Origin of the sequence: Streptomyces sp. C (assembly GCF_000158895.1) — a bacterium.
Classification (GTDB): Bacteria; Actinomycetota; Actinomycetes; order Streptomycetales; family Streptomycetaceae; genus Streptomyces; species Streptomyces racemochromogenes.
The window spans coordinates 2,526,036-2,583,016 of record NZ_GG657750.1; the positions used below are offsets into that span (position 1 = coordinate 2,526,036).

Below are 56,981 nucleotides of genomic sequence, written 5' to 3' on the forward strand. Positions count from 1 at the left end.
GCCGGTCGGTCCCGGCTGCCGCGGCCGCGGGTGCCCGCCCGGGGCGTCCGCGGCCGCGGCGTGCCCCGGACTCAGAGCCAGCCCCGCTGGGCGGCGCGCAGCCCGGCCTCGAAGCGGCTGGTGGCGTTGAGGCGTTCCATCAGCGCGGACATCTGGCGGCGGACGGTGCGCAGGGAGACCCCGAGCCGCTTGCCGGCGGCTTCGTCGGTCAGGCCGGAGGCCAGCAGCTTGAGCAGTTCGCGTTCGCCGGCGGTGATGCCGTCCTCGGTGGCCTGTTCGCGGGCGGCGCCGAGGGGGACGGCCTGGTCCCAGGTCTGCTCGAAGAGGCTGACGAGGGAGGCGACGATGCCGGGGGCGGTGGTGCAGAGGGCGCCGAGCTTGGAGTTCGCGGGGTCGATGGGGACCACGGCGGTCTTCCGGTCGAAGATCACCAGGCGGGGCGGCAGCACCGGGCTGGTGCGGTTCTGGGCCCCGAGGTCGGTCGCCCACTGGACGTAGGCCAGGGTGGCCGGGTCGTTGCGCACGCTGTCCTGGTAGATCGTCCGGATCTGGATCCCGCGCCGCAGGGCGTCCTCGTCCAGCGGCCGCGAGGCGTCCAGGCTGGCCTGGGACTGGGCGCCGCCCGGCATGATCGAGAGGCATTCGACGGTGAGGTCCCGGGCGAGGACCTCCAGTCGGGACTGGATGGCGTCGAGGCCCACGAGCCGTTCGGCACCGTCGGATTCGGTGTTGGGCCGCAGGCCCGCGAACTCCGCGACGGCGCGGGCCGCCGCCGCCTTGCTGGCCGCCAGCTCCTGCTGGCGACGGATCAGTTCCTCTTCCTGGCGGCGCAGTATCTGCTCCAGCCCGGCCTCGGGGCTGACGGCCCGCAGGCCGCCCGCATGGTCGCGGGAGGGGGTGAGCAGATCGAGGTCGACGAGCCGGTCGAGACCGTCGCGCACCTCCGCCTCGGTCATCCCCAGCCGTGCGCCCAGTTCGGCCACTCCACCGGTCGGATCGGCGAGCATCTCCCGGTAGACGGCCTCTACGAGGCTGTCCAGTCCCAACGCTTCCAACATGCTTGTTGCCCCCCGGCCAGTCGGTCCGACGGATGATTTCCCGCCGTTGTCTTGATCTTAAAGGTGCGCAGGTCGGGCCATAGGCAGTCTCTTTCGATCTTCTCGCAGCGGCACCTTGGTGCCTGTCACCTTGGTGCCATCCGATACCTCTTCTGCGCCTGTACGCGGGCTTGCAGGATGGTGTTCACCGGGACGGCGGGGCACGGAGCCCCACCCCAGGCCAGGGCCGAAAGGCCGGACCGGTGCAGCGCGCCCCAGCCACACCACACCGAAGCCGTTCGTGTTCCAGGGGGATCCATGTCTCGCACCGCTCGCCTGATCGCCGCTGCCGGCCTCACCGCCCTGCTGTCCTGCACCGCCGCCGTCGCGGTCACCGCGGGCCCCGGCGGCATCGGCTGGGACTCGGTCCGGGCGGCGACCTCGCCGAGCGGCATCGGCTGGGACTCGGTGCGGGCGGCGGGCCCGCAGGGGATCGGCTGGGACTCCGCCGCCGCCGACAAGCGCGGAATCGGCTGGGACTGATCCTCCGTTCGGCGCCGAACGGAGGGCGGCGCCGAACGGGCGAAGAACGGCGGCCGGAGCCGACCGCTCCCGCCCTGCCGTGACGTACGACACACCCCCGCCCGCGCTCCCCTTTCCCCGGGAACGCCGAAGCCGCAGGTGCAATCGTTTCTGCACCTGCGGCTTGCGGTGGGGCGGGTGGGACTCGAACCCACGGCCGACGGATTATGAGTCCGCTGCTCTAACCGGCTGAGCTACCGCCCCTTTACGGCGTGGCGCGTACATGTGTGCGCGCCGTCTGCCGCAGCATAGCCGCTCATACGATCTCCTGCCTCGGATGCCCCGCATGATCGGCTGCGCTTGTTCAGAGAGACCGCGCCGAAGGCTGCCCGGTTCCCGGATCAGGGCAAAAAGAAAGAGGACCCTCCCGGGCCCTCTCCTCTTCACTGCTCCCCCGACTGGACTCGAACCAGTAACCTGCCGGTTAACAGCCGGCTGCTCTGCCAATTGAGCTACAGGGGACCGCGCTCCCCCGACTGGACTCGAACCAGTAACCTGCCGGTTAACAGCCGGCTGCTCTGCCAATTGAGCTACAGGGGATTGCTGCGGTGCACCGAACAGCCCACCTCCGGCCTTGCCGGGGGGCGAGCGCCCGTTGCGAGTCATAGATTAGCGCAAGCAGGGGGGTGCTCCGCCAATCGGTATCGCAGCAGGCCGGGCACCGAGACAACGAAGGGTGGCAGGCATGCGCTACAAGGTCACGTTCCTCGCCGGGGTAGCCCTCGGATACGTGGTGGGTACGGCCGCGGGACGCGAGCGGTACGAGGAGATGAAGAAGTCCGCCCGGCGCATCGCGCAGAACCCGGCGGTGCGCAACGCCGCCGAGACCGCCGGGCACACCGGACGGGAGTTCGCGGGCAAGGCGTTCGCGGCGGTCGGCGACAAGGTCGGCGACGCCGTTCCCGATTCCGTGGCGAAGCACGTGCGGTCGCTGCGCGAGCGGGGGCAGGGCGCCGAGGACGAGTGGGGCACGAGCAACACCTGAGGCGGCTGGTTCCGGCCCGGCGTGCGGCAGAATTCTCCGCATGGGGATAGTCGCCGGGCTGGACAGCTCTTCCGCCTTCACTCGCATCGTCGTCTGCGACACGGACACGGGGGCCGTGTTGCGGCAGGGCTACGCGCCCCATCCGCAGCCCGCCGGTGAGACCGTCCCCCACGAGACCGACCCGCAGGCCTGGCTGCTCTCCCTCGGCGAAGCCGCCGGGGGCGGGCTGCTGGAAGGCGTCCAGGCCATCGGCGTCTCCGCGCAGCAGCACGGGATGCTGCCGCTGGACGCGCAGGGCGCGCTGGTCCGCCCGGCCATGATCGGCAACGACAAGCGCGGGCAGGTCGCCGCCGCGGACCTGATCGGGGCGCTCGGCGGCAAGGCCGCCTGGGTGGCCGCCGTCGGCGCCGTCCCGCATGCCGCGCAGCCGATCACCAAGCTCGCCTGGCTGGCCCGCAACGAGCCGGAGTCTGCGCGCCGGGTGGCGGTGGTGCTGTCCCCGCACGACTGGCTGGTCTGGCAGCTGCTCGGCCGGCCCGCGCGCCGCACCACCGACCGGGCCGGCGCCTCGGGCACCGGGTACTGGTCGGCGGCCACCGGTTCCTACCGTCCCGACCTGGTCGAGCTGGCGCTCGGGCACCAGGCGCTGCTGCCCGAGGTGCTCGGCCCCGCCGACGCCGCCGGGATGACCCCCGAGGGGCTGCTGATCTCCGCCGGGACCGGGGAGACCACGGCCGCCGCGCTGGGGCTGGGCATCGGGCCGGGCGACGCGGTGGTCTCGCTGGGCGCCTCCGGGTCGGTGATGGCCGTGCACCACGAGGCCCTGTCCGACCCGGGCGGCCTGATCACCTCCCTCGCCGACGCGGGCGGCATGCACCTGCCGGTGGTGAACACCTCCAACGCCGTACGGGCCCTGCGCGGCACCGCCGACATGCTGGGCACCGACCTGGAGGGGCTGAGCGCGCTCGCGTTGAAGTCGACCCCTGGTGCACACGGGCTCGTGCTCCTGCCGTACCTGGAGGGAGAGCGGACCCCGAACCTGCCGCACACCGCCGGGACCCTGTCGGGGCTGCGCCGGGACTCGATGAAGCCGGAGCACCTCGCGCGGGCCGCCTTCGAGGGCATGCTGTGCGGGCTGGTCGACGCCCTCGACGTGCTGCGGCACCGGGGCGTGGGGATCCGCCGGGTGTTCCTGCTCGGGGCCGCCGCCGAGCTGCCCGCCGTACAGGCCGCCGCGCCGGGGCTGTTCGGGACGCAGGTCGTCGTGCCTGCTCCGGCGGACTACGCGGCGCTGGGCGCGGCCCGTCAGGCGGCCTGGGCGCTCGGGGTGCAGCAGGGCACGCTGGCCCCGCACGTCCCGCCGCTGTGGCCGGCCCCGCCGGCCCAGGTGTTCGAGCCGGGCGAGGACTACCCGGCCTGGCAGGCCGTCCGCCAGCAGTACGTCACCACGCGGGAGCAGATGCACCCGGGGGCGTTCGGGTTCTAGGGCGGTGGCCGCAGGCGCCTGGTCCTTTTGACCGGGCTTTGCGAAATCCGGTGGGGTTCGGGCCTTCCGTTGGCAGAAGATGGAGTGAACCCCCTCGATCTTGCCTACCGGAGCCTGCGCGTGCTCATACGACTGCTGCGGACCCACCTGGGTCCGTACAAGAAAGCCATCGCCGCACTGGTGCTGCTGCAACTCCTGCAGACCAGTGCGAGCCTCTACCTGCCCACCCTCAACGCGGACATCATCGACAAGGGTGTCGTCAACGGGGACACCGGTTACATCCTGCGCTTCGGCGCGCTGATGCTCGGCGTCTCCCTCGTCCAGCTCGTCTGCAACGCCGGGGCCGTCTACTACGGGGCCCGCACCGCGGCCGCCCTCGGCCGCGACGTCCGCGCCTCCGTCTTCGACCGGGTGCAGAGCTTCTCGGCGCGGGAGCTGGGCCAGTTCGGCGCCCCCTCGCTGATCACCCGTACGACGAACGACGTCCAGCAGGTCCAGATGCTGGTGCTGATGACGTTCACCCTGATGGTCTCGGCGCCGATCATGTGCGTCGGCGGCATCGCCATGGCGCTCTCGCTCGACGTGAAGCTGTCGGGCGTGCTGCTCGCGGTGGTGCCCGTGCTGGGCGTCTCGGTCGGCGCGATCGTCTGGAAGACGCGGCCGCTGTTCCGCCTGATGCAGGAACGCCTCGACGTCGTCAACCGGGTGCTGCGCGAGCAGATCACCGGCAACCGCGTGATCCGCGCCTTCGTCCGCGACGGCTACGAGGAGGAGCGCTTCCGCCGGGCGAACTCCGAGCTGACCGCGGTCTCGCTGGCCTCCGGCAAGCTGCTCGCGCTGATGTTCCCGGTCGTCATCCTGGTCGTGAACATCTCCAGCGTCGCCGTCATCTGGTTCGGTGCGATGCGGGTGGACGGGGGCGACATGGAGATCGGCCAGCTGACCGCCTTCCTCGCCTACCTGATGCAGATCGTCATGGCCGTGATGATGGCCACCTTCATGTTCATGATGGTGCCGCGCGCCGAGGTCTGCGCCGAGCGCATCCAGGAGGTCCTGGACACCGAGTCCAGCGTGGTCCCGCCCTCCGACCCGGTGCGTACGCTCGCCCGGCGCGGGCAGCTGGAGCTGCGCGGCGCCGACTTCCGCTACCCGGGCGCCGAGGCCCCGGTGCTGCGCGGGGTGGACCTGGTGGCCCGTCCCGGCGAGACCACCGCGGTGATCGGCTCCACCGGCAGCGGCAAGTCGACGCTGCTGGGCCTGGTGCCCCGGCTGTTCGACGCGACCGGCGGTGACGTGCTGGTCGACGGGGAGGACGTACGCCGGATCGACCCGGAGCTGCTGGCCCGCACGGTCGGCATGGTCCCGCAGAAGCCGTACCTGTTCTCCGGGACGGTCGCCTCCAACCTGCGCTACGGGCGCCCGGACGCGACCGACGAGGAGCTGTGGCGGGCCCTGGAGGTGGCCCAGGCCAAGGAGTTCGTGTCCGAGCTGGAGGGCGGCCTCGAAGCGCCGATCACCCAGGGCGGGACGAACGTCTCCGGCGGCCAGCGCCAGCGCCTGGCGATCGCCCGCACGCTCGTGCAGCGCCCGGAGATCTACCTGTTCGACGACTCCTTCTCGGCCCTGGACTACGCGACGGACGCGGCGCTGCGCGCGGCGCTCGCCCGGGAGACGGAGGACGCGACGGTCGTCATCGTCGCCCAGCGGGTCTCCACGATCCGCGACGCCGACCGGATCATCGTCCTCGACGAGGGCCAGGTGGTGGGCGAGGGCCGCCACCACGAGCTGATGGCCGGCAACGAGACCTACCGGGAGATCGTGCTCTCCCAGCTGACGGAGGCGGAGGCCGCATGAGCGGGCCCGGAGGACGGATGATGATGGGGCCGGGCCAGCGGTCCCTGGACTTCAAGGGGTCCGGCAAGCGGCTGCTGCGCCAGCTGGCGCAGGACCGGGCCAAGCTGTGGGGCATGGTCGCGGCCGTGGTCGGCAGCGTCGGCTGTGCGGTGGTCGGGCCGAAGATCCTCGGCGAGGCCACCGACCTGGTGTTCGCGGGGATCGTCGGCCGGCAGATGCCGGACGGCCTGACCAAGCAGCAGGCGCTGGACGGGCTGCGGGCCAAGGGCCAGGACGGCATGGCGGAGATGCTGTCCGGCACCGACTTCACCCCCGGGCAGGGCATCGACTTCGGTGCCGTCGGGGTCACGGCGCTGTGGGCGCTGCTGGTGTTCACCCTGGCGGGCCTGCTGATGCTGGTCGCCACGCGGCTGTCGAACCACGTGATGAACGGCACCGTCTACCGGATGCGCGAGGAGCTCCAGGCGAAGCTGTCGCGGCTGCCGCTGTCGTACTTCGACCAGCAGAAGCGCGGCGAGGTGCTGAGCCGGGCGACGAACGACATCGACAACATCGGCCAGACCCTCCAGCAGACGATGGGCCAGCTGCTGAACTCGCTGCTGACGATCGTCGGCGTGCTGGTGATGATGTTCTGGATCTCGCCGCTGCTGGCGCTGGTCGCGCTACTGACCGTACCGGTGTCGGTGGTGGTCGCGGCGAAGATCGGCAAGAAGTCGCAGCCGCAGTTCGTGGCGCAGTGGAAGACCACGGGCGCGCTGAACGCGCACATCGAGGAGATGTACTCCGGCCACTCGCTGGTGAAGGTCTTCGGGCGGCAGAAGGAGTCGGCGGCGGTCTTCGCCGAGCAGAACGAGGAGCTGTACCGGGCCTCGTTCAAGGCGCAGCTGGTCAGCGGCATCATGCAGCCGGTGATGTTCTTCATCTCGAACATCAACTACGTGCTGGTCGCGGTCGTCGGCGGTCTGCGGGTGGCGTCGGGCACCCTGTCGATCGGTGACGTGCAGGCCTTCATCCAGTACTCGCGCCAGTTCTCGATGCCGCTGTCGCAGGTGGCGTCGATGGCGAACCTGGTGCAGTCGGGCGTCGCCTCGGCGGAGCGGGTGTACGAGCTGCTGGACGCGCCGGAGCAGGAGCCGGACGCGGAGGTTCCGGAGCGTCCGGAGGAGCTGCGCGGTCAGGTGACCCTGGACAAGGTGGCCTTCCGCTACGAGCCGGACAAGCCGCTCATCGAGAACCTCTCGCTGACGGTGGAGCCGGGCCAGACGGTCGCCATCGTCGGCCCGACGGGCGCCGGCAAGACCACGCTGGTCAACCTGCTGATGCGGTTCTACGAGGTCACGGGCGGGGAGATCGCCCTGGACGGGGTGGACATCGCGAAGATGACCCGCGAGGAGCTGCGCGGCGGGATCGGCATGGTGCTGCAGGACACCTGGCTGTTCGGCGGCACGATCGCGGAGAACATCGCCTACGGCGCGTCCCGCGAGGTGACGCGTGCCGAGATCGAGGAGGCCTCGCGGGCGGCGCACGCGGACCGTTTCATCCGCACCCTGCCGGACGGCTACGACACGGTGCTGGACGACGAGGGGGCGGGTGTCAGCGCGGGTGAGAAGCAGCTGATCACCATCGCGCGGGCGTTCCTGTCGGACCCGGTGATCCTGGTGCTCGACGAGGCGACGAGTTCGGTGGACACCCGTACCGAGGTGCTGATCCAGAAGGCGATGGCGCGCCTGGCGCACGGCCGTACGTCCTTCGTGATCGCGCACCGGCTGTCGACGATCCGCGACGCGGACGTGATCCTGGTGATGGAGAGCGGCTCGATCGTGGAGCAGGGCACGCACGAGGAGCTGCTGGCGGCGGACGGCGCGTACGCGCGGCTGTACGCGGCGCAGTTCGCCCAGGCGGTGGCCGAGGTCGACTGACCGGCCGGCGGTGAGCGGGTGGGGGCGTCCTTGGGGCGCCCCCTTTCCCGTTTCCCGGATGGGGTCGCGCGGGTCAGTCGAGGTAGCCGCGCAGCTGGTCGGCGAAGGCGTGGTCGCGCAGCTTGTTGAGGGTCTTGGACTCGATCTGGCGGATCCGCTCGCGGGTGACGCCGAAGATGCGGCCGATCTCCTCCAGGGTGCGGGGGCGGCCGTCGGCGAGGCCGTAGCGGAGCTGGACGACCTTGCGTTCGCGTTCGCCGAGGGTGGAGAGGACGGCTTCGAGGTGTTCGCGCAGCAGGAAGAAGGCGGCGGACTCCATGGGGGAGGCGGCGTCGCCGTCCTCGATCAGGTCGCCGAGGGCGACGTCGTCCTCCTCGCCGACGGGGGCGTGCAGGGAGACGGGTTCCTGGGCGAGGCGGAGCACTTCCAGGACCCGCTCGGGGGTCAGTTCCAGGTGGGCGGCGACTTCTTCGGCGGTGGGTTCGTAGCCGCGTTCCTGGAGCATGCGGCGCTGGACTCGGACGACGCGGTTGATGAGTTCGACGACGTGGACGGGGACGCGGATGGTGCGGGCCTGGTCGGCGAGGGCCCGTGACATCGCCTGCCGGATCCACCAGGTGGCGTAGGTGGAGAACTTGTAGCCGCGGGCGTAGTCGAATTTCTCGACGGCCCTGATCAGGCCGAGGTTGCCCTCCTGGACCAGGTCGAGCATGGTCAGTCCGCGGCCGACGTAGCGTTTGGCGACGGAGACGACGAGCCGCAGGTTCGACTCGATGAGCCGGCGTTTGGCCATCCGGCCCATGACGACGAGTTTGTCGAGGTCGACGGCGAGCTGGGAGTCGAGGTCGGTGGCGCCGGCGAGTTTCTCCTCGGCGAAGAGTCCCGCTTCCACGCGCCGGGCGAGTTCGACCTCCTCGGCGGCGGTGAGCAGCGGGATCCTGCCTATCTCGCGCAGGTACTGGCGGAAGAGGTCGGCGGAGGGCCCGGTCCCGGCGCCGTTGTCGCGGCCGCGCTGCGGGGGTACCGGTTCGATGAGTTCGAGGACCTCGGGTTCCTCGTCGCCGGCGTCCTCCACCGTGTCGGCCTCGGCCTCGGGATCCGGATCGGAGGCGTCTGCGGCGGGGCGGCTCGCGTTCACGGTCAGGGTCTGGGTCTGCACGGGGGCGACCTCCAGGGCTCCGAGGACGGTGGCACCGCACCTCAGTGTGGGGTACGACACATCGCTGCCACGAGGGGCGTGCGAGCACTTTCTGAGCCCGCTGCGTGACGGATGGTTACCCCCCGGCGGGAATCCCGATGCGGATCGGACTCATGTCCGACCGGAGTTACGCGGGTTCCACGCGGACCGCGCAGACCTTGAACTCGGGCATCCGTGAGACGGGGTCCAGGGCCGGGTTGGTGAGGGTGTTGGCCCGGCCCTCGCCGTACCAGTGGAACGGCATGAAGACGGTGTCGGCGCGGACGGCGTCGGTGACGCGGGCGGGGGCGACGGCGCGTCCGCGGCGGGAGGTGACCGCGAGCGGGGTGCCGTCGGTGACGCCGAGGCGGGCGGCGAGGCGCGGGTGGAGTTCCACGAAGGGGCCGGGGGCGGCGGCGTTGAGCTCGGGCACGCGGCGGGTCTGGGCGCCGGACTGGTACTGGGCGACGACCCGGCCGGTGGTGAGGAGCAGCGGGTAGTCGGCGTCGGGGACCTCGGCGGCGTCGCGGTGGGAGACGGGCGTGAAGCGGGCGCGGCCGTCGTCGGTGGCGAAGCGGTCGAGGAAGAGGCGGGGCTGTCCCGGGGAGCCTTCGGGGCAGGGCCAGAAGACGCCCTGTTCGGCTTCGATGCGGGCGTAGGAGATGCCGGAGTAGTCGGCCGGGCCGCCTGCGGAGGCGCGGCGCAGCTCGTCGAAGACCTGTTCGGGGTCGGTGGGGAAGCCCTTCTCCACGCCGAGGCGGGCGGCGAGTCCGTGCAGGACGTCCAGGTCGCCGCGGACGCCGGGGGGCGGGGTGAGGGCGCGGCGGCGCAGCAGGACGCGGCCTTCCAGGTTGGTGGTGGTGCCGGTCTCCTCCGCCCACTGGGTGACGGGCAGGACGACGTCGGCGAGGGCTGCCGTCTCGGAGAGGACGACGTCGGCGACGGCGAGGAAGTCCAGGGAGCGGATGCGGTCTTCGACGTGGGCGGCGCGGGGGGCGGAGACCACCGGGTTGGAGCCCATGAGGAGGAGGGCCTTGACGTCGCCGCCGAGGGCGTCGAGGAGTTCGTAGGCGCTGCGGCCGGGGCCGGGCAGGCTCTGCGGGTCGACGCCCCAGACGCGGGCGACGTGTGCGCGGGCGGCGGGGTCGGTGAGCTTGCGGTAGCCGGGGAGCTGGTCGGCCTTCTGGCCGTGTTCGCGGCCGCCCTGGCCGTTGCCCTGGCCGGTGAGGCAGCCGTAGCCGGAGTGCGGGCGGCCGGCGCGGCCGGTGGCGAGGCAGAGGTTGATCCACGCGCCGACGGTGTCGGTGCCCTTGGACTGCTGCTCGGGTCCCCGGGCGGTGAGGACCATGGCTGCGGCGGGGGTGCAGAACAGTTCGACGGCGCGACGGAGTTCCGGGAGGGCGATCCCGGTGATCCGTTCGACGAGTTCGGGCCAGTGGGCCATGGCGGCGGCGCGGGCGTCCTCCCAGCCGGTGGTGCGTTCGGCGATGAACTCCTCGTCGGTGCGGCCCTCGGCGACCACGAGGTGCAGCAGGCCGAGGGCGAGGGCGAGGTCGGTTCCGGGGCGCGGGGCGAGGTGCAGGTCGGCCAGTTCGGCGGTGCGGGTGCGGCGGGGGTCGACGACGATCAGGGTGCCGCCGTTCGCCTTGAGCTCGGTGAGGTAGCGCACGAAGGGGGGCATGGTCTCGGCGGGGTTGGAGCCGACGAGGACGACGCAGCCGGTGCGGGGGATGTCCTCCAGCGGGAAGGGCAGTCCGCGGTCGAGGCCGAAGGCCTTCTGGTGCGCGGCGGCGGCCGAGGACATGCAGAAGCGGCCGTTGTAGTCGATCTGGGAGGTGCCGAGGGCGACGCGGGCGAACTTGCCGAGGGCGTAGGCCTTCTCGTTGGTGAGGCCGCCGCCGCCGAAGACGGCGACGGCGTCGGGGCCGTGGGCGCGGCGCGTGCGGGCGAGGCCGGCCGCGACGGCGTCGAGGGCCTCCTCCCAGGTGGCCGGGACGAGCGGGCCGCCGGCGTGGGTGCGGATGAGCGGCTCGGTCAGGCGTACCCGGGAGGAGAGCACGGCGGGGGCGGTGCGGCCCTTGCCGCACAGCGCGCCCCGGTTGACGGGGAAGCCGGTGCGTTCCTCGACGGTCACCGCGTCGCCCGCGGGGGCGGGGCGCAGGTTCATGCCGCACTGCAGGGCGCAGTAGGGGCAGTGGGTGGCGGTGGCGTCCGGGGAGCGGTGCATGCCCCTCAGGGTGTCGGCCGGGTGTTACGCGGGCCGCGCGCCCGCGTTACGGGCGGGGGTGTTAGCCCTCATCCCGGCCCGGCGGGGACGGTGAGGGCGGCAACCGCAGGTCGGGCGGCCGGTGGCCCCGGCGGGGCGGTCGGTGGCCCGGCGGGGCGGTCGGTGGCCCGGGCGGGCTGGCGGGGCGCACGCGGGTTCCGCCCGGCCCCGCCCGGCAGGTCGGCGGTAGCCCGGCGGGGCCGGGGGTAGCCCGAGGCCGGGGGCAGCCCGGCAAGCCGGCAGCAGCCCGGCAAGCCGGCAGCAGCCCGGCAAGCCGGCGGCAGCCCGGCGGGGGGAGCCCGGCGGGGGGCACGCGGGTTCCGGCCGGCCCGGTGGCGGCTGGTCCGCCGGCGCGGTGAAGCGCACCCCCGATGCCGCCCCGGCCGCGGGCCCGGCGTGGCTAGGCTGGCGGGGCCAGGACTGGAGGAGACCATGACCCCCACGCTGCCCGAGTGGCTCTACCCGCCGCGCGCCAGCGGCTGGGAGGCCGACGATCTCGACCACATCCCGAACCTGCCGCGCCATACCGAGCTCATCGACGGAGCGTTGATCTTCATGGTGTCGCCCCAGCGGTCCTGGCACGACCGCGTCGTCCGCCGCCTGACGGCCGCGCTGGAGGACCAGGCTCCGGAGGAGAGCACGGTCGAGGCGCAGATGACCGTACGCCTGAGCGTGAAGAGCCGGCCTGAACCCGACGTGATCGCCGCGACCGTCGCCTACGACCCGGACCGGACCTGCTTCCTCCCCGAGGACGTCGCGCTGGTCGTGGAGGTGGTTTCCGAGGAGTCGCAGGAGCGGGACCGGGAGACGATGCCCTTCAAGTACGCCCGGGCCGGGATCCGCCACTTCTGGCGCGTCGAGGAGGAGCACGGCCTTCCGGTGGTCCACGCGTACGAGCTCGACGACACGACCCGCACCTACGTGCCCACCGGTATCCACCGGGAGCGCGTCAAGACGAGCGTGCCCTTCGGCATCGACATCGATCTGGCGCGCCTGACCCGGTGAGCGCGGCCTACTGGCCAGTGAGGTACTTGACCGTCAGGCCTGCCGTCCAGCCGCCGTCCACGGCGAGTTCGGCGCCGGTCATGTAGCCGGCGGCGTCGGAGAGGAGGAAGGCGACGGCGGCCGCGATCTCCTCGGGGACGCCGACGCGGCCCAGGGGGGCTCCGGGGTAGTTGCCCTCGCCGGTCTGGATGCCGATCGGGGCGGTCATCGGGGTCAGCGTCATGCCGGGGTGGACGGAGTTGACGCGGATCTTCGCCTCGGCGAGCTCGACGGCGCCGATCTTGGACAGGCCGCGCACGCCCCACTTGGAGGCTCCGTATCCGGCGGTGAGGGCGAGGCCGGTGAGGCCGGCCGCGGAGGAGATGTTGACGATGGATCCGCCGCCGCCCGCCCGCAGCAGGGGTATCGCGGTCTTGATGCCGATGAACACGCCGACCAGGTTGACCTCGATGACCTGGCGGAAGTGCTCGACGCTCTCGTGTTCCAGGAACTGGCCGGTGGAGATGCCGGCGTTGTTGACGAGCCCGTCGATCCGGCCGAACTCGGCGACCGCGTACTCCAGCGCCGCCGTCCACTCGGCCTCGCTGGTCACGTCGTGCCGCAGGAAGCGGGCCGCGTCGCCGAGCTTGGCGGCGGTCTCGGCGCCCTCGGCCTCCAGCAGGTCGGTGACCAGCACCCGGCCACCGCCGTCGACGACCGCTTGCGCGGCCGCCGCGCCCAGGCCCCGGGCCCCGCCGGTGATGACGACGACCTTGCCGCTCAGATCCACCACAGCCACGATCCACACCCCTGACGCAGACAGACACAAGGCATATGACTAATCGGCATACGCCGCTCGCGGCGTCAGTCTGACAGAGCGGCCAGGACCCGCGACACCCCCTCCTCCTTCGGGCCGAGGAACCTCGGCTCCGGCCGGAAGGCCGCGTCCAGGGCCGCCTTGCCGGCCGCGAGGACCTCGCGGGCGCCGCCGTAGTACCAGGTGGAGTCGTGCTCGTCGTCCACGCCGACGCCGTAGGAGTCCACGCCCGCCGCCTGGCACAGGGCCACCGCCCGGTGGATGTGGAAGTGCTGGCTGATCAGCACCGCCCGCCGCACCCCGAATATCTCCCGGACCCGTACGCAGGAGTCCCAGGTGTCGAATCCGGCGTAGTCGCTGACGATCCGGTCGTCGGGTATGCCGTGCCCCCTGAGGTACGCCCGCATCGCGCCCGGCTCGTCGTACTCCGTGCGGCTGTTGTCCCCGGTCACCAGGACCACCTTCACCTTGCCCGCCCGGTACAGCTCAACGGCCGCGTCGAGCCGGTACGCCAGGTACGGGGTCGGGCGGCCCTTCCACAGGCCGGCCCCGAACACCACCGCCACCCCGGCGTCGGGCGCGGCGGCGGTGGTCCGCAGCCGGTCGGCGGCCGCGGCGTGCGTCCACGTCGAGGGCAGCAGGGCCAGCACGCACAGCGCCATCACCGCCTGCACGGCCCGCCGACGGCTCCGTACCGTCCGCGCCGCCGACAGCCATGTCCTCCACCGGCCGACGCCGAACCGCCCCGCCCGCCCCTGCTCCCGTTCCTGCTCCCGTTCCTGCTCCCGTTCCTGCCTCTGCCCCTGCCCCTGCTCCCCCATGACCGGTTCCCCTCGTCCCGTACGCCTTCGCACGGATTGACGAACCACCCCGCCCCCCAGTTCCACCCGCCCCGCCTTTCACTCGTGCGAATGACCGAGTGAGCAGCAGGAAACCACCCGTCACCCCCGCGCAACGCCCACGCAATCCGGGCCCCGCAGGATCGGTCCATGACGGAGCCGGTGCACCCTCCCGCCACCCAGCCCTTCCCCTTCGGCAGCACGGCCGAGCTGCTGACGCGGATCACCGACCAGCTCGGCACCCAGCTCAGCGGCCTGCGCCCGCCACGCGCCCGGCACCACGGAGTCCCCACATGCACCCCACCCTCATCGCCGTGGCCCACGGCAGCCGCGACCCGCGCGCCCCGCACACCGTCCTCGCCCTGCTCGAACGGGTCCGCGAGCTCCGCCCCGCCCTCGACGTCCGCCTCGGCCACATCGAACTGAACCGGCCGCTGCTGGCCGACACCCTGCGGGACACCGCCGGAGCGGCCGTCCTCGTGCCGCTGCTGCTCGGGCGCGGCACCCACGTCAAGCGGGACCTGCCCGCCGCCGCGGCCCGCGCCGGACACCTGCGGATCCGGGTCGCCGGCCCGCTCGGCCCCCACCCGCTGCTCGTGGAGGTCCTGTTCGAGCGGCTCCTGGAGGCCGGCTGGACCCCGGGAACGGCCGTCGTGCTGGCCTCGGCCGGGTCCCTCGACCCCGACTCCGCCGCCGACACCCGCCGCGCCGCCGACCTGCTCTCCGAACGGCTCGGCGGGGTCCCCGTGGTCCCCGCGTACGCCTCGGCGGCCGCCCCGAACGTGCCGGACGCCGTCCGGGCGCTGGCCGCCCGGGGGTACCACCGGGCGGCCGTGGCCTCGTACTTCGCCGCCCCGGGCCGGTTCGCCTCCGCGAGCGCGGCCGCCGCGACCGGCCCGGCGGCGGCCCCGCTCGGCGCGCACCCGGCGCTGGCCCGGCTGGTGCTGCGCCGCTACGACGAAGCGCTCGCCCACAGCGCGCGGGAGCCGGAACTGGCCACCGCGTAAAGGCCGCGTAGGTTCGGATTGCTCGGATTGTCGGTGACTCCGGTTAACGTCTGAGCATGGAAGGCACCGCGCACGTCCCCGCGTACGAGTCCTACGATCCGGCCGCCACCGAGCGATGGGCCGCCGAGCCGGACAAGCGGCCCGGCCGCACCGCCTTCCAGCGCGACCGCGCCCGCGTGCTGCACTCGGCCGCGCTGCGCCGCCTCGCCGGGAAGACCCAGGTCGTCACCCCCGGCACCCGTTCCTTCGACTGGGACGCCAGCCCCCGCACCCGGCTGACGCACTCCCTGGAGTGCGCGCAGGTCGGCCGGGAGCTCGGCGCGGCCCTCGGCTGCGATCCGGACCTGGTCGAAGCGGCCTGCCTCTCCCACGACATGGGCCATCCGCCGTTCGGGCACAACGGCGAGGAGGCGCTCAACGAGTTCGCCAAGGACTGCGGCGGCTTCGAGGGCAACGCCCAGTCGCTGCGCCTGCTGACCCGGCTGGAGCCCAAGCGGTTCGTGCCCGACCCGTCCACCGGCGACCCGGTGAGCGTGGGCCTCAACCTGACCCGTGCCTGCCTGGACGCGGCCACCAAGTACCCGTGGGCGCGCGGCGGCCACCCCACCGACCCGGACTCGGTGAAGTTCGGCGCCTACGAGGACGACCTGCCCGTCTTCGAGTGGCTGCGGCGGGGCGCGCCCGCCGACCGCAAGTGCTTCGAGGCCCAGGTCATGGACTGGGCGGACGACGTCGCGTACTCCGTGCACGACTTCGAGGACGGGCTGCACGCCGGGCACCTCGATCCGAACCTCCTCTTCGCCGAGCCCGAGCGGGCCGCCATCTGGCAGGTCGCGATCGGCCGTTACGTGCCCGCCGACACCTCCCCGGAGGAGCTGCGCGAGGCGCTGGACCGGCTGCTGGAGGAGGACTGGTGGCCGCACGGCTACGACGGTTCCGCAGTGGCGCAGGCCCGTCTGAAGGACGCCACCAGCCAGCTGATCGGCCGGTTCTGCCTGGCCGCCGAGGGCGCCACCCGCGAGGCGTACGGCTCCGGCCGGCTCACCCGCTACGCGGCGGAGCTGGTCGTGCCGCGCGAGGCGCGCAACGAGTGCGCGGTCCTCAAGGCGGTGGCCGACCTGTACGTGATGCAGCGCGACGAGCAGGAACGGCTTCGGGCCGACCAGCGCATCGTCCTGGCCGAACTGGCGGAGGCGCTCAGCGTCCGCGCGCCGGAGGGCCTGGACCCCCAGTTCCGGGCGATCTTCGACGCGGCGGCGGACGACAAGGCCCGCAAACGCGCGGTCATCGACCAGATCGCCTGCCTGACCGACGCGTCCGCCCGTTCACTGCACGCACGCCTCACCCGGCGCGGGCGGCGCGCCGAAGGGTGAGCCGATCGGGCCATTCCCCCTTCACGAGGCAGGCTGGGTGCGGGACGCTCGCAAGGTGGCCGCAAGTGGCCGACAGGTTATGAGGAGGCATCAGGTGGTCGACGCAAACCAGACGTTCATCATCGTCGGCGCGGGGCTGGCCGGGGCCAAGGCCGCCGAAACGCTGAGGGCGGAGGGGTTCACGGGCCGGGTGATCCTGATCGGCGACGAGCGCGACCATCCCTACGAGCGGCCCCCGCTGTCCAAGGGCTACCTGCTGGGCAAGGAGGAGCGCGACAGCGTCTTCGTGCACAAGCCGTCCTGGTACGCGGGCGCCGACATCGAGCTGCACCTGGGCCAGCCCGCCGTGCACCTGGACCGGGAAGCCAAGACGGTTCGCCTGGGCGACGGCACCCTGATGCACTACGACAAGCTGCTGCTGGCCACCGGTGCCGAGCCGCGCCGCCTGGACATCCCGGGCACCGGTCTGGCCGGGGTGCACCACCTGCGCCGGCTCGCCCACGCCGACCTGCTGCGCAAGGCGCTGACCTCCCTGGGCCGGGACAACGGCCACCTGCTGATCGCGGGCGCGGGCTGGATCGGCCTGGAGGTCGCGGCGGCCGCGCGCGGCTACGGCGCCGAGGTGACGGTGGTCGAGCCGCTGGCCACGCCGCTGCACGCGGTGCTCGGCCCGGAGGTCGGCCGGCTCTTCACCGACCTGCACGCCGAGCACGGGGTGCGGTTCCACTTCGGGGCGCGGCTGACGGAGATCGTCGGCCAGGACGGCATGGTGATGGCCGCCCGCACCGACGACGGCGAGGAGCACCCGGCGCACGCGGTGCTCGCCGCGATCGGGGCGGCGCCGCGGACCGCGCTCGCCGAGACCTCGGGGCTGGCCCTGGTGGACCGGGAGCACGGCGGCGGCATCGCCGTGGACGCCTCGCTGCGCACCTCCGACCCGGACGTCTTCGCCGTCGGGGACGTGGCCGCCGCCCACCATCCGGCGCTGGGCACCCGGCTGCGCGTGGAGCACTGGGCCAACGCCCTCAACGGCGGCCCGGGCCGCCGCGCGGGCGATGCTGGGGCAGGAGGTCTCGTACGAGCGGGTGCCGTACTTCTTCTCCGACCAGTACGACGTGGGCCTGGAGTACTCCGGCTACGCCCCGGCGGGCGGCTACGACCAGGTGCTGGTGCGCGGGGACGCGGGCAAGCGGGAGTTCATCGCGTTCTGGCTGTCGGACGGCCGGGTGCTGGCCGGGATGAACGTGAACGTGTGGGACGTCGCCGAACCCATCCAGGCCCTGATCAGGTCGAAGGCGCCGGTGGACCGCGAGCGACTGGCGGATCCGTCGGTTCCGCTTGAGTCGCTGGTGGCGGCGGAGGGGGCCTGACGGGTTTGCCGCCGCCCGGCCGTAGAATTCACGGGTGGCAGGACGGATCAACGACGACGACGTGAAGGCGGTACGGGACGCGGTCCCGATCGACGCCGTGGTCTCGGAGTACCTCCAGCTGCGCAACGCCGGCGGCGGCAACCTCAAGGGCCTGTGCCCCTTCCACGACGAGAAGTCCCCGTCCTTCCAGGTCAGCCCCAGCAAGGGCTTCTACCACTGCTTCGGCTGCCAGGCCGGCGGGGACACCCTCGACTTCATCATGAAGATCGACCACCTCTCCTTCTCGGAGGCGGTCGAGCGGCTGGCCGGCCAGGCCGGCATCACCCTGCGGTACGAGGAGGGCGGCTACACCGCCGGCACCAGCGGCCGCGGCGAGCGGATCCGCCTGGTCGAGGCCCACAAGGCCGCCGCCCTCTTCTACGCGGAGCAGCTCGGCGGCGCCGAGGCGGAGATCGCCCGCCGCTTCCTGGCCGAACGCGGCTTCGACCAGGCGGCGGCCCAGCACTTCGGCGTGGGCTACAGCCCGGCCGGCTGGGACCACCTCACCCGGTTCCTGCGCGGCAAGGGCTTCACCGACAAGGAGCTGATCCTCTCCGGGCTCGCCCAGGACAGCCGCAGCGGCAAGCCCATCGACCGCTTCCGGGGCCGGCTCATGTGGCCGATCCGGGACATCAGCGGCGAGGTGGTCGGCTTCGGCGCGCGCAAGCTGCGCGAGGACGACAACGGGCCGAAGTACCTGAACACCCCCGAGACGGCGATCTACAAGAAGTCCCAGGTGCTGTACGGCATCGACCTGGCGAAGAAGGAGATCGCGAAGACCTCCCGGGCGGTGGTCGTCGAGGGCTACACCGACGTCATGGCCTGTCACCTGGCCGGGGTCACCACCGCCATCGCCACCTGCGGCACGGCCTTCGGCGGGGACCACATCAAGATCCTGCGGCGGCTGCTGATGGACAACGCCACCGCCGAGGTGATCTTCACCTTCGACGGTGACGCGGCGGGGCAGAAGGCCGCGCTGCGGGCCTTCGAGGACGACCAGAAGTTCGCGGCGGAGACCTCCATCACCATCGCCCCGGGCGGCATGGACCCCTGCGACCTGCGCCTCGCGCAGGGCGACGCGGCGGTGGCCGGGCTGGTGGACGCACGCACCCCGCTGTTCGAGTTCGCCCTGCGGCACATCGTGAGCCGGCACAACCTGGAGAACCCGGCGGGGCGGGCGGCCGCGCTGGCCGAGGCCGCGCCGGTCGTCGCCAGCATCAAGGACCTCTCGATCCAGCACGAGTCGGCCGTCCAGCTGGCCGGGATGCTGGGCATCCTCGACGAGCAGTTCGTGGTCAAGCGGGTGGCGCAGCTGGCGCGCTGGGCCCGCGAGCGCGGCAACCAGCCGCAGCAGCAGGGCCGGGGCCGTCCCCAGGAGCCGGCCCCCGCACCGCCGCCGGCGTCCGTCGGCGGCGGGCCCGCGCTGAACCTGCGCAGCCCCGCCCACCGCACCGAGCGCGAGCTCCTCAAGCTGGCGCTCCAGCGGCCGGCCCTGGTCTCCCCCGCCTTCGACGCGTACGGGATCGACGAGTTCACCGCCCCGCCCTACGCGGCCGTCCGCCAGGCCATCCAGGACGCCGGCGGCGCCGCGCAGGCCACCGAGGACTACGTGGCCCGGGTCCGCGAGGCCGCGCCCAACGACACCGTCCGCGCGATGGTCACGGAGCTGGCGGTGGAGGCCATCCACGCCAAGACGGTGGACGAGGTCTACGCGGGCGTCCAGCTCGTGCAGGTCCGGCTGCGCGCCGTCGACCGCCGGGTCCTGGAGATCCAGGGCGCCCTGACCCGGCTGAGCCCGCAGGCCCCGCCGGAGCAGCACGCGGCGGTCCAGCAGGAGCTGTGGGTGCTCCAGCAGTACGGGCAGCGCCTGCGCAACCGCGGCGCCGAAGGGCTCTGACCGCCGGGGAACGTGTGCGGAGCGGCAGCGGACCGGCCCCCCGGCGCGGCGACACCCGCTGGAGCCGAGCCGCCTAGCGGCCCCACCGGCACCCTGCGGCGGGACCCGGGCAGGCCTCGCCGCCCAGCGGGCACACCGTCAGCCGGCCTGTCTCCGCCGTGGACCCCGCCAGGGCCTCGCGGCCGAGCGGGCACACCGGCCCCCGGCCCGTCCCCCGCAGCGGGATCCCGGCAGGCCTCGCGGCCGAGCGGGCACACCGGCCCTCGCCGCTAGCCCGCGCCGGGCCGGCCCGGCGCGGGCTAGCGGCGCAGCCAGTCCCCGCCCGGGATCTCGGCGCCCGCCTCCGCGAGGCGGCGGGCCAGCGGGGCGGCCGCCAGGTAGACCCAGGCCCGGACCCGGCTGCCGTCGGGGCGCACGGCCTCGCGGGCGACCCGGTCGTAGACGTTCCCCGGGCGGCCCGGGCCGGCGTACTCCTCCAGCAGGTCCAGCGCGACCAGCAGTTCCGCGTACTCCCCCGGCGCGGCGGTGATCAGCTCCCCGGCTATGGCGGAGCCCGGGCGGTCGACGGCGTACGGGTAGCCGGGCCCCTCGTACAGCGCCGCGTCCGGCAGCCGGGCGGGCTCCTCGGCCGCCGTCCGGCCCTTCAGGAACAGGTCGTGGTTGACCTCCCCCGGCCGCAGCGTCCCGTACACGAAGAACGGCAGCACGCCCGGCCCGGTTCCCGCTCCGGATCCCGGCCGATCGACCGATGCCACAGGGCCCTCCCTCGACTACTACTGGACGGTGCGGGCCCGGGCCCAAAGGCCCCTCTTCGCCGCGCACCACCACCGTACGCACCGCTGTTACACAATCTCCCGGCCCCTGTGACGGGCGCCCCATAACGTCTGGTTCCGCCCGTTTCCCAAACCCCACCCCGCACCCCCATGACGCAATCTCCCCACCGCTCGCGCGGCGCCGCCGCCACCGCCGCCGCCCTGCTGCTCTGCACCGCCGCGTCGGCGTCGGCGGGCTGCGCCGCACCCGGCGGGCTCGCCGAGGGCGAGCCGGTGGCGCCGGTCTCCCCGCAGCCGCAGCCGGAGGCGCTGTGGCCGGCCTGGTCCGAGGACTCCCCGCGTGCGCCGGGGGCGGCCACCGGCACCCGCCAGCCGCCACCCGCGCCGCTGCCGGACGCGCCCGAGGTGGGTCCCGGGGGGCTGGCCGCGGTGGACGTGACGGCCGTGGTGAAGGCGGACAAGCGGATGAAGCTCCTCGCCGGCAAGGGGGTGGTCAACGCCCCGGGCCGGGCCGGGACCCGCCCGCCGGTCTACCTCGACCTGACCGGTGACGGGCAGGAGGAGATGGTCGTCGCCGCCGACACCGAGAGCGGCCGCACCGCGCTCACCGTGTACGCCGCCCGGGGAAAGGGGATCGTCCCCATCCTGTTCTCCATCGGACGGCGGATGGCCGCCGAGTCCATCGGCCGGGACCTGTTGCTGCGCACCGTCACCGACGACGGCTCCGAGCAGGTCGTCCGCTACCACTGGGACGGCACCCGGATGACGGTGGTCAACGACGAGCGCCACTACACCAGGGCCCAGGACCCGTCGTGAGGGCCCGGTTCCCGGTCTCGCCGGCCGGCTGGCGGCGCCGGCTGGGCGCCCTCGGCCTGCGCTGGAAGATCGCCGCCCTGCTGGCGGCCGGCTGCTCGCTGGTCGCCGTCACCATCGGGGTCCTGATCCACGAGGCCCGGGCCCGGCAGGTGTCCGACGCCGCCCGCAAGAGCGCGGTCGAACAGCTGGTCCGCGTACGGCAGATCTACGAGATCACCGGACGGCTCGACTCCGACAAGGTCGGGGAGGCCGACGCCCGGGTCGACTGCCCCTCCACCCCCGAGGAGCTGCGCCGGGCGGCCCTGGACGGCCGCCGCACCACCTACCTGGACCTGACCGGACCGGACCCGGCGGTGTGGGCGGCCCGGCCGGTGGGCAGCGGGCACGTGCTGACGGTGCGGCAGCCCCTGGCGGCCGAGCAGGCCGAACTGGAGGAACTGGACGCGCAGCTGGTCGCCTCCGGGACGGGCGTGGTGGCGCTGGCGGCGGTCGGCGGGGCGCTGCTGGCCAGCCGGCTCAGCAAGGACCTGCGGACGGCCGCCGAGACCGCCCGGCGGATCAGCGCGGGCGACCTGGACGCCCGGATCGGCCCGTCGGGGCCGCCGGGGACCCGGGACGAGGTGGCCGAACTGTCCTCGGCGGTGGACACCATGGCGGCCAGTCTCCAGCGGCGGCTGGAGGCCGAGCAGCGGTTCACGGCGGACGTGGCGCACGAGCTGCGCACCCCCGCTGACGGGTCTGCACACGGCGGCCCGAGCTGCTGCCCGCCGGGCGGCCGACGGAGCTGGTCCGGGACCGGGTCGCGGCGCTGCGGACGCTGACGGAGGACCTGCTGGAGGTGGCCCGGCTGGACGCCGACCGGGAGGAGGCGCGGCTGGAGGTGCACGTGCTGGGCCCGCTGGTGGGCTCGATCACGGAGCGGTCGGGGGTGGCGGCGGAGGTGGTCGGCGCGGACGGGACCGCCGGAGGACCGGGCGGGGTGCGGGTGCGCACCGATGCCCGGCGTCTGGAGCGGATCCTGACGAACCTGCTGGTCAACGCCCGGCGGCACGGGAGCGGTCCGATCACGGTGACGGTGTCGGGGACGTCGGTGACCGTCCGGGACCAGGACGGTCCGGGCTATCCCGCTGCCCTGTTGCGCGAGGGGCCGCGGCGGTTCGTGACGGGGACGCCGGAGCGGGGCCAGGGCACCGGGCTCGGGCTGACGATCGCGTTCGGGCAGGCCCAGGTGATCGGCGCCGGGGTGACGCTGTCGAACCCGGCGCCGGCGGGCGCGGCGGCCGTCGTGACCCTGCCGCCGGCCTGACGTCACCCGGACGGCGTGGGCGGACACGGATGCCCCTGTACGCCCCTGACCTGCACGGACGTGGTGCGTCGGGCCGCCGGCCGGCGGGATCTGGCGCAGGCTCGGCAGGCGGTGGGCGGGCGGGCCGGTTTTCCTCGGAACACGACCCCGTGTCCCCTGGAGTACCCATGCGCCGCAGCACCGCCCACGTGCTCACCGCCACCGCGCTGACCGCCGTCGCCTTCGCCGGGCCGGTCGCCGGGGCGGTGGCCGCCGCGGAGCTCGGCATGACGCCCTTCGCGCCCGGGGACTTCGCCGTGCTGGAGGTCTGGCCGAAATCCGCCGCCCCGGGCGCCACCGTCACCGTGCACACCAAGGCCTGCGGCCGGGGCAGCCGGGCCGAGGGGGACGCCAGCACCGTGGCGGGCGGCCGCTTCGAGCTGGCCCCGGGCGGCCGCGAGGACATGGTCACGGGCCGGTTCCGGATCGGCCAGGGCCTGCGGCCGGGCACCTACGGAATCGGCGCCACCTGCGCGAACGGCAAGTTCGCCACCGGCGACCTGGTCGTCACCGAACGCGGCCCGCAGGGCCACGTGAGGACCGGGGTGGGTGGTGGCACGACCACCGCCACCGACCCCGCCAAGATCACGGCGGGAGCGGCAGTGCTGGCCGCGGCCGCCGTCGGCGGTACCTGGCTCCTGCGTCGCCGGGCGAGCGGCACGCGGAGCTGACGGGCGCCCACCGCGGCTGCGGCCGCGGTCCGACCGGTACCGCCCCCCCGTCGCCCGCCCCGCGAGGTCCCCCCGTTCGCGGGGCCGGGCGACGGCCACTCCAGGAACGGCGAGACGAGGGGGTACGGCGCATGCGTGGCGGCTTCCCGGGTCTGCGGGGTCGCCCCCGGTCCCGGGGGAGCGGACGCCCCGGGGCCCGCGCGAGGGGCTCCGCCGGGGCGCTCGCGGCGCGGGCCGGGCTGGTCGCGGCGGCCGTGTGCGCCGGGGTCTGGCTCATCGGCAGCGGCTCGGCCGTGACCGTGCGGCCCCCGCTGCCCTCCGCCGCCGAGGCGTTGAGCGCGCAGCCCCTCTACCCCGGGAGCATCGACCCGCTCCCCGGCTCGCCGCCCGTGCGGATCAGGATCCCGTCGATCCGGGTGGACGCCCCGCTGACCGGGCTGGGCCTGGACCGCGACGGCAGCCTCGAAGTGCCCCCGCCGGCCCGCCGGGAGCTCGCCGGCTGGTACCGGGACGGGACCACGCCGGGCGCGACGGGTACCGCGGTGATCGCGGGGCACGTCGACCACGCCAGCGGCCCGGCGGTCTTCTACCACCTGGGGGCGTTGCGCCGGGGGGCCGCGGTGGAGGTCGACCGGGCGGACGGGCGGACGGCCGTGTTCACGGTGCACGCGGTCGAGGTGTACGACGCCGGGGCGTTCCCGGACCGGCGCGTGTACGGGCCCTCGCCGCGCGCGGAGCTGCGGGTGATCACCTGTGGCGGCGCGTTCTCCCCGCGCACCGGCTACCAGGGCAACGTGGTCGTCTTCGCCCACCTCACTGGGGCGTCGTAAGACCCCCTAGCCCCACTGTTCGAGGCCCAGCTTGACCACCAGGGCGCCCACCACGGTGAGCAGTACGCCGCGGACGAAGCCGCTGCCCTTCTTCAGGGCCATCCGGGCGCCGACCATGCCGCCGGCCAGGTTGAAGACCGCCATCAGGGCGGCCAGCTGCCAGAAGACCATGCCCTGGTAGGCGAACATCGCGAGCGCGCCGGCGTTGGTGCAGCAGTTGACGATCTTGGCGGTGGCGGAGGCGGTGACCAGGTCGAGGTGGAGCAGGGCGGTCAGGGCCAGCACCAGGAAGGTGCCGGTGCCGGGTCCGATGAGGCCGTCGTAGCAGCCGATGCCCAGGCCGGCGAGGGCGATGGTGAGGACCACGCGGCCGCGGGAGACGGGCGAGGCGGAGGGGGCGGCGCCGAAGCCCGGCTTGAAGATGACCACGGCGGCGACCACCACCAGCACCCCCATGACCAGCGGCCGCATGGCGTCCTTGCTGATCCCGCCGGCGAGCGCGGCCCCGCCCATCGATCCGGCGAGCGCGGCCAGCCCGATGCGGACGGCGAGCTTCACGTCGACGGCGGTCTTGCGCGCGTAGGTGACGGCCGCCCCGGCGGTGCCGACGATGGCCACCGCCTTGTTGGTCCCGAGGACGGCGGCGGGCTGGGCGTTCGGCAGGCCGAGCAGCAGGGCCGGCAGGAGCAGCAGTCCGCCGCCGCCGACCACGGCGTCGATCCAGCCGGCCGCGGCGGCGGCCGCGCACAGCACGATGATCATGGTCGTTGATATGTCAGGCACGACCACGACCCTAGGTACCGCATCGGTGCAGGGACCATCGATCCCCGGAAACTTGCGCAAAGGTTGAGGTTCCCCGCCCTCACGAACCCGCGGCAGGGGCGCTGAGGTCGGTGTTCCGTCCGGGTAACAGGGGCGATGCGGCGGGGAAACAGCCCGCACGCACGCTCGTGCCATGACCTCGGAACAGCGTGTGGTGGTGATCGGCGGCGGCCTGGCGGGCCTGCGGCTCGCTGCACGGCTGGGCCCCGGTGCGGCGGTGACCGTCCTCGGGGAGGAGACCCACGCCCCCTACAACCGGGTCCTGCTGGCCGAGGTGCTGGCGGGCCGGTACGCCCCCGAGGTCACCGCGCTCCCGGCCCCCGGCCGGGCGCTGCGCCGGGGCGTCCGGGCGGTGCGGATCGACCGCGCGGACCGGGCCGTGCACTGCGACGACGGTTCGGTGGAGCGGTACGACACGCTGGTGCTGGCCACCGGCTCGAACCCGGTGCTGCCGCCGCTGCGCGGGCTGTTCGCCCCCGACGGGCGGGAACTCCCCGAGGGGGTGCACGCGTTCCGCACCATGGACGACTGCCTGGCCCTCGCGGCGGCCGTACGCCCGGGGCTGCGGGCGGTGGTGATCGGCGGCGGGCTGCTGGGCGTCTCGGCGACCCGTGCGCTGGCCGCGCGGGGTGCGCAGGTGGTCCTCGCCCAGCAGGCCGAGCGCCTGATGGAGCGCCAGCTGGACGCCGACGCCTCCGCGCTGCTGCGGGACCACCTCACGGCGCTCGGCGTGGAGATCCACACCGAGTGCCGCGTCCGCGGCCTGACCACGACGGAGGCGGTTGCGCCCGGAGGGCCGCTGCGCGGGGCCTCCTCCCCGCCCCGCCCGTCCTCCGTTCCCCGGAGATCCGCCCCGGACCCCGCGCCTCAAACGCCGACGGGGCCGAAGGATCCGGCCCCCGGCACCCAGCCCGGCGGGGGCCACCGCCGGGTGACGGGGGTGGAGCTGGCCGACGGGTACCGGCTCGACGCCGACGTCGTCGTCCTCGCCTGCGGGGTCCGTCCGCGCGTCGGGCTCGCCCAGGCGGCCCGGCTGGAGGTCCGCAAGGGCGTCGTGGTCGACGGCCGGCTGCGCACCAGCGACCCGCGGGTCCACGCCATCGGCGACTGCGCCGAGCACGACGGCCGGGTGTACGGGCTGGCCGGACCCGCCCTGGAGCAGGCCGACGCCCTCGCGGCGGTGCTGCGCGGGGAGGACGCCGAGTACACCGGCACCCGCGCCCTCACCCGCCTCACCCTCCCCACGGCCGGCGCCACCGGCCCCTTCGACCTCGCCGCGTTCGGCGACCCCACCCCGCTCCCCGGCGACGACGTGCTCCGCCTCGCGGACGCCACCCGCCGCACCTACCGCAAGGTCGTCCTGCGCGGCGACCGGCTCGTCGGCGGGGTGCTGCTCGGGGAGCTCTCCACGGTGGGGGCCCTCGCCCGCACCTGGGAGGGCGACGAGTTCCTGACCGCCCCGCACGACCCGTTCCACCTGCTCACCGACGACGGAGGCCACTGATGACCGTGCCCGAGCCCCTGCCCGCGATCGTGCTCATCGGACACGGCATGGTCGGCCAGCGCTACCTGGAGGCCCTCGCCGAGCGCGGGGCCACCGCGACGCACCGGATCACCGTGCTGTGCGAGGAGCCCCGACCCGCCTACGACCGGGTCCACCTGACCTCGTACTTCTCCGGAAGCACCCCCGAGGACCTCTCCCTGACCCCGGCCGGCTTCATGGAGCAGCACGGCATCGAGCTGCACCTCGACGACCCCGCCGAGCACGTCGACACGGCCGCCCGCACCGTCACCGCCCGCTCCGGGCGGGTCGTCCCGTACGACGTGCTCGTGCTGGCGACCGGCAGCTACCCCTTCGTGCCGCCCGTACCCGGCAAGGACGCCCCGGGCTGCTTCGTGTACCGCACCATCGAGGACCTCCTGGCGATCGAGGAGTACGCCAAGACCCGGTCGGCCGGGGCCGTCGTCGGCGGCGGCCTGCTCGGGCTGGAGGCGGCGGGCGCCCTCAAGGGCCTCGGCCTCGCCACCCGCGTCGTGGAGTTCGCCCCGCGCCTGATGCCCGTCCAGGTGGACGAGGGCGGCGGCGCGGCCCTGTTGCGCACCATCGAGTCCATGGGGCTGACCGTGCACACCGGCGTCGGCACGCAGGAGGTGCTGACCGGCGAGGACGGCTCGGTGTGCGGGATGAGCCTGTCGGACGGCTCCACCGTCGAGACCGAGCTGGTGGTGTTCTCGGCCGGGGTCCGCCCCCGCGACCAGCTGGCCCGCGCGGCCGGCCTGGCCGTCGGCGAGCGCGGCGGCATCACCGTCGACGCCCGCTGCCGCACCTCCGACCCGCACGTGTACGCCATCGGCGAGTGCGCGCAGGCCGTCGACGGCCGCGTCTACGGGCTGGTCGCGCCCGGCTACGAGATGGCCGAGACCGCCGCCGAGGACCTCCTGGGCCGGGAGAAGGAGTTCACCGGGGCCGACCTGTCCACCAAGCTCAAGCTGCTCGGCGTGGACGTGGCCTCCTTCGGCGACGCGCACGGCACCGCCGAGGGCAGCCTGGACGTGGTCTGGTCGGACTCCCGCTCCGGTGTCTACAAGAAGCTGGTCGTCTCCCCCGACGGGGTGCTGCTGGGCGGCGTGCTGGTCGGCGACGCCGACGCGTACGGGCTGCTGCGCCCGCTGACCGGCAGCGTCCCGCCGGTCGCCCCCGAGCAGCTGGTGCTGCCCGCCGGGGCCGGCGCGCCCGTCGCGCTCGGCCCGTCCGCGCTGCCGGACACGGCGGTGATCTGCTCCTGCCACAACGTCACCAAGAAGGCCATCACCGCCTGCGCCACCCTGCCCGAGGTCAAGAAGTGCACCAAGGCCGGCACCGGCTGCGGAAGCTGCCTGAAGGTCATCGGGCAGCTGCTGCCGGCGGCCGCCGACAAGGGGCTGTGCGGCTGTTTCCCGTACACCCGTGCCGAGCTGTACGAGATCGTCCGCACCCGGCGCCTGACCTCGTACCAGGACATCCTGGACGGGCACGGCCGCGAGGAGGCGCGCGGCGGCGACGGCTGCGAGGTCTGCAAGCCGGCCGTCGGCTCGATCATCGCCTCCCTGGCCCCGACCCTGGGCGCCAGCGGCTACGTGCTGGACGGGGAGCAGGCCGCCCTCCAGGACACCAACGACCACTTCCTCGCCAACCTCCAGCGCAACGGCTCGTACTCGGTCGTCCCGCGCATCCCGGGCGGCGAGATCACCCCGGACAAGCTGATCGTGATCGGGGAGGTGGCCCGCGACTTCGGCCTCTACACGAAGATCACGGGCGGTCAGCGCATCGACCTGTTCGGCGCGAGCGTGGACCAGCTGCCGCGGATCTGGGCGCGGCTGGTCGACGCCGGCTTCGAGTCCGGGCACGCGTACGGCAAGGCCCTGCGGACGGTGAAGTCCTGCGTGGGGCAGACCTGGTGCCGGTACGGGGTGCAGGACAGCGTCCGGATGGCCATCGACCTGGAGCTGCGCTACCGGGGCCTGCGCGCCCCGCACAAGCTGAAGTCGGCGGTGTCCGGCTGCGCCCGCGAGTGCGCGGAGGCGCAGAGCAAGGACTTCGGGGTGATCGCGACGGCGAGCGGCTGGAACCTGTACGTCGGCGGGAACGGCGGTGCGGTCCCGCGCCACGCGGACCTGCTGGCGCAGGACCTGTCGGACGCCGAACTGGTGCGGCTCGTCGACCGGTTCCTGATGTTCTACATCCGCACCGCCGACCGGCTGGAGCGGACGTCCACCTGGCTGGAGCGGCTGGAGGGCGGCCTGGACCACCTGCGGGACGTGGTGGTGCACGACTCGCTGGGGCTGTGCGACGAGCTGGAGGCCCTGATGGCCGACCACGTGGCGCACTACCGCGACGAGTGGGCCGAGACCCTGTCGGACCCGGAGCGGCTGCGCCGGTTCGTGTCCTTCGTCAACGCGCCCGGCGCGCCCGACCCGACCGTGAAGTTCGTTCCCGAGCGCGGCCAGGTCAAGCCCGACCTGGCCGTCCTGACCATTGGAGGACCGGCCCGATGACCGTCGAACTGAAGGTGTCCGGAGGCTGGCTGACGGTGTGCCCGCTGTCGGCGCTCGTCCCGGGCCGCGGGGTCGCGGCCCTGCTGCCCGACGGGAGCCAGGCCGCGGTCTTCCTCGACCGCGCGGGGCGCCCGTACGCGATCGGCAACCAGGATCCCTTCACCGGGGCGCACGTCCTGTCGCGCGGGCTGGTGGGGCGTGCGCAGGGTCGGCCCTTCGTGGCCTCGCCGCTGCTGAAGCAGCGCTTCGACCTGGAGTCGGGGCGCTGCCTGGACGACGAGGAGGTGGCGGTCCGGACGTACCGGGTGCGGACCGCCTCCGCCCCCTAGGCCCTGTCTTTTTTTTTTTTTTTCTGCCCCGCGACGCCCTTGGCAACGCGCTCTCGCCGCACCGGGCGAAAGCCAAGTACGTCCAGTACGCGGGCTTCCGCCCGGCGCACCGAGAGCACGCACCAGACGCCGCGGGGCCGCCCTCCGGGCGACGACGGGAGTTTGACGACAGGCCCTAGGGCATCAGCCCTGGACCGCGGCCGGGTCCATCCAGACGAACTCCCACACGTGGTGGTCCAGGTCCTCGAAGGCGCGGCCGTACATGAAGCCGAGGTCCATGACGGGGCGGGGTTCGACGGCGCCGGCCGCGAGGGCGGCGTCGACGACCTCGTCGACCTTCTCCCGGCTGTCGGCGCTGAGCGCGACCATGACCTCGGTGGTCTTCGAGGCGTCGGCCACCGGCTTGGTGGCGAACTCCTTGAACTTCTCCTCGGTCAGCAGCATCGCGAAGATGGTGTCGCTGACGACCATGCAGGCGGCGGTCGAGTCGGTGAACTGGGGGTTGAAGGAGTAGCCGAGCTTCTCCCAGAAGGCCTTCGCGGCGTCCAGGTCCTTCACCGGCAGGTTGACGAAGATCATCTGGGTCATCTCGGTTCCTCTTCTCTGGTGTGGCGTGGTGCGCGGTGCGCGGTGCCTGTGCGCGGTGCGTCGTCGAAGGGGTAGACCGGGGGCACCGGCAGAACTCATCGCTGCCCGGCGAAGTTTTTCCAGGTATCTCGTTTTCGCAGGTCAAAGGCGTTGGAAGGGCGGCGTCCGGCGGCCCGGCAGGTCCAGGGCGACTGCCCTTGTGCCGGTCGCCCCGGCGTCATGGGGAGTTGGCGTCCCGTCCATGCTGCGCCCCTAGGTTCCTCGACGCATGCGAACCCGCGCCCGGCCGGGCGCGGGGGCCCTCCTCCCCCAGGAGTGACCGTGGAACGTCGTACCTTCCTGCGCGGTGCCGTGATCGGCACCTCCGCCGCCGCCTTCGCCGGAACCCTCAGCCACGGGGCCGCGTACGCCGCCCCGGCCCAGCCGGGAGCCGGTCCCTACGGGGCCCTCGGCGCGGCTGACGCCAACGGGATCATGCTGCCGTCCGGGTTCACCAGCCGGGTCATAGCCCGCTCCTCGCAGACGGTGGGCGGCACCTCGTACACCTGGCACAGCGCCCCCGACGGCGGCGCGTGCTTCGCGGACGGCAGCGGCTGGATCTACGTGTCGAACTCGGAGGTCAACCCGAGCGGCGGCGCGAGCGCGGTGAAGTTCAACTCGTCGGGCACGGTCACCGGGGCGTACCGGATCCTCTCGAACACCCGGCAGAACTGCGCGGGCGGCAAGACCCCGTGGAACACCTGGCTGTCGTGCGAGGAGGTCAGCCTCGGGTACGTCTACGAGACCGACCCGTACGGGGTGAACGCGGCCGTGCAGCGGCCCGCGATGGGCCGTTTCAAACACGAGGCGGCGGCGGCCGACCCGGTCCGCCGGGTGGTCTACCTGACCGAGGACGAGACGAACGGCTGCTTCTACCGGTTCGTGCCCACCACCTGGGGCAGCCTGTCCGCCGGCACGCTCCAGGTCCTCAAGGCGGGCAGCGGCACGTCCGGATCCTTCACCTGGGCCAACGTGCCCGACCCGGACGGCTCCCCGACCGCCACCCGCAGCCAGGTGTCGGGCGCGAAGGTGTTCAACGGCGGGGAGGGCTGCCACTACGCGAGCGACACCGTCTGGTTCACCACCAAGGGCGACAACCGGGTCTGGCAGCTCAACCTGGCGAACAGCACCTACGAGCTGGCCTACGACGACTCCCTGGTCCCCGGCGGCGCGGCGCCGCTGACCGGTGTCGACAACGTCACCGGGTCGACGTACGGGGACCTGTACGTCGCCGAGGACGGCGGCAACATGGAGATCTGCGTGATCACCCCGGACGACGTGGTGGCGCCCTTCCTGCGGATCACCGGCCAGTCCTCCTCGGAGATCACCGGCCCGGCCTTCTCCCCCGACGGCAGCCGGCTGTACTTCAGCAGCCAGCGCGGTACGAGCGGCTCCTCGACCGGCGGCATCACCTACGAGGTGACCGGGCCGTTCCGCGTCTGACGCCCGCGCCCCGGGCGCCCGGCCCGGCGGGGAGCAGCCGACCTCCCCGCCGGGCCGCGGCGCGTCCGGAGAACCGATCCTTCAGGAGACCACCGCGCCGCCCTTGAGCAGGGCCGCGCCCAGCGGGGTCACCGTGTGCAGGACCGCGTTGCCGTGGCGCAGGGTCGTCACCAGGCCCGCCTCGCGCATCACGCAGGCGTGCTGGCTCGCCGACGCCAGGGAGACCCCGGCACGGCGGGCCAGTTCGCTGGTGGTGGCCCCGTCGCCGATGGCCCGCAGCACCACCGAGCGGGTGTGGCCCACCAGCTTGCCCAGGGTGCGCTGGCGCTGCTCCTCGGCCGGCCGGGCGGCCTCCCCGCCCGCCGCCGAGGCCAGCTGGGCGGCGGCCGGGTAGACCAGCACCGGCGGCAGCTCCGGGTCGTGCAGGGTCACGGCCGTCCGGCGGCAGAAGAAGGACGGCTGGAGCAGCAGCCCGCGCCCGCGCAGCCGTACGTCCCGGTCCACCGGGTACTCGCACTCCAGCACCGGGGCCCGCCAGCGCAGCATCGGCGGCAGGGAGGCCAGCAGCTCGTCCGCGCCCCCGTCGAGGAGCGCGCGGCCGCGTGCCGCCCGTTCGGCCTCGATCTGGGCCTGGATGTGGCTCCAGTACGGCTCCACGGCCGCCCGGTGGTACGCGCGCAGCTCGCCCAGCAGGCGGGGCAGGTGCTTGGTGCCGCCGTCCATGAACTCCCGCAGCCGGGTCGGCGGCGGGGTCCCGAAGGCGGCCCCGAAGCCCGTCCCGGCGCCGGCGCCCACGAGGGACAGCTCCCGGCGCAGCCGCTCGGGGCGCAGCGCGCGCAGCGCGTCGAGCCCGAGGTCCCACCCGTACTGGCCCTCGGCCGGGGTCAGGAAATCGGGGAAATAGCCGCGAGCCGGTATGAGCGCACCCAGCAGCCTTGTTTCACCATTCAACCTGCTCCGGGTTTCCGTGCGCCATTCGCCGAAGAACCTGGCGTCACGCCGGTCTCTTAAGCGATGAAAACTAAGAATCGTTTCCCACAACGCATCGGGACGCCCTGCCATCCGTACGCGTGCCAGGTCCACTCCAGTGAAATGGATACGAAGCACCGAACCCCCACCTGTGCAACCGCAATCCCCCCGCCCCACGAGTATGCATGCCGTCACACGTGGTCACCACGCCCTTTCGGCCACAGTTGAAACCCCTTTCGGCAGAGGCGTGACAAGCGAAATCCTGTACTCCGCCAGGCACACTCCGGTGCGACCGAAACGCTCCGTGAAGGCCGTGGGGGGCTTTGCGGGGCCTGGCGGTCGGTCGCACCGGGAAGCGCCGACGTGCCTGGCGGATAGGCGGCAGGCGGTGGACGGGTGGGGATCCGTCCACCGCCTGGCGCTGTAATGACATTGTTGAAAATTTCGCGATACGGGCCGTCTTGCACCCGGCCCCCGAAATGGGATGCGCCCTCCCCCGGCAGTCAGGGAACCGGGGGAGGGCGCAGTCTGTGGGGCTCGGGGAGCCCTGGGGGCCTCAGGGGCCCGGGCGGGGCCCCTGAGGGGCCCCTGGAGGGTCTCAGCGGCTGTCGGAGCCCTTGGCCTCGGCGGCGGCGCGGCCGGCCTCCAGGCGCGCCACCGGGATCCGGAACGGCGAGCAGGAGACGTAGTCGAGGCCGACCTCGTGGAAGAAGTGCACCGACTCCGGGTCGCCGCCGTGCTCGCCGCAGACGCCGAGCTTGAGGTCGGGGCGGGTGGCCCGGCCCTGCTTCACCGCGTGGCGCACGAGGGAGCCGACGCCGTCCCGGTCGATGGTCTCGAAGGGCGAGACCCCGAAGATGCCCTTCTCCAGGTAGGCCGTGAAGAAGCTGGCCTCGACGTCGTCGCGGGAGAAGCCCCACACCGTCTGGGTCAGGTCGTTCGTGCCGAAGGAGAAGAACTGCGCGGCCTCCGCGATCTGGGCGGCGGTCAGCGCGGCGCGCGGCAGCTCGATCATCGTGCCGACCGAGAGCTTGAGGCTGGTGCCGGTGGCGGCCTCGACCTCGGCGATGATCGCGTCGGCCTCCTCGCGGACGATCTCCAGCTCCTGGACGGTGCCCACCAGCGGGACCATGATCTCCGCGCGCGGGTCGCCCTTGGCGTTCTTGCGCTCGGCGGCGGCCTCGGCGATCGCCCGGACCTGCATGGCGAACAGACCGGGGATGACCAGGCCGAGGCGGACGCCGCGCAGGCCCAGCATCGGGTTCTGCTCGTGCAGCTTGTGCACGGCCTGGAGCAGGCGCAGGTCGTTCTCGTTGGCGTCCTTGCGGGACTCGGCGAGGGCGACGCGCACCGACAGCTCGGTGATGTCGGGCAGGAACTCGTGCAGCGGCGGGTCGAGGAGGCGGACGGTGACGGGCAGGCCGTCCATCGCCTCGAACAGCTCGATGAAGTCCTGCTTCTGCAGGGGCAGGAGGGCACTGAGTGCCTCCTCGCGCTCGCCGTCGGTGTCCGCGAGGATCAGGCGCTCGACCATCTCGCGGCGCTCGCCGAGGAACATGTGCTCGGTGCGGCACAGGCCGATGCCCTGGGCGCCGAAGCGGCGGGCGCGCAGCGCGTCCTCGGCGTTGTCGGCGTTGGCACGGACCCGCAGGCGGCGGACGCGGTCCGCGTACGCCATGATCCGGTGCACGGCGGCGACCAGCTCGTCGGCGTCGTCGGCGCCGGCGTGCATGCGGCCCTCGAAGTACTCGACGACCGGGGACGGCACGACCGGTACCTCGCCGAGGTACACCTTGCCGGTGGAGCCGTCGATGGAGACGACGTCGCCCTCTTCGATGACCGTCTCGCCGACCGTCATCCGGCGGCGCTTGGTGTCGACGTCGAGCTCCTCGGCGCCGCAGACGCAGGTCTTGCCCATGCCGCGGGCCACCACGGCGGCGTGCGAGGTCTTGCCGCCGCGCGAGGTCAGGATGCCCTCGGAGGCGATCATGCCGTCGAGGTCGTCGGGGTTGGTCTCGCGGCGGATCAGGATGACCTTCTCGCCGGAACGGGACCACTTGACGGCCGTGTACGAGTCGAAGACGGCCTTGCCGACCGCCGCGCCCGGGGAGGCGGCGATGCCGCGGCCGAGCAGCTCGGTCTTCGCGCCCTCGTCGAAGCGGGGGAACATCAGCTGGGCCAGCTGGTGGCCCGTGACGCGCTGGAGGGCCTCGGCCTCGGAGATCAGGCCCTGGTCGACGAGCTGGGTGGCGATGCGGAAGGCGGCGCCGGCGGTGCGCTTGCCCACGCGGGTCTGGAGCATCCACAGCTGGCCGCGCTCGATCGTGAACTCGATGTCGCAGAGGTCCTTGTAGTGGGTCTCCAGCGTCGTCATGATCGTCATGAGCTGGTCGTACGAGGCCTTGTCGATGGCCTCCAGGTCCGCGAGCGGGACGGTGTTGCGGATGCCCGCGACGACGTCCTCGCCCTGGGCGTTCTGCAGGTAGTCGCCGTAGACGCCGGCGTGGCCGCTGGCGGGGTCGCGGGTGAAGGCGACGCCGGTGCCCGAGTCGGGGCCGAGGTTGCCGAAGACCATGGAGCAGACGTTGACCGCGGTGCCCAGGTCGCTCGGGATGCGCTCCTGGCGGCGGTAGAGCTTGGCGCGGTCGGTGTTCCAGGAGTTGAAGACGGCCTCGACGGCGAGGTCGAGCTGCTCGCGGGCGTCCTGCGGGAACTCCCGGCCGGCCTCCTTGGAGACGATCTTCTTGAAGACCTTGACCAGCTTCTTGAGGTCGGCGGCGTCGAGGTCGGTGTCGACGGTGACCTTCTTGGCGGCCTTGGCCTCGTCGAGGGCGTCCTCGAAGAGCTCGCCCTCGACGCCGAGGACGGTCTTGCCGAACATCTGGATGAGGCGGCGGTACGAGTCCCACGCGAAGCGCTCGTTGTCGGCCTGGGCGGCGAGGCCCACGACGGACTCGTCGGAGAGGCCGATGTTGAGGACCGTGTCCATCATGCCCGGCATGGAGAACTTGGCACCGGAGCGCACGGAGACCAGCAGCGGGTCGTCCGACTGGCCGAGCTTCTTGCCCATCTTCGCCTCGAGGGCGGCGAGGTGCGCGGTGACCTCGTCGCGGAGCGCGGCCGGGGCCGTACCGCTTTCGAGGTAGACCTTGCAGGCCTCGGTGGTGATGGTGAAGCCGGGAGGGACGGGAAGACCCAGGTTGGTCATCTCGGCGAGGTTGGCCCCCTTGCCGCCGAGAAGGTCCTTGAGGTCCCGGTTGCCCTCGGTGAAGTCGTAGACGAGCTTCTGATCTTTGTTTTCCGACACGGGTCTCGACTCCTCGAGGACTCGGGTGGCTGCCCTGACGGCCAGGAACATACCCAGATCGAAGGCTTCGCGGTACGTCCACTTGGCCGTCATGAGGGCGTAACCACCCGTGCGCCAGTGGATCGAAAGTAACCGGTCGGTAATGCGAACATACGAAGAGCCTTCAGAAGCCGAAGCGTGAGGGGCTCGATGAGGCTTGATCGCGCTCGGATGAGCGATCATCGATACATTTGCGTTCAACTCTTGAACGCACAAAGGGTGGCACCCAGTGCCACCCTTTGAAAGTCTTACCCGTGACTTAAGCGCTCATCTGAGCGAAACCTCTCCCATGCGTGGCGTATATCACGCGGCACGGAGGGCGATTTCTCAGCCTCCGGACGTGTCCAGCTCTGCGTCCTCGCTCACTCCGGCACAGTCGTAGGGATCCTTCAACCAGCCGTCCGGCAGGACAACCCGGTTGTTTCCGGACGTCCTGCCCCGCGGGCCGTCCGCACCGTCAGGCCAGGGCTGGTCCAGGTCCAGCTCGCTCAGATGAGCGTCCAGTTCGGCCAGGGAGGAGGTGACGGCGAGCTTGCCGCGCATCTCGGAGCCGACGGCGAAGCCCTTGAGGTACCAGGCGACGTGCTTACGGAAATCGATCACACCGCGCGCCTCGTCGCCGATCCACTCCCCCAGCAGCTGCGCGTGCCGCAGCATCGTGGACGCGACCTCCCGCAGGTTCGGCTTGTGGAAGTCCTCGGGGCGGCCCTCGAAGGCGGCGACGAGGTCGTTGAACAGCCAGGGCCGCCCCAGGCAGCCGCGTCCGACCACCACGCCGTCGCAGCCGGTCTCGCGGACCATGCGCAGCGCGTCCTCGGCGCACCAGATGTCGCCGTTGCCGAGCACCGGGATCTCCGGGACGTGCTCCTTGAGCCGGGCGATGGCCTCCCAGTCGGCGGTGCCGCCGTAGTGCTGGGCGGTGGTGCGGCCGTGCAGGGCGATGGCGGTGATCCCCTCCTCGACGGCGATCCGGCCGGCGTCGAGGTAGGTGAGGTGCTCGTCGGTGATGCCCTTGCGCATCTTCATCGTCACCGGCAGGCCCCCGGCGCCCGCGACCGCCTCGCGCAGGATCGCGCGCAGCAGGTTGCGCTTGTAGGGCAGGGCCGAGCCGCCGCCCTTGCGGGTGACCTTGGGGACCGGGCAGCCGAAGTTGAGGTCGATGTGGTCGGCGCGGTCCTCTTCCACGATCATGCGGACGGCCTTGCCGACGGTCACGGGGTCCACCCCGTACAGCTGAATCGAGCGCGGCTTTTCCGTCGCGTCGAAGTGGATCAGCTGCATGGTCTTCTCGTTGCGCTCGACCAGGGCGCGTGTCGTGATCATCTCGCTCACGAACAGCCCCTTGCCGCCCGAGAACTCGCGGCAGAGCGTACGGAACGGGGCGTTGGTGATGCCTGCCATGGGAGCGAGCACCACGGGGGGCTGCACGGTGTGCGGGCCGATCGCGAGGGGCGGGGGGAGCGTGGTCATCCCTCCATTCTCGCCCACGCGCCGTTCGTTAGTTAGCCGTACTATCGGCGGTATGCATCACACGAGTGTCGTGGATCACATGAGCCGCAGGCGTCGCCTGCTGGTGCTGGCGATCTGCTGCATGAGCCTGCTGATCGTCAGCCTGGACAACACCGTGCTGAACGTGGCGCTGCCCGCGATGCGCCGCGAGTTCCACGCCTCGGTCTCGGGCATGCAGTGGACCATCGACGCCTACACCCTGGTCATCGCCTCGCTCCTGATACTGGCCGGGTCCACGGCGGACCGGATCGGGCGCCGCCGGGTGTTCGCCTGGGGGCTGGTCCTCTTCACGGCGGGGTCGGTGCTCTGCTCACTGGCGCCGGGCCTGGAATGGCTGATCGCCTTCCGGATGCTCCAGGCGGTCGGCGGGGCGATGCTCAATCCCGTCGCCATGTCGATCATCACCAACACCTTCACCGACCCGAGGGAACGTGCCCGCGCCATCGGCGTCTGGGGCGCGGTGGTCGGCATCTCGATGGCCGCGGGTCCCCTGGTCGGCGGGCTGCTGGTGGACTCGGTGGGGTGGCGGTCCATCTTCTGGGTCAACGTGCCGGTGGGGCTGCTCGCCCTGCTGCTGACCCTGCGGCACGTCCCCGAGTCCCGGTCCGAGCGGCCGCGCCGGGCGGACCCGGTGGGGCAGCTGCTGGTGATGGTGCTGCTGGGCGGGGTGACGTACGCGATCATCGAGGCCCCGGCCGAGGGCTGGAGCTCGCCGCCGATCCTCGGGTGTGCGCTGGGTGCGGCGGCCGCGCTGGCCGGGCTCCTGTACTACGAGTCCCGGCGGGCGGACCCGCTGATCGACCCCCGGTTCTTCCGCAGCGCCCCCTTCAGCGGGGCGACCGTGATCGCCGTGAGCACCTTCGCCTCGCTCTCCGGTTTCCTCTTCCTGACCACCCTCTACCTCCAGGAGGTGCGGGGGCTGGGTGCCCTGGACGCCGGGCTGCACATGCTCCCGATGGCCGCGTTCGCCTTCCTGTGCGCGCCGGTGTCGGGGCGGCTGGTCGCCAATTACGGGCCGCGGCCGTCGCTGCTGATCGCGGGGGTGGCCATGGGCGCGAGCGGGCTGCTGTTCGCGGCGTTCTCGGCGGAGACGTCCACGCCGCTGATGTTCACCGGGTACGTGCTGTTCGGCATCGGCTTCGGGCTGGTCAACGCGCCGATCACCAATACGGCGGTGTCCGGGATGCCGCGCGCCCAGGCGGGAGTGGCGGCAGCGGTGGCCTCCACCAGCCGGCAGACCGGCGGGGCGCTGGGCGTGGCCGTGATCGGGGCGGTGCTGGCGGCCGGCACGGCGGGCGGTGCGGACTTCGCGACGGCGACCCGGCCGGCCTGGTGGATCATCACCGGCTGCGCGCTCCTGGTCCTCGTGGTGGGGGCGGTCACCACCGGCCCGTGGGCCCACGCCACCGCGCTGCGCACGGCGCAGTCCTTCGAACCGTCCTCCGCCCCGCCGTCCGCTCCCCCGCCTGCGCAGGCTTCCGGCCCGGCTCCGGGCCCCGGGCCCCGGATGGACGGCGGGCTGCCCCCGGCGGCGGGCCCGGCCCCGGCCGGCTGACCTCCCGCGACGCGCGCGCCCCTGTGCGGCCGGACCCCCTCGGCGGGGGACCGGCCGCACTCGTGTGTCCACGCCCCTCCCCGGACCTCCCCACCCTCACGGATGACAGATATTGAAATCTGTCATCCGTCATGCCATTCTCGTTCCATGACGACGAACGAGAACACCGCAACCGCCACCGCCACCACTTCCGCCCCCGCCCCCATCCGCCGGCTGGGCACCACCGGCCCCGCCGTCTTCTCCCTGGGGCTGGGCTGCATGGGCATGTCCGCCCTCTACGGCGAGGCCGACCGGGCCGAGTCCCTCGCCACCATCCACGCCTACCTGGAGGCCGCCCCGGAGGGGACGAGCACGCTGCTCGACACCGGCGACTTCTACGGCATGGGCCACAACGAACTGCTGATCAACGAGGCCCTGCGCACGGCGCCGACGGCGGCCCGCGAGCAGGCGCTGACCAGCGTCAAGTTCGGTGCGCTGCGTACGGTCGAGGGCGGCTTCACCGGCTACGACGGCCGGCCCGAGGCCGTGAAGAACTTCCTGGCCTACTCGCTCCAGCGGCTCGGCCGGGACCACATCGACATCTACCGGATCGCCCGCGTGGACCCGGACGTCCCGATCGAGGAGACGGTCGGCGCCATCGCCGAGGCCGTCCAGGCCGGGCACGTCCGGCACATCGGCCTCTCGGAGGTCGGCGCGGACACGCTGCGCCGGGCCGCGGCCGTCGCCCCGATCTCGGACCTCCAGATCGAGTACTCCCTGATCTCGCGCGGCATCGAGGACGAGATCCTGCCCACCGCCCGCGAGCTCGGCATAGGCGTCACGGCGTACGGGGTGCTCTCCCGCGGCCTGATCAGCGGGCACTTCACCCGTGAGCGCACCCTGGCCCCCGGCGACTTCCGCGGGATGAGCCCCCGGTTCCAGGGCGACAACCTGCACCGCAACCTCGACCTGGTCGAGGCCCTGCGCAAGGTCGCCGAGGAGAAGGGGGTCACCGTGGCGCAGACCGCCATCGCCTGGGTGCTCTCCCGGGGCGAGGGCATCGTGCCGCTGGTCGGCGCCCGGCGCCGGGACCGCCTCACCGAGGCACTGGGTGCCATGCGGGTGGAGCTGACCGCCACCGACCTCGCCGCCATCGAGCAGGCCGTCCCCGCGGGATCGGCCGCGGGCGAGCGCTACCCGGCGGCGCAGATGGCCCACCTCGACAGTGAGCACTGAGCTGGCGGTACGGTCGTACCCATGCCCTCCGCTGCCGCCGAGCCCCTGACCCCCGAGCGCATCCTCGAAACCACCGAGGAGGTGCTGCGCCGCTTCGGCCCCACCAAGGCGACCGTCGTGGACGTCGCGCGCGCCCTGGGGGTGAGCCACGGCAGTGTCTACCGGCACTTCCCCTCGAAGGCGGCGCTGCGCGAGGCGGTCACGGACCGCTGGCTCGCCAAGAGCGTGGTCATGCTGGAGAAGATCGCCTCGGCGCCCGGGGAACCCGCGCCCTCCAAGCTGGAGGCCTGGCTGGAGGCACTCTTCGAGGCCAAGCGGCACAAGGCGGGCGACGATCCCGAGCTGTTCGCGACGTACACGGTGCTGCTCGGCGAGAACAGCGGGGTGGTCGACGCGCACCTCGGCGAGCTGATCGACCAGCTGACGCGGATCATCGCCGAAGGCGTGACCGCCGGCACCCTGGTCGCGCCCGACGTCCCGGCGGCCGCCCGCGCCGTCTTCGACGCCACGGGCCGGTTCCACGACCCGCAGTACGTGTCGGACTGGCTCTCCCCCACCATCCTCACGGAGTTCGAGGCCGTCACGGCCCTGCTCATTCGGGGCCTGCGCCCCTGAACGCCCCCTGACGGCCCCGGTCGCGGGCCCGGTTGACCGGAATCATCCCTTCCGGACAGCTTGGCGATCATTTGGGGGTATGTCGGCTTGTACATGTCAGTGACGGTTCCTTACGGTCCCCTTACCGCACTCATCACGTACGTCCAGGGGGACCCCTTGTCCACAGCAGCAGCACAGCCCGCACCGCCCGCACGGTCCGGCGGGGCCGCAGCGATCGGCTTGATCCTGACCATCGCGTTCAACGTGGTCGCGCCGATCCTGACCTACAACATCCTCACCGAGGACCACGGCTGGAGCGAGGCCTCGGCGCTGCTGGTCAGCGGCGTCTGGCCGGTGCTCGACAGCGTCATCATGGTGGCCTGGCGCCGCAAGCTGGACGAGTTCGCCGTCATCACCCTGGTGTTCCTGGCGATCACGGCCGTCGTCTCGCTCGTCGGCGCCCAGTCGACCCGGGCCCTGCTGGTCAAGGACTCCGCCGTGACCGGGCTGTTCGGGCTCCTGTGCCTGGCCACGCTGCTCGCGCCGCGTCCGCTGATGTTCTACTTCGGCCGGAAGTTCGGCACCGACGGCACCCCGGCGGGCGTGGCCTACTACAACGGCCTGTGGCAGTACGAGGGCTTCCGCGACGCCCAGCGCCGCATGACGCTGGTGTGGGGCGTGGTCTACATCATCGAGGCGGCGGTCCGCATCGCCCTGTCGTACGTGCTGGACACCTCCACCATGGTGACCCTCAGCCCGTTCATGATCTACGGGACGCTCGGCGGCCTGGCCCTCTGGACGGTCCGCTTCGTCAAGCGCACCAAGGCCGAGGGCGAGAAGCGCGCGGCGGCCGCGGCGGCCGCCGCGGAGGGCTCCGCGGCCTGACGCCCGGAGCGGACGCACGAAGACCGGTGGCCCGGTGCGCGGATCGCGCACCGGGCCACCGGTCTTGCGAGCGGGAACTAGCAGCCGAGCAGACGGCTGCCGAGGTAGCTCTGGATCTGGTCCAGGGAGACGCGCTCCTGCTTCATGGTGTCGCGCTCGCGCACGGTCACCGCATTGTCGTCGAGGGTGTCGAAGTCGACGGTGACGCAGAACGGCGTACCGATCTCGTCCTGACGGCGGTAGCGGCGGCCGATGGCGCCCGCGTCGTCGAACTCGATGTTCCAGTTCTTGCGCAGGTCGGCGGCGAGGCCCTTGGCCTTCGGCGACAGGTTGGCGTTGCGCGAGAGCGGCAGGACGGCGACCTTGACCGGCGCGAGGCGCGGGTCGAAGCGCATGACCGTGCGCTTCTCCATGGCGCCCTTGGCGTTGGGGGCCTCGTCCTCGACGTACGCGTCGAGCATGAAGGCGAGCATGGCGCGGTTGACGCCGGCCGCCGGCTCGATGACGTACGGCGTGTACTTCTCCTGGGCCTCCTGGTCGTAGTAGACCAGGTCCGTGCCGGAGGCCGCGGAGTGCGCCTTCAGGTCGTAGTCGGTGCGGTTGGCCACGCCCTCCAGCTCGGAGAACTCGCTGCCGCCGAAGTTGAAGCGGTACTCGATGTCGGCGGTGCGCTTCGAGTAGTGGGACAGCTTCTCCGCCGGGTGGTCGTACCAGCGCATGTTCTCCTCACGGAGACCCAGGCCGCGGTACCAGTTCCACCGCTCCTGCATCCAGTATTCCTGCCACTGGTCGTCCTCGCCCGGCTTGACGAAGAACTCCATCTCCATCTGCTCGAACTCGCGGGTGCGGAAGATGAAGTTGCCGGGCGTGATCTCGTTGCGGAAGGACTTGCCCATCTGCGCGATGCCGAACGGGGGCTTCTTGCGCGACGAGGTCTGCACCATGGCGAAGTTGGTGAAGATGCCCTGGGCGGTCTCGGGGCGCAGGTACGCCTTCGAGCCGGTGTCCTGGGTCGGGCCGAGGTGGGTCTCCAGCATGCCGGAGAACTGCTTCGGCTCGGTGAACTGGCCCTTCACACCGCAGTGCGGGCAGTTGATGTCGGCCAGGCCGTTCTCGGGGAGGCGGCCGTGCTTGGCCTCGTACGCCTCTTCCAGGTGGTCGGCACGCTGGCGCTTGTGACAGGAGGTGCACTCGGTCAGCGGGTCGGAGAACGTGGCGACGTGGCCCGAGGCCACCCAGACCTCGGGGGCCAGGATCACGGAGGAGTCGAGGCCGACGACGTCCTCACGCCCGGTGACCATGGCCTTCCACCACTGGCGCTTGATGTTCTCCTTGAGCTCGACACCGAGCGGGCCGTAGTCCCAGGCAGCCCTGGAGCCGCCGTAGATGTCACTGCACGGGTAAACGAAGCCACGGCGCTTGCTCAGGCTGACGATGGTTTCGATCTTGTCGGCGGCCACGGTGCTCTCTTCATTACGAGGACGAACGCGAATGCCTCAGGTTACCGGCGCCCGCACCCCCCCTTTCAAATCGGGTATGCCCTTCCGCGGCGCCGGCTACCCCTCCCACCTGGGTTTTTGACAACGGTTTCCATCTTTGATGAAAATGGATGTCATGAACGTACGACGCCTCATACCCACGACCGCCCTCGCCGCCACCGTCGCCCTGGGCGCGACGGCCCTCACCGCCTGCTCCGGCACGGCCGGCGCGGCGGGGTCGTCGGACGGAAAGCTGCACGTCACGGCGTCGTTCTACCCCCTGCAGTTCCTCGCCGAGCAGATAGGCGGGGACCACGTGAAGGTCGACACCCTGACCAAGCCGGGCGTCGAACCGCACGACCTGGAGATCACCCCGAAGCAGACCGGGCAGCTCTCCGAGTCCGACGTGGTCCTCTACCTCAAGTCGCTCCAGCCCGCCGTGGACAAGGCCGTCGCCCAGTCCGGCGTGAAGAACGTCGTGGACGCGGCCACCCTCACCAAGCTCGAAGCGCACGGCACCTCCGGCGAGGGCCACGAGGGCCACGACCACGCCGCCGAGGGCGAGCCCGGGCACGACCACGGCCACGACCACGCCGCCGAGGGAGAGGCCGGCCAGGACCCGCACGTCTGGCTCGACCCCGCCAAGTACGCGGAGATCGCCAAGGGGTTCGGCGCCGCCCTGGAGAAGGCCGACCCCGGCCACGCGGCGGACTACAAGAAGAACACCGACGAACTCGTCGCCAAACTGGGCGCGCTGGACACCGAGTTCAAGGACGGCCTGAAGAACACGGCCTCCAGGACCTTCATCACCACCCACTCCGCCTTCGGCTACCTCGCCGAGCGCTACGGCCTCGACCAGGAGGGCATCTCCGGCGTCGACCCCGAGTCCGAGCCCAGCCCGGCCCGGATGAAGGACCTCCAGGCCATCGCGAAGAAGGACAATGTGACGACCGTGTTCTTCGAGACCCTGGCCAGCGACAAGACGGCCAAGACCCTCGCCCGGGACACGGGCCTGCAGACCGACGTCCTCGACCCGCTCGAGGGCATCACCGACACGTCGCAGGGCGCCGACTACTTCGAGGTCATGCGGTCCAACCTGAAGAACCTCCGGAAGGCGCTCGGAACCAAGTGATGACAGCAGCAACGGAGGCGCGAGCCATGCAGTCAACGCCCCGCCCGGCGGACGAAGACCAGACCGTCATATCCCTGCGCGGGGCCACGGCCTCGCTCGGCTCGCGCCCCGTGCTGCGCGGGGTCGACCTCACCGTCCGCCGCGGCGAGGTCGTCGCCCTGCTCGGCGCCAACGGATCCGGCAAGTCCACGGCCGTCCGCGCCGTCGTCGGCCAGGTCCCCCTCACCGACGGCGCCCTGACCCTCTTCGGCACCGACTTCAAACGCTTCCGCCAGTGGTCGCGCATCGGGTACGTCCCCCAGCGCACCACCGCCGCCAGCGGCGTCCCCGCCACCGTCCGGGAGGTCGTCTCCTCCGGCCGCCTCGCCCGCTCCCGCTTCGGCATCCTGCGCAAGGCCGACAGGGCGGCCGTCGAGCGCGCCCTGGCCCTGGTCGACATGGACGGCTACGCCGACGCGTCGGTCAACGCCCTCTCCGGCGGGCAGCACCAGCGCGTGCTGATCGCCCGGGCCCTCGCCGTCGAACCCGAACTGCTGATCATGGACGAGCCGATGGCCGGCGTGGACCTGGCCAACCAGGAGGTCCTCGCGAGCGCCCTGCGCGAGCAGGTCGCCGCCGGGACCACCGTCCTCCTCGTCCTGCACGAGCTGGGCCCGCTGGAGCCCCTGATCGGCCGCGCCGTCGTCCTGCGCGACGGCTGCGTCGTCCACGACGGCCCGCCCCCGGAGGCCGTCGGGCAGCACGCCCTGCCCGGCCACGACCACGTACACCCCCACGCGGCGCACGACGCCGAGCCCCTGCGGACGGGACTGCTGAGCTGATGGACCTCCTGCACTACGCCTTCATGCAGCGCGCGCTGATCGCCGCCGCGCTCGTCGGCATCACCGCGCCCGCGATCGGCACGTACCTCGTCCAGCGCCGCCAGGCCGTCATGGGCGACGGCATCGGCCACGTCGCCATGACCGGTGTCGCCCTGGGCTTCCTGCTCAACACCAGCCCGGTCTGGATGGCCACCCTGGTCGCCGTCGCCGGCGCGGTCGGCATGGAGCTGATCCGCTCCCGCGGCAAGACCAGCGGCGACATCGCGCTCGCCATGCTCTTCTACGGCGGCCTGGCCGGCGGCGTCATGATCATCAACCTGGCGCCGGGCGGCTCCACCGCCAACCTGAGCAGCTACCTCTTCGGCTCGATCACCACCGTCTCCGCCGAGGACATCACCGCCGTGGTGATCCTCGCCGCGTTCGTCGTCGCCGTCACCATCGGCCTGCGCCGCCAGCTGTTCGCGATCAGCCAGGACGAGGAGTTCGCCCGGGTCACCGGCCTTCCGGTGCGCGCGCTGAACCTGCTGATGGCCGTCACCGCCGCCGTCACGGTCACCGTCGCCATGCGCATCGTGGGCCTGCTGCTGGTCAGCGCCATGATGGTGATCCCCGTCGCCGCCGCCCAGCGGGTCACCCGCGGCTTCGCCGCGACCCTGTCGCTGGCGATGGCGATCGGCGTGGTGGTCTCCCTGAGCGGCACCGCCGCCACCTACTACATCGACGCGCCGTCCGGCGCCACGATCGTGCTGCTCGCGATCGCGGTCTTCATCGTCACGACGGCACTGTCCACGCCACTGGCCAGGCGCCGCGCGAAGGCCTCCCGGGCCGCCGAGGAGGTCTGCGTCCAGGACGACGTGAAGGTCTAGGGCCCTCGGCCGCCTGGCACAATGGCGGGAGGCCGAAACGAGGAGGAACCGGTGGCGACTGCGCCTGGCGAGACGGGTACCGCGCCAGTACGAGGGCGATCCACCCGGCAGCGGGCAGCCGTGGCGGCGGCGCTGGACGAGGTGGACGAGTTCCGCAGCGCCCAGGAGCTGCACGACATGCTCAAGCACCGCGGTGACTCCGTGGGCCTGACCACCGTGTACCGCACCCTGCAGTCCCTCGCGGACGCCGGTGAGGTCGACGTGCTGCGCACCAGTGACGGCGAGTCCGTCTACCGGCGCTGCTCCACCGGCGAGCACCACCACCACCTGGTCTGCCGCAAGTGCGGCAAGGCCGTCGAGGTGGAGGGTCCGGCCGTGGAGAAGTGGGCGGAGTCCATCGCGGCGGAGCACGGCTACGTGAACGTGGCGCACACCGTGGAGATCTTCGGCACCTGCGCCGACTGCGCGGCCGCCGGCTAACCGATCCGGGTCAGGTTCCGGTCGAAGAACGATCGGATCCGGTCGAGATCCCCCGGGGCCGCGGCCGCGCGCTTCGGCAGCCAGCCCAGGTCCCCGTTGAAGAACACGAGGACGAACAGGCCCCGGGTCTCGGCCCAGCCCCGGTACTTGTCCCACTTGTAGGCCACCGCCGTCCCGTCGGGGCGGTGGTTCTGCGTCCCGTGCGCCGTGACCACGAACGTGTACTCGGGGTGCTCCGCGGCCCAGCGGTGCATCCGGCGCGCCCGCCGCCGCAGGTCCAGGCAGTGCCAGACCGCCCCCAGGGCCGTTCCCACCCCGCCCGCCAGGGCCAGGCCGGCCGGGTCCGCCGCACGGCCGTGCTGGGCCGCGATCAGCGCGACCGGCACGGCGGGGAGGGCCACCAGCCACAGCAGCAGCTCCCTGCGGCCCGCGGGCGTCCTCAGGGCGCGCCACCGCAGCACCTCCCACGCGTCGCGGCGCTCCGCGCCGTACCGCAGCTCCACCGCCTGGTCAGTCGTGTCCATGACGGCGGAGCCTAGCGGGGGGTTCAGCTCCCGGTGCCCTCGGGCTGGTTCGGGACCGCGCCGCCGAATCGCCGGTCGCGCTGCGCGTACTCCAGGCAGGCGTCCCAGAGGTTGCGGCGGTCGAAGTCCGGCCACAGCACGTCCTGGAAGACCATCTCGGCGTACGCGCTCTGCCAGATCAGGTAGTTGGAGGTGCGCTGCTCCCCGCTGGGGCGCAGGAACAGGTCCACGTCCGGCATGTCCGGGTAGTAGATGTACTTGGCGAAGGTCTTCTCGTTGACCTTCGACGGGTCCAGCTTGCCGGCGGCCACGTCGCGGGCGATCGCCTGCGCGGCGTCCGCGATCTCCGCGCGCCCGCCGTAGTTGACGCAGAAGTACAGGGTCATGGCGTCGTTGTCGACGGTCTGCTCCTGCGCGATCTGGAGTTCCTGGACGACGGACTTCCACATCTTCGGCATCCGGCCGACCCAGCGGATCCGGATCCCGAGCTCGTTCATCTCGTCGCGGCGGCGCCGGATGACGTCGCGGTTGAAGTTCATCAGGAAGCGGACCTCGTCGGGCGTGCGCTTCCAGTTCTCCGTCGAGAAGGCGTAGAGGGAGAGGTTCTTGACGCCCATCTCCAGGCAGCCCTTGAGCACGTCGAGGACGACGCCCTCGCCGACCTTGTGGCCCTCGGTGCGCGGCAGGCCGCGCTCCTTGGCCCAGCGGCCGTTGCCGTCCATGACGATGGCCACGTGGTTCGGGACCAGCTCGCCGGGGATCTTCGGCGGCCGCGCACCGGACGGGTGCGGCTCGGGAACCTTGTACTCGCGGCGAGAGCGTCCCAGAATCCCGCGTCGTGCCATGTGCCCAGCTCCTATTTCTCGACGTATCGGAGCGAGCGTAGCCCGCGCTCCAGATGCCAGTGCAAATAGGCCGAGACCAGCCCGCTGCCCTCCCGCGCGTGACGGGCCTCGCAGGCGTCGGCGTGCTTCCAGTCGCCCGTCAGCAGGGCGCTGAGCAGGCCGATGGCCTCCGACGAGGGTACGACGGAGCCCGGCACCCGGCAGTCCCCGCATATGACCCCGCCGGCGGCGACGGAGAAGTGCCGGTTGGGGCCGTGGATCCCGCACTTCGCGCAGTCCTCGAAGCTGGGGGCGTAGCCGTTGACGGCGAGGGAGCGCAGCAGGAAGGCGTCGAGGATCAGGTGCGGTTCGTGCTCGCCGCGGGAGAGCGTGCGCAGGGCTCCGACCAGCAGCAGGTACTGCTGTACGGCGGGCTCGCCCTCGTTCTCGGTGAAGCGCTCGGCGGTCTCCAGCATGGCCGTGCCGGCGGTGTAGCGGGCGTAGTCGGTGGCGATGCCGTTGCCGTACGGGGCGATGATCTCGGTCTGGGTGCACAGCGGGAGGCTGCGGCCGACGAGGTCGCTGCCGCGCGCGAAGAACTGCACGTCGGCGTGGGAGAAAGGTTCCAGCCGGGCACCGAACTTGGACTTGGTGCGCCGTACGCCGCGGGCGACGGCCCGGACGCGGCCGTGGCCGCGGGTGAGGAGCGTGATGATGCGGTCCGCCTCACCCAGCTTCTGGGTGCGCAGCACGATGCCGTCGTCGCGGAACAGACTCATGGCCCCATTGTCCCCCGGGCACGGACAGCGCCGACCCCCGCCCGGACCGTGTCCGGGCGGGGGTCGGCACCCCTTGGGAGGATCAGGAGGCGGGCGCACCCGCGTCGTCGGCCTTCTCGGCCGTCTTCTCCGGGGTCGCGGCCTTCCCCGGTGCTGCCTTCTCCGAGGTCGCGGCCTTCTCCGGGGCCGCCTCCTCCGAGGTCGCGGCCTTCTCCGGGGCGGGTGTCGCGGAGGCGGCCTTCTCGGCGCCGGCCGGGGCGGCCGCGGACTGGGCGGGGACCAGGGCCTCGGCCAGCGCCTCGGCCGGGATCCCGGCCTGAGCGGCGGTCTGGGCGTCGTCCTTGGCCAGGCCGTTGAAGATCAGGTTGAGGACGATGGCGGCCGTGGCACCGAGGGTGACACCGCTGTTGAGGAGCGAGGACAGGTCCGGGTCCATGTGCTTGGAGAAGAGGACCGGGACGGTCGCCGGGAGCAGGGCGAAGGCGAGGGAGACGCCGACGACCAGCGCGTTCTTCTCCTCCTTGAGGTCCACCTTGGCCAGGGTCTGGATGCCGGCCAGGGCGACCATGGCGAACATGACGGTCGCGGCGCCGCCGAGGACCCCGTGCGGGACGGCGGCCACGATCGCGGCGGCCTTGGGCAGCAGACCCAAGATGATCATGAAGACGCCTGCGGCGACCACCACGAAGCGGCTCTTGACCTTGGTCATCCGCACCAGGCCGACGTTCTCCGCGAAGGCGACGTACGGGAAGGAGTTCAGGATGCCGCCGAGGGCCGTCGCGGCGCCGTCGGCACGCAGGGCGCGGGCCACGGTCTCGCTGTCGACCTCCTTGCCGACGATGTCGCCGACCGCGTAGGTGTCGCCCGTGGTCTCGACCATGGTGATCAGCATGACGATCAGCATCAGGACGATCGGGAACCACTCGAACTTCGGGATGCCGAAGTGGAAGGGGGTGCTGACGCCGATCCAGCCGGCGTTGCCGACGTCGCCGAACTTCGCGTCCCCGAGGACGAAGGCGACGGCGGTGCCGGCCACCAGTCCGAGGAGGATGGCGATGCTGGAGAGGAACGGCTTGCCGATCTTCATCAGGACGAGGATGAAGAGCATCGTGCCGCCGGCGTAGGCGAAGTTCTCGGGGTCGCCGAAGTCCGGGGTGCCGAGGCCGCCGGCCGCGTCGTTGAGGCCGACCGGGATCAGGACGATGCCGAGCACCGTGATGACGGTGCCGGTGACCACCGGCGGGAAGAGCCTCATGACCGCCCGGAACGCGTTGGCGGGCAGCCAGGCGAAGGCGAAGGTGGCGATACCGGCGGTGATGACCGCTCCGTAGATGACCAGCAGCGCGGCGGTGCCGCCGCCGGCGCCGAGGCCGATGGCGATCATCGGGGACACGGCGGTGAAGGTGACGCCCTGGATCAGCGGCAGTCGCGCCCCGATCCGGCCGATGCCGAAGGCCTGGATGATCGAGGCGATACCGCAGGTGAAGAGGTCCGCGTTGATCAGGTAGACCAGCTGTTCAGGGCTCAGCTTGAGCGCGCTGCCCACGATGATCGGGACGATCACCGCGCCGGCGTAGAAGGCGAGTACGTGCTGGAAGCCGTACAGCGCGAGCTTGGGGAGGGGGAGCACCTCGTCGACCGGGTGCGTGCTCTGCTCTCCGCTAGCGGAAAGCCGGGCGGCGACACGTGCCATCTCTGCCTTGCCCTTCAAGGTAGGTAACTGAGAGGAATCCGGGAGGAATCCGGGAGGAACCTGGTTATCCCTGGGCGGAGTGGGTCGCTAACCCGTTGGTCCGCCGGGGTTGTCAGTGGGAACACGCGAAATCTCGTCGTCGTGTGACCGGAATTGAACGCCTGTGGAAGTGCTCACAGGTATCGTCGACTTCGACAAAGTGTTGACGTTCCAGGACGCTCGATCTGGAGGTTTCTCCAGTGGCGGACGCTCGCGCGGAGGAGTATGGGCCGACGGGTCCCGAACGCCCCGCTCCCCCTGCACACCTGCGAAGTTCCCCGGCCTGACAGGCGATTACCGGGTTCACAAGTATTCGGTCACGCAAATCCGAGGGTCCAATTCCGGCCGTCCGGAATGCGGAAATTTTGTACGGAAGTAGGGGATCCACCTCTTGCACGGACCAAACTACCGGCCGGTTCGCCCCCGCGACGCCGGATCGTTACCTCTCGGAACTCCGCATGCCGGAATTCCGCCCCGGAGAACGTCCGGGCCCGGCGGAAATCCGCCGGGCCCGGACCCTCGTACGAGCTCCTCCTACGGTGCGCGGACCGCCGACAGGAGACCGGCCACCTCGTCCGCGGTCATCCGCAGCGCCGCGCCGACGGTGGTCAGCACCTCGCGCTCGGCCGGGATGTAGGGCCCGTCCGCGAGCGCGATCCGGGCGCCCTGGAGCAGGATCGACTCCCGCCCCGGCCCCGCCAGGTGCGGGGCGAGCGGCTCCAGCGCCTCGTGGAGCTCGATCGACAGCGCGGCCCCGCAGCACTCGGGCCCGTCGTACAGCCCCAGCCGGCCCTCGTCAGTGGCCAGCGCGTCCACGAGGGACTCCAGCTGCTCCGCGGTGCAGTCCTGGAACCCGGCGGCCCGTACGGCCGACACGGCGGCCTCCAGGGCACTGCGCGAGGTGGTCCCGCCCGCCGCGAGCACGGCCAGCGCCACGGTGTGCTGGGCGTCGCGCAGCAAGGCCGAGAAGCGGGTGGTGGTCAGGTGGTCCAGTACGTCGGTGTCGAAGCGCTGCCGGCAGCCCTGGCACTCGACGACCGGCCCGGCCTGGCCGCGCGGCAGCAGCGGCACGCCGAGCACGGTGAAGCGCCGGCGCCCGGTGCGCCTGCGGTAGTTGCGGTCACCGCCGCAGTCGGGGCAGAAGAACTCCCCGTCTCCCACGGTGTTCCAGGTGGTGCGGATGCCCCAGACGGTCAGCTTCCGGCCGTCCCCACCCCGAACTGGCAGCACGTCGCACCTCCATAACCTTCCGGCGGCACCGCCGGGTTGGCGTGATGTTAGCCACATCGGTGAGGCTGCGTCAGTCGTGCGACAAGACAACATCGCGCGGTGCCGGGAGTTGGCCGAAGTGCGCCCCCGGCACTCCGCTTTCCCTACCCTCTGCGGCATGAACGAGAAGTCCTGTCTTGTGACCGGGGCCGCGAGCGGCATCGGCCGGGCCACGGCCCTGCTGCTGGCCCGCTCCGGGGCCCGGGTCACCGCGTCCGACGTCAACGGCCCCGGCCTGGAGTCCCTGCGCGCGCTGCTCGCCGGGGAGGGGCACGGGATCACGACCGTGACCGGTGACGTGTCCGATCCCGAGGCCAACCACGCGATGGTCGCGGCCGCCGTCGCCGCGTACGGGCGGCTCGACGTCGCCGTGGCGAACGCCGGGGTGCTCCCCCTCTCGGACGTACGCGAGACCACCCCGCAGGACTGGGACCACGTCATGGCGGTCGACGGCCGGGGCATGTTCCTGACCTGCAAGTACGCCATCGAGGCGATGACCGCGCAGCGGCCGGCGGGAGGGGCGCTGGTCTGCGTGTCCTCGATCTCGGGGGTGGCCGGGCAGGCCCGCCAGGCCGCGTACGGACCGGCGAAGTTCGTGGCGTCGGGGCTGACCAAGCACCTGGCGGTGGAGTGGGCGGCGCACGGGATCCGCGTCAACGCGGTGGCCCCCGGAACCATCCGCACGGAGCGGGTGCTGGCGCTGGACGACGAGCCGGGCGGCCCGGAGTACCTGGCGGAGGTCAGGGCGGCCCACCCGATGGGCCGGCTCGGCGAGCCGGAGGAGGTGGCCCGCGTCATCGCCTTCCTGGCCTCCGACGCGGCCTCCTTCGTTACCGGCGTGGTCCTGCCGGTGGACGGCGGCTACCTGGCCCGCTGAGCGGCGCCGGGAACGACGCGGCCCCGCCCCTCCGGCGGGAGGGGCGGGGCCGCGTACGGGTGAACTAGCGGCCCGCGCGGTTGACGGCGGAGATGACCGCCTTCAGGGAGGCGCGGGTGGTGTTGGCGTCGATGCCGATGCCCCACAGGACCCGGCCGTCGATCGCGCACTCGATGTACGAGGCGGCCACGGCGGATGCGCCCTCGCTCATCGTGTGCTCGGTGTAGTCCAGCAGGCGGGCGTCGACGCCGATGCCGGCCAGCGCGTCGAAGAAGGCCGAGATCGGACCGTTGCCGGTGCCGTTCAGGACCGTCTCGACGCCGTCCACGACCGCCTCGACGGTCAGCGTGTCGGTGCCGTCCTTGTCGGTGGCGGTGGAGCCGGAGCGCAGCTGGATGCGGCCCCACGGGTTCTCGGGGTTGGGCAGGTACTCGTCCGAGAAGACGTCCCAGATCGCCTTCGGCGTGACCTCGCCGCCCTCGGCGTCGGTCTTGGCCTGGATGATCCGCGAGAACTCGATCTGCATGCGGCGCGGCAGGTCCAGCTTGTGGTCGTTCTTCAGGACGTACGCGATGCCGCCCTTGCCGGACTGCGAGTTGACCCGGATGACCGCCTCGTAGGAGCGGCCGACGTCCTTCGGGTCGATCGGCAGGTACGGGACCGCCCACTCGATGTCGTCCACGGTCTTGCCCTGGGCGGCCGCGTCGGCCTCCATGGCGTCGAAGCCCTTCTTGATGGCGTCCTGGTGGGAGCCGGAAAAGGCGGTGTAGACCAGGTCGCCCGCGTAGGGGTGGCGCGGGTGGACCTCCATCTGGTTGCAGTACTCGCTGGTGCGGCGGATCTCGTCGATCTGGGAGAAGTCGATCTGCGGGTCGATGCCCTGGGAGAACAGGTTCATGCCCAGGGTGATCAGGTCGACGTTGCCGGTGCGCTCGCCCTGGCCGAACAGGCAGCCCTCGATGCGGTCGGCGCCGGCCATCAGCGCCAGCTCGGCGGCGGCGACGGCGGTGCCGCGGTCGTTGTGCGGGTGCACGGAGATGCAGACGTGCTCGCGGCGGGTCAGGTTGCGGGCCATCCACTCGAAGCGGTCCGCGTGGGTGGACGGCGTCGAGCGCTCCACGGTGGCGGGCAGGTTCAGGATGATCTCGCGGCCCTCGCCCGGCTGCCAGACGTCGCAGACGGCCTCGCAGACCTCCAGGGCGAAGTCCAGCTCGGTGTCGGTGAAGATCTCCGGGCTGTACTGGTAGCCGAAGACGGTCTCGGGGCCCAGCAGCTTCTCGGCGTACTCCATGACCAGGCGGGTGCCGTCCACGGCGATCTGCTTGATCTGCTCCTTGGAGCCGCGGAAGACGACCCGGCGGAAGGTCGGGGCCGTCGCGTTGTACAGGTGCACGGTGGCGCGCTTGGCGCCGACCAGCGACTCGACGGTCCGCTCGATCAGGTCCTCGCGGGCCTGGGTCAGTACGGAGATGGTGACGTCGTCCGGGATCGCGCCCTCTTCGATGATGGAGCGCACGAAGGCGAAGTCGGTCTCGCCGGAGGAGGGGAAGCCGACCTCGATCTCCTTGTAGCCCATGCGCACCAGCAGGTCGAACATCTCGCGCTTGCGGGCGGGGGTCATCGGGTCGATCAGCGACTGGTTGCCGTCGCGCAGGTCGGTGGAGAGCCAGCGGGGAGCCTTGGTGACGCGGGCGTCCGGCCAGGTGCGGTCGGGGATGTCCACCTGCTCGTACCGGCCGTACTTGTGGATCGGCATCCCGGAGGGCTTCTGGGTGTGGGTCGCGTTCGTGATGGGCGTGGGGCGACCGACAAAAGTGTGCTGGCTCATGGCGTTGGGCTCCTCGCGTGGTCCGCGTGTAGTTCGCTGAACGGCCGACGGCGGTCGTAAAAACCGCAACACCAAACTCCGCGGGGAGGGGGCCGGCCTACGACTACAGACCCTCGCCGCGGCAGCTAAGGAGAAGCAGCCCGAAACGCATGATGGGCCGAGCCTAACCGAGCCGCGCCGTATCGCGAGGACCTGTTTCAGTATGCAAGACCCGGGTGCCCGATTTGCACCCTTTGTGAGCTACGACTCCTTCCGTGCGTCCAGGTCAGGGTGATCCGTCAACACGGCGCGTCAGGTTTGAGACAACCGAATGAATCATGGTCGCCGGTAGTGACAGCGTCATGACCCACTGCCACATTGCCGTGCATGGATGCCTTCATTTCCCCTGTCCACACCCCCCGCCGCCCCGTCTTCTGCACCGTCGTGCCGCCGCACCTGCTCCGCAAGGCCGCCCAGTCCGCGGACGGCGCACGGGCCGACGCCGCCCTGCGCACCCTCGAACACGACAGCGGCCTGCGCGAGCGCCGCCAGGTCAACGCCCTCAGGGGGATCGTCCCGTCCCTGGCCGACGCGCCCGCCGAAGGGCCCGCCCGGACGATCTACGACGCCCAGCACCGCACCCGGCTGCCCGGGAAGAAGGTCCGCGCGGAAGGCTCCGAACCGGTCAAGGACGCCACCGCCAACCGCGCCTACGCCGGGCTCGGCGCGACCTACGAACTGTTCCTGAAGGCCTTCGGACGCCACTCCATCGACGACTCCGGGCTGCCGCTGGACGCGACCGTCCACTACGGCCAGGACTACAACAACGCCTTCTGGGACGGCCGCCAGATGGTCTTCGGCGACGGCGACGGCGACCTCTTCCTCGACTTCACGGTGTCGGTGGACGTCATCGGGCACGAGCTGGCCCACGGCGTCACCCAGTACACGGCCAACCTCGACTACCACGGCCAGTCCGGGGCGCTCAACGAGTCCATGTCGGACGTCTTCGGCTCGCTGATCAAGCAGTACTCCCTGGACCAGACCGCCGACCAGGCGGACTGGCTGATCGGCGCCGGGCTGCTGGGGCCGAACGTCACCGGCGTCGCGCTGCGCTCCATGAAGGCGCCGGGCACCGCGTACGACGACGACGAGCTCGGCAAGGACCCGCAGCCCGCGAGCATGGACGACTACGTCAACACCTCGCGCGACAACGGCGGCGTCCACATCAATTCCGGTATCCCCAACCACGCCTTCTACATCGCGGCCACCGAGCTGGGCGGAAAGGCCTGGGAGCGGGCCGGGCGGATCTGGTACGACACGCTGACCGGCGGACAGCTGGGCGAGAAGGCCTCCTTCAAGGACTTCGCCCGGCTGTCGACGGCCGCCGCCGTCGCCCGCTACGGCGAGGGCGGCGCGGAGCACCAGGCCCTCCAGAAGGCCTGGTCGGCCGTCGGCCTGGCCTAGGCCGTCCCGCTCCGATAGAAGGGCACCATGCGGATCGAAGTGGTGCGGACGGGTGGTTTCGCGGGGATCGAGCGCCGGGCCGAGGTGGACACCTCGGGCCGGCCCGACGAGGAGGAGTGGCAGGCGCTGGCCCTGCTGGCGATGCGCCCGGACCCCCGGGCCGGCCAGGGGCCGGGCGGGGTGCGGGACGGGTTCTCGTACCGGATCACGGTGGACGGGCGGACGGTGTCCTGCCAGGACCCCCACCTGTCGGACGCCCAGCGCAGCCTGGTCTCCCGGGTGCTCAAGGAGGGTGCTTAGGCACGCTCCGGGAAAGGGGATGCCCAGGCCGTGGCGGTCCTGCTTGGATGGCGGGATGACTGAAACGATCTTGGCCGCCCTGGAGCGGTACTACGACGCCGTCCCCCGCCGGGGCGGTGCGCGGGGCGAGGACTTCGGGCCGCTGACCCTGTTCGTGCAGGAAGGGCAGGGCTGGCAGTACTACGCGCGGCCCGCGCTCGGCGGCGCCGACGCGACCGCCGCCGACGTGCTCAAGGTGCTGGAGAGGCAGCGGGAGCTGAAGGTGCCGGAGTCCTTCGAATGGGTGGCCGAAACCACCCCCTCGCTGCGGGCCGCCGTCGAGGCCGCGGGGCTGCACGTCCACGCCCACCCCCTCATGGCGCTGGACGCCGGCGCCGAGCCGCTCCCGCCGCATCCCGAGGTCCGGCTGCTCGGCGCCGACGACCCGCTGCTCACAAGAACAAAAATAACCCGTACCGGCGCTGGCCTTCGGCGAGCCCGGGCACCGCCCTGGGCACGGCGGGCCCGGCGGAGCTCGCGGCGGCCGTGGCGGATTGGGGGCCGAGGAGCACCGGGCCCGCGTGTCGGCGATGCTCGGGGACGGGCGCACCGCGATGGCCGCCGCCGTGCGCGACGGGCTGGTGCTCTGCTCCGGCCAGTACAACCCGGTCGGCGACGTCGCCGAGGTCGTCGGCGTCGGCACCCTGCCCACCGCCCGCCGCCAGGGGCTGGCCCTCGGGGTGACCGCGGCACTGGTCGCCGAGGCCCGCGCCCGGGGCGCCCGTACGGTCTTCCTGTCGGCCGGGGACGAGGACGTGGCCCGGATCTACGCCCGCGCCGGGTTCCGGCGGGTGGGCACCGCCCTGATAGCTGAGCCGGCGGCGGGCTGACCCGGGGGGGTCCCCAGTGGCGGCTGGGGGAGGTTGCCGGTTCGGCAACGGAAGTTGCCCGGGCGGCGGCCGCGGCGCAGCATCGGCCGTACCGGCAGACCCTCCCCCAGCCACCGCTGGGGGACCCTTATGGAAGAGGCCCCCGTGTCCCAGCACCAGCATCAGCACGAGCACCAGGAGAAGCACCCCGACGGCGCGAGCGAGGGCTGGTGGGACGCCCGCTACCGCGAGAGCGACCGCATCTGGAGCGGCAGGCCCAACGAGGTCCTGGTCCGCGAGGCCTCCGGCCTCACCCCCGGCCGCGCCCTCGACCTCGGCTGCGGCGAAGGCGCCGACGCCGTGTGGCTGGCCCGGCAGGGCTGG

At 72.3% G+C, this 56,981-nt stretch carries 48 protein-coding genes, 3 tRNA genes and 2 pseudogenes (1 of these 53 only partly in view); 32 read left to right on the forward strand and 21 right to left on the reverse strand.

Going from position 1 to position 56,981, the window contains the following annotated elements; genetic code table 11:
• Positions 1-71: 71 nt before the first annotated feature.
• Positions 72-1,058, reverse strand: a complete 987-nt coding sequence (locus SSNG_RS11180) for a helix-turn-helix transcriptional regulator (RefSeq protein ID WP_007263933.1) — start codon at positions 1,056-1,058, stop codon at positions 72-74.
• 297 nt (positions 1,059-1,355) lie between these two features.
• Here SSNG_RS11180 and SSNG_RS11185 point away from each other — a divergent pair, with 297 nt between their 5' ends.
• Positions 1,356-1,580, forward strand: a complete 225-nt coding sequence (locus SSNG_RS11185; RefSeq protein ID WP_007263934.1) for a hypothetical protein — start codon at positions 1,356-1,358, stop codon at positions 1,578-1,580.
• Between the two features lie 169 nt (positions 1,581-1,749).
• Here SSNG_RS11185 and SSNG_RS11190 read toward each other — a convergent pair.
• From SSNG_RS11190 to SSNG_RS11200, 3 genes are all read right to left on the reverse strand, one after another.
• Positions 1,750-1,823 (reverse strand) — tRNA-Ile (locus SSNG_RS11190).
• A gap of 185 nt (positions 1,824-2,008) precedes the next feature.
• Positions 2,009-2,081 (reverse strand) — tRNA-Asn (locus SSNG_RS11195).
• A 5-nt stretch (positions 2,082-2,086) separates the two neighbouring features.
• Positions 2,087-2,159: transfer RNA gene (locus SSNG_RS11200), tRNA-Asn, on the reverse strand.
• Between the two features lie 145 nt (positions 2,160-2,304).
• Here SSNG_RS11200 and SSNG_RS11205 point away from each other — a divergent pair.
• The 4 genes from SSNG_RS11205 (at position 2,305) to SSNG_RS11220 (ending at position 7,863) form a co-directional block, all read left to right on the forward strand.
• Positions 2,305-2,604: a hypothetical protein gene (locus tag SSNG_RS11205; RefSeq protein ID WP_042800862.1), complete on the forward strand. Its 300-nt coding sequence runs from the start codon at positions 2,305-2,307 to the stop codon at positions 2,602-2,604.
• 40 nt (positions 2,605-2,644) lie between these two features.
• Entirely contained in the window at positions 2,645-4,090 is a 1,446-nt protein-coding gene (locus tag SSNG_RS11210; protein WP_007263936.1) for an FGGY family carbohydrate kinase, read from the forward strand.
• Positions 4,091-4,210: 120 nt separating this feature from the next.
• Complete coding sequence (locus SSNG_RS11215; protein ID WP_042800863.1) at positions 4,211-5,944, forward strand: ABC transporter ATP-binding protein; 1,734 nt, start codon at positions 4,211-4,213, stop codon at positions 5,942-5,944.
• Positions 5,941-7,863 (forward strand): ABC transporter ATP-binding protein, encoded by a 1,923-nt coding sequence (locus SSNG_RS11220; RefSeq protein ID WP_007263938.1) that lies wholly within the window; start codon positions 5,941-5,943, stop codon positions 7,861-7,863. The genes SSNG_RS11215 and SSNG_RS11220 overlap by 4 nt, the downstream gene beginning before the upstream one ends.
• A gap of 73 nt (positions 7,864-7,936) precedes the next feature.
• Here SSNG_RS11220 and SSNG_RS11225 read toward each other — a convergent pair whose 3' ends face one another.
• Together SSNG_RS11225 and SSNG_RS11230 are read right to left on the reverse strand one after the other, a co-directional pair.
• The gene (locus tag SSNG_RS11225) at positions 7,937-9,082 is read right to left on the reverse strand and encodes an RNA polymerase sigma factor (RefSeq protein ID WP_063749882.1); all 1,146 of its coding nucleotides are present in this window, start codon (positions 9,080-9,082) and stop codon (positions 7,937-7,939) included.
• A gap of 106 nt (positions 9,083-9,188) precedes the next feature.
• Positions 9,189-11,267 carry a molybdopterin oxidoreductase family protein gene (locus SSNG_RS11230; RefSeq protein WP_007263940.1) on the reverse strand — a complete coding sequence of 693 codons (2,079 nt, stop codon included), beginning with the start codon at positions 11,265-11,267 and terminating at the stop codon, positions 9,189-9,191.
• 471 nt (positions 11,268-11,738) lie between these two features.
• On the opposite strand from SSNG_RS11230, the gene SSNG_RS11235 reads away from it, so the two are divergent.
• Positions 11,739-12,311 carry a Uma2 family endonuclease gene (locus tag SSNG_RS11235; RefSeq protein WP_042800864.1) on the forward strand — a complete coding sequence of 191 codons (573 nt, stop codon included), beginning with the start codon at positions 11,739-11,741 and terminating at the stop codon, positions 12,309-12,311.
• 7 nt (positions 12,312-12,318) lie between these two features.
• On the opposite strand, the gene SSNG_RS11240 is transcribed toward SSNG_RS11235, so the two are convergent.
• Positions 12,319-13,083, reverse strand: coding sequence for a glucose 1-dehydrogenase (locus SSNG_RS11240; protein WP_007263942.1), 765 nt, complete (start codon positions 13,081-13,083; stop codon positions 12,319-12,321).
• A 71-nt stretch (positions 13,084-13,154) separates the two neighbouring features.
• The gene (locus SSNG_RS11245) at positions 13,155-13,769 is read right to left on the reverse strand and encodes an ElyC/SanA/YdcF family protein (RefSeq protein ID WP_241695221.1); all 615 of its coding nucleotides are present in this window, start codon (positions 13,767-13,769) and stop codon (positions 13,155-13,157) included.
• Between the two features lie 327 nt (positions 13,770-14,096).
• Between SSNG_RS11245 and SSNG_RS11250 the strand changes: the two are divergent.
• From SSNG_RS11250 to dnaG, 4 genes and pseudogenes are all read left to right on the forward strand, one after another.
• Positions 14,097-14,953, forward strand: a pseudogene (locus SSNG_RS11250) (sirohydrochlorin chelatase).
• Between the two features lie 56 nt (positions 14,954-15,009).
• A complete protein-coding gene (locus SSNG_RS11255; RefSeq protein ID WP_007263945.1) occupies positions 15,010-16,326 on the forward strand; it encodes a deoxyguanosinetriphosphate triphosphohydrolase in 1,317 nt (438 codons plus the stop codon).
• Between the two features lie 94 nt (positions 16,327-16,420).
• A pseudogene (locus tag SSNG_RS11260) lies at positions 16,421-17,696 on the forward strand (FAD-dependent oxidoreductase).
• A 34-nt stretch (positions 17,697-17,730) separates the two neighbouring features.
• Positions 17,731-19,632 (forward strand): DNA primase, encoded by a 1,902-nt coding sequence (gene dnaG / locus SSNG_RS11265; RefSeq protein ID WP_007263947.1) that lies wholly within the window; start codon positions 17,731-17,733, stop codon positions 19,630-19,632.
• Positions 19,633-19,931: 299 nt separating this feature from the next.
• On the opposite strand, the gene SSNG_RS11270 is transcribed toward dnaG, so the two are convergent.
• Positions 19,932-20,387: a gamma-glutamylcyclotransferase family protein gene (locus SSNG_RS11270; RefSeq protein WP_007263949.1), complete on the reverse strand. Its 456-nt coding sequence runs from the start codon at positions 20,385-20,387 to the stop codon at positions 19,932-19,934.
• Between the two features lie 168 nt (positions 20,388-20,555).
• Between SSNG_RS11270 and SSNG_RS11275 the strand changes: the two genes are divergently transcribed.
• The 5 genes from SSNG_RS11275 (at position 20,556) to SSNG_RS11290 (ending at position 24,067) form a co-directional block, all read left to right on the forward strand.
• The gene (locus tag SSNG_RS11275; protein ID WP_007263950.1) at positions 20,556-21,221 is read left to right on the forward strand and encodes a hypothetical protein; all 666 of its coding nucleotides are present in this window, start codon (positions 20,556-20,558) and stop codon (positions 21,219-21,221) included.
• Positions 21,218-22,042: a HAMP domain-containing protein gene (locus tag SSNG_RS39430; RefSeq protein WP_007263951.1), complete on the forward strand. Its 825-nt coding sequence runs from the start codon at positions 21,218-21,220 to the stop codon at positions 22,040-22,042. The genes SSNG_RS11275 and SSNG_RS39430 overlap by 4 nt, the downstream gene beginning before the upstream one ends.
• Before the next feature lie 17 nt (positions 22,043-22,059).
• Positions 22,060-22,527, forward strand: a complete 468-nt coding sequence (locus SSNG_RS39435) for an ATP-binding protein (RefSeq protein ID WP_050779599.1) — start codon at positions 22,060-22,062, stop codon at positions 22,525-22,527.
• 167 nt (positions 22,528-22,694) lie between these two features.
• The gene (locus SSNG_RS11285; protein ID WP_042800866.1) at positions 22,695-23,237 is read left to right on the forward strand and encodes a hypothetical protein; all 543 of its coding nucleotides are present in this window, start codon (positions 22,695-22,697) and stop codon (positions 23,235-23,237) included.
• A 131-nt stretch (positions 23,238-23,368) separates the two neighbouring features.
• Positions 23,369-24,067 carry a class F sortase gene (locus SSNG_RS11290; protein WP_007263953.1) on the forward strand — a complete coding sequence of 233 codons (699 nt, stop codon included), beginning with the start codon at positions 23,369-23,371 and terminating at the stop codon, positions 24,065-24,067.
• Positions 24,068-24,073: 6 nt separating this feature from the next.
• Here the strand turns inward: SSNG_RS11290 and SSNG_RS11295 are convergent, their stop codons facing one another.
• Positions 24,074-24,850: a sulfite exporter TauE/SafE family protein gene (locus SSNG_RS11295; protein ID WP_042803318.1), complete on the reverse strand. Its 777-nt coding sequence runs from the start codon at positions 24,848-24,850 to the stop codon at positions 24,074-24,076.
• 172 nt (positions 24,851-25,022) lie between these two features.
• Here SSNG_RS11295 and SSNG_RS11300 point away from each other — a divergent pair, with 172 nt between their 5' ends.
• Genes SSNG_RS11300 through nirD form a run of 3 tightly spaced genes read left to right on the forward strand, consistent with a single transcriptional unit; the run spans position 25,023 to position 29,253 of the window.
• A complete protein-coding gene (locus SSNG_RS11300) occupies positions 25,023-26,393 on the forward strand; it encodes an FAD-dependent oxidoreductase (RefSeq protein ID WP_007263955.1) in 1,371 nt (456 codons plus the stop codon).
• Positions 26,393-28,924, forward strand: a complete 2,532-nt coding sequence (gene nirB, locus SSNG_RS11305; protein ID WP_042800867.1) for a nitrite reductase large subunit NirB — start codon at positions 26,393-26,395, stop codon at positions 28,922-28,924. Before SSNG_RS11300 ends, nirB begins: the two co-directional genes overlap by 1 nt.
• Positions 28,921-29,253, forward strand: a complete 333-nt coding sequence (nirD, locus tag SSNG_RS11310) for a nitrite reductase small subunit NirD (RefSeq protein WP_042800868.1) — start codon at positions 28,921-28,923, stop codon at positions 29,251-29,253. Before nirB ends, nirD begins: the two co-directional genes overlap by 4 nt.
• 183 nt (positions 29,254-29,436) lie before the next feature.
• Here the strand turns inward: nirD and SSNG_RS11315 are convergent, their stop codons facing one another.
• Positions 29,437-29,841 carry a VOC family protein gene (locus tag SSNG_RS11315; RefSeq protein ID WP_007263958.1) on the reverse strand — a complete coding sequence of 135 codons (405 nt, stop codon included), beginning with the start codon at positions 29,839-29,841 and terminating at the stop codon, positions 29,437-29,439.
• 321 nt (positions 29,842-30,162) lie between these two features.
• On the opposite strand from SSNG_RS11315, the gene SSNG_RS11320 reads away from it, so the two are divergent.
• Complete coding sequence (locus SSNG_RS11320) at positions 30,163-31,323, forward strand: alkaline phosphatase PhoX (protein WP_042800869.1); 1,161 nt, start codon at positions 30,163-30,165, stop codon at positions 31,321-31,323.
• An 81-nt stretch (positions 31,324-31,404) separates the two neighbouring features.
• Here SSNG_RS11320 and SSNG_RS11325 read toward each other — a convergent pair whose 3' ends face one another.
• The 3 genes from SSNG_RS11325 to dusB form a co-directional block, all read right to left on the reverse strand.
• A complete protein-coding gene (locus tag SSNG_RS11325; RefSeq protein ID WP_050779600.1) occupies positions 31,405-32,430 on the reverse strand; it encodes a winged helix-turn-helix domain-containing protein in 1,026 nt (341 codons plus the stop codon).
• 460 nt (positions 32,431-32,890) lie between these two features.
• The gene (ppdK, locus tag SSNG_RS11330) at positions 32,891-35,599 is read right to left on the reverse strand and encodes a pyruvate, phosphate dikinase (RefSeq protein ID WP_007263961.1); all 2,709 of its coding nucleotides are present in this window, start codon (positions 35,597-35,599) and stop codon (positions 32,891-32,893) included.
• A gap of 366 nt (positions 35,600-35,965) precedes the next feature.
• Positions 35,966-37,108, reverse strand: coding sequence for a tRNA dihydrouridine synthase DusB (dusB, locus tag SSNG_RS11335; protein ID WP_042800870.1), 1,143 nt, complete (start codon positions 37,106-37,108; stop codon positions 35,966-35,968).
• A 52-nt stretch (positions 37,109-37,160) separates the two neighbouring features.
• On the opposite strand from dusB, the gene SSNG_RS11340 reads away from it, so the two are divergent.
• From SSNG_RS11340 to SSNG_RS11355, 4 genes are all read left to right on the forward strand, one after another.
• Entirely contained in the window at positions 37,161-38,702 is a 1,542-nt protein-coding gene (locus SSNG_RS11340) for an MFS transporter (RefSeq protein WP_241695025.1), read from the forward strand.
• A 147-nt stretch (positions 38,703-38,849) separates the two neighbouring features.
• Complete coding sequence (locus SSNG_RS11345; protein WP_007263964.1) at positions 38,850-39,917, forward strand: aldo/keto reductase; 1,068 nt, start codon at positions 38,850-38,852, stop codon at positions 39,915-39,917.
• 21 nt (positions 39,918-39,938) lie between these two features.
• Positions 39,939-40,532: a TetR family transcriptional regulator gene (locus tag SSNG_RS11350; RefSeq protein ID WP_007263965.1), complete on the forward strand. Its 594-nt coding sequence runs from the start codon at positions 39,939-39,941 to the stop codon at positions 40,530-40,532.
• A gap of 156 nt (positions 40,533-40,688) precedes the next feature.
• Entirely contained in the window at positions 40,689-41,396 is a 708-nt protein-coding gene (locus SSNG_RS11355; protein ID WP_042800871.1) for a VC0807 family protein, read from the forward strand.
• 77 nt (positions 41,397-41,473) lie between these two features.
• Here SSNG_RS11355 and SSNG_RS11360 read toward each other — a convergent pair whose 3' ends face one another.
• Entirely contained in the window at positions 41,474-42,856 is a 1,383-nt protein-coding gene (locus SSNG_RS11360; protein WP_007263967.1) for a glycine--tRNA ligase, read from the reverse strand.
• A gap of 154 nt (positions 42,857-43,010) precedes the next feature.
• On the opposite strand from SSNG_RS11360, the gene SSNG_RS11365 reads away from it, so the two are divergent.
• From SSNG_RS11365 to SSNG_RS11380, 4 genes are read left to right on the forward strand one after another with little or no spacing between them, the layout of a single operon-like run.
• Positions 43,011-44,006, forward strand: coding sequence for a metal ABC transporter substrate-binding protein (locus SSNG_RS11365; protein WP_042800872.1), 996 nt, complete (start codon positions 43,011-43,013; stop codon positions 44,004-44,006).
• 26 nt (positions 44,007-44,032) lie between these two features.
• Positions 44,033-44,827: a metal ABC transporter ATP-binding protein gene (locus tag SSNG_RS11370; protein ID WP_007263969.1), complete on the forward strand. Its 795-nt coding sequence runs from the start codon at positions 44,033-44,035 to the stop codon at positions 44,825-44,827.
• Positions 44,827-45,693, forward strand: coding sequence for a metal ABC transporter permease (locus SSNG_RS11375; protein WP_042800873.1), 867 nt, complete (start codon positions 44,827-44,829; stop codon positions 45,691-45,693). Before SSNG_RS11370 ends, SSNG_RS11375 begins: the two co-directional genes overlap by 1 nt.
• Before the next feature lie 51 nt (positions 45,694-45,744).
• Positions 45,745-46,173: a transcriptional repressor gene (locus tag SSNG_RS11380; RefSeq protein ID WP_007263971.1), complete on the forward strand. Its 429-nt coding sequence runs from the start codon at positions 45,745-45,747 to the stop codon at positions 46,171-46,173.
• Here SSNG_RS11380 and SSNG_RS11385 read toward each other — a convergent pair.
• From SSNG_RS11385 to SSNG_RS11405, 5 genes are all read right to left on the reverse strand, one after another.
• Positions 46,170-46,697: a YcxB family protein gene (locus SSNG_RS11385; protein ID WP_042800874.1), complete on the reverse strand. Its 528-nt coding sequence runs from the start codon at positions 46,695-46,697 to the stop codon at positions 46,170-46,172. The two genes, SSNG_RS11380 and SSNG_RS11385, sit on opposite strands and share 4 nt — an antisense overlap.
• A gap of 23 nt (positions 46,698-46,720) precedes the next feature.
• Positions 46,721-47,542: an isoprenyl transferase gene (locus tag SSNG_RS11390; RefSeq protein WP_007263973.1), complete on the reverse strand. Its 822-nt coding sequence runs from the start codon at positions 47,540-47,542 to the stop codon at positions 46,721-46,723.
• Between the two features lie 11 nt (positions 47,543-47,553).
• Positions 47,554-48,300: a DNA repair protein RecO gene (gene recO, locus SSNG_RS11395; protein ID WP_007263974.1), complete on the reverse strand. Its 747-nt coding sequence runs from the start codon at positions 48,298-48,300 to the stop codon at positions 47,554-47,556.
• A gap of 82 nt (positions 48,301-48,382) precedes the next feature.
• Complete coding sequence (locus tag SSNG_RS11400; RefSeq protein ID WP_042800875.1) at positions 48,383-49,993, reverse strand: nucleobase:cation symporter-2 family protein; 1,611 nt, start codon at positions 49,991-49,993, stop codon at positions 48,383-48,385.
• A gap of 573 nt (positions 49,994-50,566) precedes the next feature.
• Positions 50,567-51,262: a TerB family tellurite resistance protein gene (locus tag SSNG_RS11405; RefSeq protein ID WP_007263976.1), complete on the reverse strand. Its 696-nt coding sequence runs from the start codon at positions 51,260-51,262 to the stop codon at positions 50,567-50,569.
• A gap of 157 nt (positions 51,263-51,419) precedes the next feature.
• Between SSNG_RS11405 and SSNG_RS11410 the strand changes: the two genes are divergently transcribed.
• On the forward strand, positions 51,420-52,178 hold the full coding sequence (locus SSNG_RS11410; RefSeq protein ID WP_007263977.1) for an SDR family NAD(P)-dependent oxidoreductase: 759 nt from the start codon (positions 51,420-51,422) through the stop codon (positions 52,176-52,178).
• A 64-nt stretch (positions 52,179-52,242) separates the two neighbouring features.
• Here the strand turns inward: SSNG_RS11410 and leuA are convergent, their stop codons facing one another.
• Entirely contained in the window at positions 52,243-54,006 is a 1,764-nt protein-coding gene (leuA, locus tag SSNG_RS11415) for a 2-isopropylmalate synthase (RefSeq protein ID WP_007263978.1), read from the reverse strand.
• 366 nt (positions 54,007-54,372) lie between these two features.
• Here leuA and SSNG_RS11420 point away from each other — a divergent pair, with 366 nt between their 5' ends.
• The 4 genes from SSNG_RS11420 to SSNG_RS11435 all read left to right on the forward strand — a co-directional run.
• Complete coding sequence (locus tag SSNG_RS11420) at positions 54,373-55,449, forward strand: M4 family metallopeptidase (protein ID WP_007263979.1); 1,077 nt, start codon at positions 54,373-54,375, stop codon at positions 55,447-55,449.
• 27 nt (positions 55,450-55,476) lie between these two features.
• Entirely contained in the window at positions 55,477-55,749 is a 273-nt protein-coding gene (locus SSNG_RS11425; protein WP_007263980.1) for a protealysin inhibitor emfourin, read from the forward strand.
• 569 nt (positions 55,750-56,318) lie between these two features.
• Positions 56,319-56,618 carry a GNAT family N-acetyltransferase gene (locus SSNG_RS43695; RefSeq protein ID WP_241695222.1) on the forward strand — a complete coding sequence of 100 codons (300 nt, stop codon included), beginning with the start codon at positions 56,319-56,321 and terminating at the stop codon, positions 56,616-56,618.
• 144 nt (positions 56,619-56,762) lie between these two features.
• Positions 56,763-56,981, forward strand: partial view of a class I SAM-dependent methyltransferase gene (locus tag SSNG_RS11435; RefSeq protein ID WP_241695026.1) — the 5' end (the start) only. The gene runs 447 nt beyond the window's last position; the window shows 219 of its 666 coding nt (coding positions 1-219); its start codon is at positions 56,763-56,765; the stop codon falls past the right edge of the window.

Excerpts from the sequence above, each read along its gene's own strand:
- SSNG_RS11180 (WP_007263933.1), bottom strand. The coding sequence starts at position 1,058 with ATGTTGGAAGCGTTGGGACTGGACAGCCTCGTAGAGGCCGTCTACCGG.
- SSNG_RS11185 (WP_007263934.1), top strand. The coding sequence starts at position 1,356 with ATGTCTCGCACCGCTCGCCTGATCGCCGCTGCCGGCCTCACCGCCCTG.
- SSNG_RS11205 (WP_042800862.1), top strand. The coding sequence starts at position 2,305 with ATGCGCTACAAGGTCACGTTCCTCGCCGGGGTAGCCCTCGGATACGTG.
- SSNG_RS11210 (WP_007263936.1), top strand. The coding sequence starts at position 2,645 with ATGGGGATAGTCGCCGGGCTGGACAGCTCTTCCGCCTTCACTCGCATC.
- SSNG_RS11220 (WP_007263938.1), top strand. The coding sequence starts at position 5,941 with ATGAGCGGGCCCGGAGGACGGATGATGATGGGGCCGGGCCAGCGGTCC.
- SSNG_RS11230 (WP_007263940.1), bottom strand. The coding sequence starts at position 11,267 with ATGCACCGCTCCCCGGACGCCACCGCCACCCACTGCCCCTACTGCGCC.
- SSNG_RS11235 (WP_042800864.1), top strand. The coding sequence starts at position 11,739 with ATGACCCCCACGCTGCCCGAGTGGCTCTACCCGCCGCGCGCCAGCGGC.
- SSNG_RS11245 (WP_241695221.1), bottom strand. The coding sequence starts at position 13,769 with ATGGCGCTGTGCGTGCTGGCCCTGCTGCCCTCGACGTGGACGCACGCC.
- SSNG_RS11255 (WP_007263945.1), top strand. The coding sequence starts at position 15,010 with ATGGAAGGCACCGCGCACGTCCCCGCGTACGAGTCCTACGATCCGGCC.
- SSNG_RS11275 (WP_007263950.1), top strand. The coding sequence starts at position 20,556 with ATGACGCAATCTCCCCACCGCTCGCGCGGCGCCGCCGCCACCGCCGCC.
- SSNG_RS11285 (WP_042800866.1), top strand. The coding sequence starts at position 22,695 with ATGCGCCGCAGCACCGCCCACGTGCTCACCGCCACCGCGCTGACCGCC.
- SSNG_RS11290 (WP_007263953.1), top strand. The coding sequence starts at position 23,369 with ATGCGTGGCGGCTTCCCGGGTCTGCGGGGTCGCCCCCGGTCCCGGGGG.
- SSNG_RS11300 (WP_007263955.1), top strand. The coding sequence starts at position 25,023 with ATGACCTCGGAACAGCGTGTGGTGGTGATCGGCGGCGGCCTGGCGGGC.
- nirB (WP_042800867.1), top strand. The coding sequence starts at position 26,393 with ATGACCGTGCCCGAGCCCCTGCCCGCGATCGTGCTCATCGGACACGGC.
- nirD (WP_042800868.1), top strand. The coding sequence starts at position 28,921 with ATGACCGTCGAACTGAAGGTGTCCGGAGGCTGGCTGACGGTGTGCCCG.
- SSNG_RS11315 (WP_007263958.1), bottom strand. The coding sequence starts at position 29,841 with ATGACCCAGATGATCTTCGTCAACCTGCCGGTGAAGGACCTGGACGCC.
- dusB (WP_042800870.1), bottom strand. The coding sequence starts at position 37,108 with ATGACCACGCTCCCCCCGCCCCTCGCGATCGGCCCGCACACCGTGCAG.
- SSNG_RS11340 (WP_241695025.1), top strand. The coding sequence starts at position 37,161 with ATGCATCACACGAGTGTCGTGGATCACATGAGCCGCAGGCGTCGCCTG.
- SSNG_RS11345 (WP_007263964.1), top strand. The coding sequence starts at position 38,850 with ATGACGACGAACGAGAACACCGCAACCGCCACCGCCACCACTTCCGCC.
- SSNG_RS11350 (WP_007263965.1), top strand. The coding sequence starts at position 39,939 with ATGCCCTCCGCTGCCGCCGAGCCCCTGACCCCCGAGCGCATCCTCGAA.
- SSNG_RS11365 (WP_042800872.1), top strand. The coding sequence starts at position 43,011 with ATGAACGTACGACGCCTCATACCCACGACCGCCCTCGCCGCCACCGTC.
- SSNG_RS11370 (WP_007263969.1), top strand. The coding sequence starts at position 44,033 with ATGCAGTCAACGCCCCGCCCGGCGGACGAAGACCAGACCGTCATATCC.
- SSNG_RS11375 (WP_042800873.1), top strand. The coding sequence starts at position 44,827 with ATGGACCTCCTGCACTACGCCTTCATGCAGCGCGCGCTGATCGCCGCC.
- SSNG_RS11385 (WP_042800874.1), bottom strand. The coding sequence starts at position 46,697 with ATGGACACGACTGACCAGGCGGTGGAGCTGCGGTACGGCGCGGAGCGC.
- SSNG_RS11390 (WP_007263973.1), bottom strand. The coding sequence starts at position 47,542 with ATGGCACGACGCGGGATTCTGGGACGCTCTCGCCGCGAGTACAAGGTT.
- recO (WP_007263974.1), bottom strand. The coding sequence starts at position 48,300 with ATGAGTCTGTTCCGCGACGACGGCATCGTGCTGCGCACCCAGAAGCTG.
- SSNG_RS11400 (WP_042800875.1), bottom strand. The coding sequence starts at position 49,993 with ATGGCACGTGTCGCCGCCCGGCTTTCCGCTAGCGGAGAGCAGAGCACG.
- SSNG_RS11410 (WP_007263977.1), top strand. The coding sequence starts at position 51,420 with ATGAACGAGAAGTCCTGTCTTGTGACCGGGGCCGCGAGCGGCATCGGC.
- leuA (WP_007263978.1), bottom strand. The coding sequence starts at position 54,006 with ATGAGCCAGCACACTTTTGTCGGTCGCCCCACGCCCATCACGAACGCG.
- SSNG_RS11420 (WP_007263979.1), top strand. The coding sequence starts at position 54,373 with ATGGATGCCTTCATTTCCCCTGTCCACACCCCCCGCCGCCCCGTCTTC.
- SSNG_RS11425 (WP_007263980.1), top strand. The coding sequence starts at position 55,477 with ATGCGGATCGAAGTGGTGCGGACGGGTGGTTTCGCGGGGATCGAGCGC.
- SSNG_RS43695 (WP_241695222.1), top strand. The coding sequence starts at position 56,319 with ATGCTCGGGGACGGGCGCACCGCGATGGCCGCCGCCGTGCGCGACGGG.